This window comes from Lacrimispora brassicae, assembly GCF_054772055.1.
Window position 1 is genome coordinate 172,882 of sequence record NZ_BRYH01000009.1, and the last position, 57,671, is coordinate 230,552.

Annotated in this window: 55 protein-coding genes, 1 tRNA gene and 1 pseudogene (2 of these 57 only partly in view); 34 read left to right on the forward strand and 23 right to left on the reverse strand. The window is 40.1% G+C overall.

Annotated features, from left to right (window positions below; translation table 11 throughout):
* The 4 genes from ACYVD3_RS06530 to radA all read left to right on the forward strand — a co-directional run.
* A protein-coding gene (locus tag ACYVD3_RS06530) for an ATP--guanido phosphotransferase (RefSeq protein ID WP_460641705.1) crosses the window boundary here: on the forward strand, positions 1-269 show its 3' end. The gene continues 763 nt to the left of window position 1, outside the view; 269 of the gene's 1,032 nt are visible here — the last part of the coding sequence; its start codon lies off the left edge, out of view; its stop codon occupies positions 267-269.
* A 115-nt stretch (positions 270-384) separates the two neighbouring features.
* The gene (locus ACYVD3_RS06535) at positions 385-2,835 is read left to right on the forward strand and encodes an ATP-dependent Clp protease ATP-binding subunit (protein WP_460641706.1); all 2,451 of its coding nucleotides are present in this window, start codon (positions 385-387) and stop codon (positions 2,833-2,835) included.
* A 99-nt stretch (positions 2,836-2,934) separates the two neighbouring features.
* Positions 2,935-3,348 carry an endosialidase gene (locus tag ACYVD3_RS06540; protein ID WP_460641707.1) on the forward strand — a complete coding sequence of 138 codons (414 nt, stop codon included), beginning with the start codon at positions 2,935-2,937 and terminating at the stop codon, positions 3,346-3,348.
* A 164-nt stretch (positions 3,349-3,512) separates the two neighbouring features.
* Positions 3,513-4,907 (forward strand): DNA repair protein RadA, encoded by a 1,395-nt coding sequence (gene radA / locus ACYVD3_RS06545; RefSeq protein ID WP_460641708.1) that lies wholly within the window; start codon positions 3,513-3,515, stop codon positions 4,905-4,907.
* A gap of 86 nt (positions 4,908-4,993) precedes the next feature.
* Here the strand turns inward: radA and ACYVD3_RS06550 are convergent, their stop codons facing one another.
* Positions 4,994-5,707: a galactosamine-6-phosphate isomerase gene (locus tag ACYVD3_RS06550; protein WP_460641709.1), complete on the reverse strand. Its 714-nt coding sequence runs from the start codon at positions 5,705-5,707 to the stop codon at positions 4,994-4,996.
* A gap of 249 nt (positions 5,708-5,956) precedes the next feature.
* On the opposite strand from ACYVD3_RS06550, the gene ACYVD3_RS06555 reads away from it, so the two are divergent.
* The 7 genes from ACYVD3_RS06555 to bglX are packed head-to-tail and all read left to right on the forward strand — an operon-like array spanning position 5,957 to position 14,783.
* Entirely contained in the window at positions 5,957-7,057 is a 1,101-nt protein-coding gene (locus ACYVD3_RS06555; protein ID WP_460641710.1) for an ROK family protein, read from the forward strand.
* A gap of 30 nt (positions 7,058-7,087) precedes the next feature.
* Entirely contained in the window at positions 7,088-8,173 is a 1,086-nt protein-coding gene (locus ACYVD3_RS06560) for a carbohydrate kinase family protein (RefSeq protein WP_460641711.1), read from the forward strand.
* A gap of 1 nt (position 8,174) precedes the next feature.
* Positions 8,175-9,551 carry a family 4 glycosyl hydrolase gene (locus ACYVD3_RS06565; RefSeq protein ID WP_460641712.1) on the forward strand — a complete coding sequence of 459 codons (1,377 nt, stop codon included), beginning with the start codon at positions 8,175-8,177 and terminating at the stop codon, positions 9,549-9,551.
* A gap of 28 nt (positions 9,552-9,579) precedes the next feature.
* Entirely contained in the window at positions 9,580-10,857 is a 1,278-nt protein-coding gene (locus ACYVD3_RS06570) for an ABC transporter substrate-binding protein (RefSeq protein ID WP_460641713.1), read from the forward strand.
* A gap of 32 nt (positions 10,858-10,889) precedes the next feature.
* Positions 10,890-11,792, forward strand: a complete 903-nt coding sequence (locus tag ACYVD3_RS06575) for a carbohydrate ABC transporter permease (RefSeq protein ID WP_460641714.1) — start codon at positions 10,890-10,892, stop codon at positions 11,790-11,792.
* Positions 11,793-12,617: a carbohydrate ABC transporter permease gene (locus ACYVD3_RS06580; protein ID WP_460641715.1), complete on the forward strand. Its 825-nt coding sequence runs from the start codon at positions 11,793-11,795 to the stop codon at positions 12,615-12,617. It abuts the gene before it with no gap.
* Positions 12,618-12,638: 21 nt separating this feature from the next.
* Positions 12,639-14,783: a beta-glucosidase BglX gene (bglX, locus tag ACYVD3_RS06585; RefSeq protein ID WP_460641716.1), complete on the forward strand. Its 2,145-nt coding sequence runs from the start codon at positions 12,639-12,641 to the stop codon at positions 14,781-14,783.
* A gap of 318 nt (positions 14,784-15,101) precedes the next feature.
* Here the strand turns inward: bglX and ACYVD3_RS06590 are convergent.
* The 8 genes and pseudogenes from ACYVD3_RS06590 to ACYVD3_RS06625 form a co-directional block, all read right to left on the reverse strand.
* A pseudogene (locus ACYVD3_RS06590) lies at positions 15,102-15,301 on the reverse strand (IS110 family transposase); the annotation flags it as partial.
* A gap of 319 nt (positions 15,302-15,620) precedes the next feature.
* Positions 15,621-15,905, reverse strand: coding sequence for a hypothetical protein (locus tag ACYVD3_RS06595; RefSeq protein ID WP_460641717.1), 285 nt, complete (start codon positions 15,903-15,905; stop codon positions 15,621-15,623).
* Positions 15,902-16,753: a hypothetical protein gene (locus ACYVD3_RS06600; RefSeq protein ID WP_460641718.1), complete on the reverse strand. Its 852-nt coding sequence runs from the start codon at positions 16,751-16,753 to the stop codon at positions 15,902-15,904. The genes ACYVD3_RS06595 and ACYVD3_RS06600 overlap by 4 nt, the downstream gene beginning before the upstream one ends.
* Positions 16,754-16,763: 10 nt before the next feature.
* Complete coding sequence (locus tag ACYVD3_RS06605; RefSeq protein WP_460641719.1) at positions 16,764-17,804, reverse strand: hypothetical protein; 1,041 nt, start codon at positions 17,802-17,804, stop codon at positions 16,764-16,766.
* Complete coding sequence (locus tag ACYVD3_RS06610) at positions 17,797-18,423, reverse strand: hypothetical protein (RefSeq protein WP_460641720.1); 627 nt, start codon at positions 18,421-18,423, stop codon at positions 17,797-17,799. The genes ACYVD3_RS06605 and ACYVD3_RS06610 overlap by 8 nt, the downstream gene beginning before the upstream one ends.
* 4 nt (positions 18,424-18,427) lie before the next feature.
* Positions 18,428-19,924: a DUF5048 domain-containing protein gene (locus tag ACYVD3_RS06615; protein ID WP_460641721.1), complete on the reverse strand. Its 1,497-nt coding sequence runs from the start codon at positions 19,922-19,924 to the stop codon at positions 18,428-18,430.
* Between the two features lie 8 nt (positions 19,925-19,932).
* On the reverse strand, positions 19,933-20,823 hold the full coding sequence (locus ACYVD3_RS06620; RefSeq protein WP_460641722.1) for a hypothetical protein: 891 nt from the start codon (positions 20,821-20,823) through the stop codon (positions 19,933-19,935).
* Between the two features lie 15 nt (positions 20,824-20,838).
* The gene (locus tag ACYVD3_RS06625; RefSeq protein ID WP_460641723.1) at positions 20,839-21,897 is read right to left on the reverse strand and encodes a hypothetical protein; all 1,059 of its coding nucleotides are present in this window, start codon (positions 21,895-21,897) and stop codon (positions 20,839-20,841) included.
* Positions 21,898-22,857: 960 nt separating this feature from the next.
* On the opposite strand from ACYVD3_RS06625, the gene ACYVD3_RS06630 reads away from it, so the two are divergent.
* Positions 22,858-24,384, forward strand: a complete 1,527-nt coding sequence (locus ACYVD3_RS06630; protein WP_460641724.1) for a collagen-like domain-containing protein — start codon at positions 22,858-22,860, stop codon at positions 24,382-24,384.
* A 382-nt stretch (positions 24,385-24,766) separates the two neighbouring features.
* Here the strand turns inward: ACYVD3_RS06630 and ACYVD3_RS06635 are convergent, their stop codons facing one another.
* The 11 genes from ACYVD3_RS06635 to ACYVD3_RS06685 form a co-directional block, all read right to left on the reverse strand.
* Positions 24,767-25,324: a hypothetical protein gene (locus ACYVD3_RS06635; RefSeq protein ID WP_460641725.1), complete on the reverse strand. Its 558-nt coding sequence runs from the start codon at positions 25,322-25,324 to the stop codon at positions 24,767-24,769.
* 59 nt (positions 25,325-25,383) lie between these two features.
* Entirely contained in the window at positions 25,384-30,480 is a 5,097-nt protein-coding gene (locus ACYVD3_RS06640; protein ID WP_460641726.1) for a coiled-coil domain-containing protein, read from the reverse strand.
* 752 nt (positions 30,481-31,232) lie between these two features.
* Complete coding sequence (locus ACYVD3_RS06645) at positions 31,233-32,795, reverse strand: phage tail tape measure protein (protein WP_460641727.1); 1,563 nt, start codon at positions 32,793-32,795, stop codon at positions 31,233-31,235.
* Between the two features lie 81 nt (positions 32,796-32,876).
* Positions 32,877-33,152 (reverse strand): hypothetical protein, encoded by a 276-nt coding sequence (locus ACYVD3_RS06650; protein WP_460641728.1) that lies wholly within the window; start codon positions 33,150-33,152, stop codon positions 32,877-32,879.
* A gap of 171 nt (positions 33,153-33,323) precedes the next feature.
* The gene (locus tag ACYVD3_RS06655; protein WP_460641729.1) at positions 33,324-33,692 is read right to left on the reverse strand and encodes a hypothetical protein; all 369 of its coding nucleotides are present in this window, start codon (positions 33,690-33,692) and stop codon (positions 33,324-33,326) included.
* Positions 33,693-33,749: 57 nt separating this feature from the next.
* Positions 33,750-34,001, reverse strand: a complete 252-nt coding sequence (locus ACYVD3_RS06660) for a phage holin family protein (RefSeq protein ID WP_460641730.1) — start codon at positions 33,999-34,001, stop codon at positions 33,750-33,752.
* Between the two features lie 81 nt (positions 34,002-34,082).
* The gene (locus tag ACYVD3_RS06665) at positions 34,083-34,826 is read right to left on the reverse strand and encodes a hypothetical protein (RefSeq protein ID WP_460641731.1); all 744 of its coding nucleotides are present in this window, start codon (positions 34,824-34,826) and stop codon (positions 34,083-34,085) included.
* Between the two features lie 56 nt (positions 34,827-34,882).
* Positions 34,883-35,605: a hypothetical protein gene (locus ACYVD3_RS06670; RefSeq protein WP_460641732.1), complete on the reverse strand. Its 723-nt coding sequence runs from the start codon at positions 35,603-35,605 to the stop codon at positions 34,883-34,885.
* A 163-nt stretch (positions 35,606-35,768) separates the two neighbouring features.
* A complete protein-coding gene (locus tag ACYVD3_RS06675) occupies positions 35,769-36,374 on the reverse strand; it encodes a hypothetical protein (RefSeq protein WP_460641733.1) in 606 nt (201 codons plus the stop codon).
* 152 nt (positions 36,375-36,526) lie between these two features.
* Entirely contained in the window at positions 36,527-39,169 is a 2,643-nt protein-coding gene (locus ACYVD3_RS06680) for an RNA dependent RNA polymerase (protein WP_460641734.1), read from the reverse strand.
* Positions 39,170-39,394: 225 nt separating this feature from the next.
* Positions 39,395-39,568 (reverse strand): hypothetical protein, encoded by a 174-nt coding sequence (locus tag ACYVD3_RS06685; RefSeq protein ID WP_460641735.1) that lies wholly within the window; start codon positions 39,566-39,568, stop codon positions 39,395-39,397.
* Between the two features lie 590 nt (positions 39,569-40,158).
* On the opposite strand from ACYVD3_RS06685, the gene ACYVD3_RS06690 reads away from it, so the two are divergent.
* A complete protein-coding gene (locus ACYVD3_RS06690) occupies positions 40,159-40,584 on the forward strand; it encodes a VOC family protein (RefSeq protein WP_460641736.1) in 426 nt (141 codons plus the stop codon).
* 598 nt (positions 40,585-41,182) lie between these two features.
* On the opposite strand, the gene ACYVD3_RS06695 is transcribed toward ACYVD3_RS06690, so the two are convergent.
* On the reverse strand, positions 41,183-41,815 hold the full coding sequence (locus ACYVD3_RS06695) for a manganese efflux pump MntP (RefSeq protein ID WP_460641737.1): 633 nt from the start codon (positions 41,813-41,815) through the stop codon (positions 41,183-41,185).
* Between the two features lie 501 nt (positions 41,816-42,316).
* On the opposite strand from ACYVD3_RS06695, the gene ACYVD3_RS06700 reads away from it, so the two are divergent.
* Together ACYVD3_RS06700 and ACYVD3_RS06705 are read left to right on the forward strand one after the other, a co-directional pair.
* Positions 42,317-43,207 carry a hypothetical protein gene (locus ACYVD3_RS06700; protein WP_460641738.1) on the forward strand — a complete coding sequence of 297 codons (891 nt, stop codon included), beginning with the start codon at positions 42,317-42,319 and terminating at the stop codon, positions 43,205-43,207.
* A 133-nt stretch (positions 43,208-43,340) separates the two neighbouring features.
* Positions 43,341-43,640: a hypothetical protein gene (locus tag ACYVD3_RS06705; protein ID WP_460641739.1), complete on the forward strand. Its 300-nt coding sequence runs from the start codon at positions 43,341-43,343 to the stop codon at positions 43,638-43,640.
* A 518-nt stretch (positions 43,641-44,158) separates the two neighbouring features.
* On the opposite strand, the gene ACYVD3_RS06710 is transcribed toward ACYVD3_RS06705, so the two are convergent.
* Together ACYVD3_RS06710 and ACYVD3_RS06715 are read right to left on the reverse strand one after the other, a co-directional pair.
* Positions 44,159-45,379 carry a tyrosine-type recombinase/integrase gene (locus ACYVD3_RS06710; RefSeq protein ID WP_460641740.1) on the reverse strand — a complete coding sequence of 407 codons (1,221 nt, stop codon included), beginning with the start codon at positions 45,377-45,379 and terminating at the stop codon, positions 44,159-44,161.
* Positions 45,380-45,585: 206 nt separating this feature from the next.
* Positions 45,586-46,323: a helix-turn-helix domain-containing protein gene (locus tag ACYVD3_RS06715; RefSeq protein WP_460641741.1), complete on the reverse strand. Its 738-nt coding sequence runs from the start codon at positions 46,321-46,323 to the stop codon at positions 45,586-45,588.
* A 153-nt stretch (positions 46,324-46,476) separates the two neighbouring features.
* Between ACYVD3_RS06715 and ACYVD3_RS06720 the strand changes: the two genes are divergently transcribed.
* From ACYVD3_RS06720 to ACYVD3_RS06810, 19 genes are all read left to right on the forward strand, one after another.
* Positions 46,477-46,701, forward strand: coding sequence for a helix-turn-helix domain-containing protein (locus ACYVD3_RS06720; RefSeq protein ID WP_460641742.1), 225 nt, complete (start codon positions 46,477-46,479; stop codon positions 46,699-46,701).
* Positions 46,702-46,722: 21 nt separating this feature from the next.
* Positions 46,723-47,352, forward strand: coding sequence for a BRO-N domain-containing protein (locus ACYVD3_RS06725; RefSeq protein WP_460641743.1), 630 nt, complete (start codon positions 46,723-46,725; stop codon positions 47,350-47,352).
* Positions 47,353-47,559: 207 nt separating this feature from the next.
* On the forward strand, positions 47,560-47,754 hold the full coding sequence (locus ACYVD3_RS06730; protein WP_460641744.1) for a hypothetical protein: 195 nt from the start codon (positions 47,560-47,562) through the stop codon (positions 47,752-47,754).
* Positions 47,755-47,764: 10 nt separating this feature from the next.
* Positions 47,765-48,628 (forward strand): antA/AntB antirepressor family protein, encoded by an 864-nt coding sequence (locus ACYVD3_RS06735; RefSeq protein WP_460641745.1) that lies wholly within the window; start codon positions 47,765-47,767, stop codon positions 48,626-48,628.
* Between the two features lie 76 nt (positions 48,629-48,704).
* The gene (locus ACYVD3_RS06740; protein ID WP_460641746.1) at positions 48,705-48,932 is read left to right on the forward strand and encodes a hypothetical protein; all 228 of its coding nucleotides are present in this window, start codon (positions 48,705-48,707) and stop codon (positions 48,930-48,932) included.
* The gene (locus tag ACYVD3_RS06745) at positions 48,916-49,077 is read left to right on the forward strand and encodes a hypothetical protein (protein ID WP_460641747.1); all 162 of its coding nucleotides are present in this window, start codon (positions 48,916-48,918) and stop codon (positions 49,075-49,077) included. The genes ACYVD3_RS06740 and ACYVD3_RS06745 overlap by 17 nt, the downstream gene beginning before the upstream one ends.
* Positions 49,078-49,090: 13 nt before the next feature.
* Complete coding sequence (locus ACYVD3_RS06750) at positions 49,091-49,270, forward strand: hypothetical protein (protein WP_460641748.1); 180 nt, start codon at positions 49,091-49,093, stop codon at positions 49,268-49,270.
* Between the two features lie 12 nt (positions 49,271-49,282).
* Positions 49,283-49,477 (forward strand): hypothetical protein, encoded by a 195-nt coding sequence (locus ACYVD3_RS06755; RefSeq protein WP_460641749.1) that lies wholly within the window; start codon positions 49,283-49,285, stop codon positions 49,475-49,477.
* A gap of 562 nt (positions 49,478-50,039) precedes the next feature.
* The gene (locus ACYVD3_RS06760; RefSeq protein ID WP_460641750.1) at positions 50,040-51,164 is read left to right on the forward strand and encodes a hypothetical protein; all 1,125 of its coding nucleotides are present in this window, start codon (positions 50,040-50,042) and stop codon (positions 51,162-51,164) included.
* Positions 51,161-51,952 carry an ORF6C domain-containing protein gene (locus tag ACYVD3_RS06765; RefSeq protein WP_460641751.1) on the forward strand — a complete coding sequence of 264 codons (792 nt, stop codon included), beginning with the start codon at positions 51,161-51,163 and terminating at the stop codon, positions 51,950-51,952. The genes ACYVD3_RS06760 and ACYVD3_RS06765 overlap by 4 nt, the downstream gene beginning before the upstream one ends.
* A 2-nt stretch (positions 51,953-51,954) precedes the next feature.
* Positions 51,955-52,188, forward strand: coding sequence for a helix-turn-helix domain-containing protein (locus ACYVD3_RS06770; RefSeq protein ID WP_460641752.1), 234 nt, complete (start codon positions 51,955-51,957; stop codon positions 52,186-52,188).
* A 120-nt stretch (positions 52,189-52,308) separates the two neighbouring features.
* A complete protein-coding gene (locus ACYVD3_RS06775; protein WP_460641753.1) occupies positions 52,309-52,638 on the forward strand; it encodes a hypothetical protein in 330 nt (109 codons plus the stop codon).
* A gap of 75 nt (positions 52,639-52,713) precedes the next feature.
* The gene (locus tag ACYVD3_RS06780; protein ID WP_460641754.1) at positions 52,714-53,529 is read left to right on the forward strand and encodes a hypothetical protein; all 816 of its coding nucleotides are present in this window, start codon (positions 52,714-52,716) and stop codon (positions 53,527-53,529) included.
* 50 nt (positions 53,530-53,579) lie between these two features.
* A complete protein-coding gene (locus tag ACYVD3_RS06785) occupies positions 53,580-54,392 on the forward strand; it encodes a hypothetical protein (RefSeq protein WP_460641755.1) in 813 nt (270 codons plus the stop codon).
* Positions 54,389-54,766: a replicative helicase loader/inhibitor gene (locus ACYVD3_RS06790; RefSeq protein ID WP_460641756.1), complete on the forward strand. Its 378-nt coding sequence runs from the start codon at positions 54,389-54,391 to the stop codon at positions 54,764-54,766. The genes ACYVD3_RS06785 and ACYVD3_RS06790 overlap by 4 nt, the downstream gene beginning before the upstream one ends.
* A 77-nt stretch (positions 54,767-54,843) precedes the next feature.
* Complete coding sequence (locus tag ACYVD3_RS06795) at positions 54,844-55,245, forward strand: hypothetical protein (protein WP_460641952.1); 402 nt, start codon at positions 54,844-54,846, stop codon at positions 55,243-55,245.
* Between the two features lie 363 nt (positions 55,246-55,608).
* Positions 55,609-55,682 (forward strand) — tRNA-Cys (locus tag ACYVD3_RS06800).
* Positions 55,683-55,920: 238 nt separating this feature from the next.
* The gene (locus tag ACYVD3_RS06805) at positions 55,921-56,097 is read left to right on the forward strand and encodes a hypothetical protein (protein ID WP_460641757.1); all 177 of its coding nucleotides are present in this window, start codon (positions 55,921-55,923) and stop codon (positions 56,095-56,097) included.
* Between the two features lie 68 nt (positions 56,098-56,165).
* Positions 56,166-57,671, forward strand: the 5' portion of a protein-coding gene (locus ACYVD3_RS06810; protein ID WP_460641758.1) for a PBSX family phage terminase large subunit. It continues 132 nt past the right edge of the window; 1,506 of the gene's 1,638 nt are visible here — the first part of the coding sequence; it begins with the start codon at positions 56,166-56,168; the stop codon falls past the right edge of the window.

Sequence of the window (57,671 nt, forward strand, 5' to 3'; positions counted from 1 at the left end):
AGGAGAGAGAGGATGAAGTTTACAAATCCTACGGGGTATTAAAATATTCCAGAAGGCTGACTTCCAGGGATGCCATGATTTTCTTATCCCAGATCATGGCGGGACTGGCAGACGGCCTGATTCATACAGAGGAGAACTTTTCCGTCTACCGTCTGATGCTTGGAATCCAGCCTGCGAATCTGCAGAAGATTTCAGACCGTCCCTTAAGCAAGGAGGAGCTGGATGGAGCCAGGGCGGAATTCATCGGCCGGGAATTGCCGGAGCTATAAGAAAGACGCCTTTGTGAGTTCTTTATAGCTCTCGCGGCAGTCGCCGGGTGAACATATAGGCATGTTCATCCGGCTGGTTGCCCGCGTAAATTAAAATGACAGGAGGATTGCATTTATGATAGACAGATTTACGACAAAGGCCAGAACGGCTGTTAATCTGGCCGTGCAGGCGGCGGAACGTCTTGGCCACGGCTATGTGGGAACAGAACACCTGTTAATCGGGCTTTTAGAAGAGGGCAGCGGAGTAGCAGCCAGGGTTCTGGAAGAGAACGGGGTAAAGGAGGATAAAGTTTTAAACCTGATCAGCCAGTTGATCGCCCCGGACCAGGCGGTTCACCTTAAAGAGGATGGAGGATACACTCCCGGCGCCAGAAGGGTTTTGGAGAACAGCTACCGGGAAGCCGTGCGGTTTAAGGCAAACTTAATCGGTACGGAGCACTTGCTTATTTCCATAATCCGCGACAACGATTGTGTTGCCTCCAGGCTTTTAAATACCATAGGAATCAGCATCCAGAAGCTTTATATCGACGTGCTGTCAGCCATGGGCGAAGATGCTCCCGCAAATAAAGAGGAGCTTATGAAATCGCCAAAAGCAAAGGGAAGCACTCCTACTCTTGACAGCTACAGCAGGGATTTAACGGAGCTTGCTGTACAGGGAAAACTTGACCCGGTCATTGGAAGGGAATCGGAGATCAAGCGCCTGATCCAGATCCTCAGCCGGAGGACCAAGAATAATCCATGTTTAATCGGAGAGCCTGGAGTGGGCAAGACCGCAGTTGTGGAAGGTTTAGCACAGATGATAACAGGAGGCGATGTGCCTGAAACCATTGCCGGAAAAAGGCTCCTGACTTTGGATTTATCCGGCATGGTGGCCGGTTCCAAATACAGAGGAGAATTTGAAGAGAGAATTAAGAAGGTGATCGCCGAGGTGATCGACGATGGGGAAGTCCTGTTGTTCATTGACGAGATCCATACGATTATCGGCGCAGGAGGAGCGGAAGGTGCCATTGATGCCTCCAACATTTTAAAACCTTCCCTGGCAAGAGGGGAACTGCAGCTCATCGGTGCAACAACTATTCAAGAGTACCGGAAATATATTGAGAAGGATTCTGCCCTGGAACGGCGTTTCCAGCCGGTTACGGTAGAGGAGCCTTCTGAAGAGGCTGCCATCGGCATATTAAGGGGTCTTAAGGGACGGTATGAGGACCACCATAGGGTGACCATTACGGATGATGCCTTAAAGGCCGCGGTAAAGCTGGCTTCACGGTATATCAATGACCGTTTTCTTCCGGATAAGGCCATTGACGTCATTGACGAGGCTTCTTCCAAGGTGCGTCTGACCACATTTGTGGAGCCGCCGGAGATCAAGGAGCTGGAAGCTGAGATTGAATTGCTGGAGGATCAGAAGGAAGCTGCTATTAAGGCTGAAGCCTATGAAAAGGCAGGGGCTATTAAGAAGAAACAGGAAAAGAAACGGGAAAAGGCGGAAAAGATCCGGGAGCGGTGGCAGAAGGAAAAAACTTTAAAGACACTCATTGTAGATGAGGGAGAAGTGGCTGATGTGGTATCAACCTGGACCAAAATCCCCGTAAGAAAGCTGGAAGAAGGAGAGAGCGAACGCCTCCGCAATCTTGAGGGAATCCTTCATGAAAGGGTGATCGGCCAGGAAGAAGCGGTCACCGCTGTGTCAAAGGCCATACGGCGGGGAAGGGTAGGCCTTAAGGACCCCAAACGCCCCATTGGTTCCTTCCTGTTCTTAGGTCCTACCGGTGTTGGCAAGACCGAGCTGTCCAAGACTCTTTCCGAGGCCATGTTTGGAACGGAAAATGCGTTGATCCGGGTAGACATGTCGGAATATATGGAAAAGCACAGCGTTTCCAAGATAATCGGATCGCCTCCAGGATACGTAGGGTATGACGAAGGCGGACAGCTTAGTGAGAAGGTCCGCAGGAATCCATATTCCGTGATTTTATTTGATGAGATCGAGAAGGCCCATCCCGATGTGTTCAATATCCTGCTTCAGGTGTTGGATGACGGCCATATTACAGATGCTCAGGGCCGGAAAATAGATTTTAAGAATACCATCATCATTATGACCTCCAATGCCGGAGCGGAGAGCATCATATCTCCCAAACGTCTGGGCTTTGGCGCGGTTGCAGATGAAAAGGCTGATTATAAGATCATGAAGGAACGGGTAATGGAGGAAGTTAAGCGTCTGTTCAAGCCTGAATTTATTAACAGGATCGATGAGATCATCGTATTCCATCCGTTAAATAAGATCCACATGAAGGATATTGTGACGATCATGATGAAGGATATCATGAAACGGACATCAGAACAGATGAGCATTACCCTGGATATCGGAGAAGATGCCAAGGAATACCTGATCAATAAGGGCTATGATCAGAAGTACGGCGCAAGGCCCCTAAGGCGTACCATTCAGAATTGCCTTGAGGATAAACTGGCGGAAGAGATCTTAAATGGAACAATAAAAACAGGGGATGAAGTCGTTGTAACCGCAGGTGCGGAGGAACTAAAATTTTCTATCAGGGAGCTGGTAAAATAGCTAGCCATTTCATATCAATTCGTGTATAATAGCTACAAGCGAAATCATCTGTTCATCGCTAAAAGGGATAAGTAAACAAAATACTAGGAGGGCAAACCAATGCCGGTAATTGAAGAATTAATCCGCACAGAGCAAGATGGGACCATCAGTTTTGGTAATCACAAATTAAAGACAAAGTCAAAATTGCAGGATTTTGAGCACGACGGTGATTTATATAAAGTAAAGACCTTTTATGAAATAACCAAGCTGGAACGCAACGGTATGTTCGTATATGAATCTGTGCCGGGAACTACCGCCATGAAATTCGCCGTATCTGATGATGGAGTGAAGTTCCAGGTAGAAGGCGACAAGGATGCCCAACTGACCATTCAGTTGGCAGAGGATACTGAATATGAGGTATATGTGGATGAGACTGCTGTTGGAGGCATGAGAACCAACATGAGCGGAAAGCTGTCCATCAGCGTGGAACTGAATGAAGGAACACCTGTAGCAGTGAAGATCAAGCGAAGATAACAGGATGAGAAGCTGGGTTCGGCTCTTTTATGAAGAGCCGGGCCCAGATTTTTTTGCGCGGGTAATGAGCCGGACGAATATGCGTGCATATTCAGTTGGCCAATGCCGCGGCACCTAAGAAAAACTCAGAAAGCGTGTTTTTCTTAGATCAGGAGGGAATTACTATGGCAAAAGGGAAAACAACCGCATTTTTCTGCAAGGAATGCGGATATGAATCGGCAAAGTGGCTGGGGCAGTGCCCGGGCTGTAAGGAATGGAATACATTTGTGGAAGAGCCTTCCGGAAAAAAAGAGTCAGGGGCCAAGCGGGGGATCGGTGGAAATGGGGAGAGATCTGCCGGGAATCTCATGAATGTCAAGCCGTCCCGGTTGTCTGAAATCCATTTGGATGAGCAGGACCGGATGAAAACCGGATATGAGGAGTTGGACCGTGTTCTGGGCGGGGGTGTTGTCAAAGGCTCTCTTGTACTGGTAGGCGGTGATCCCGGAATCGGGAAATCCACCCTGCTTTTGCAGGTATGCCGGAATTTAGCCGCCGACCGCAGGAAGGTGCTTTACATATCGGGGGAGGAATCCTTAAAGCAGATCAAGCTGCGGGCAAACCGGATCGGAGAAGTGAAGGGTGATTTATTATTCCTTTGTGAAACCAGTTTGGAACTGATTGAAAGCGCCATTGGGGAAGAAAAGCCCGATGTGGTGATCATCGATTCCATTCAGACCATGTTCCGGGAAGAAATCTCTTCTGCCCCTGGAAGTGTCAGCCAGGTGAGGGAATCCACCAATCTCCTGATGCAGATCGCCAAGGGGGCTGGAATCGCCATATTCATTGTGGGACATGTAACAAAAGAAGGCGTGGTGGCCGGTCCCAGAGTCTTAGAGCATATGGTTGATACGGTTTTGTATTTTGAGGGAGACAGAAGCGCTTCCTACAGGATCATACGGGGAGTGAAAAACCGCTTTGGTTCCACCAATGAGATCGGTGTTTTTGAAATGGTTGAGAGCGGGCTTTCTGAAGTGAAGAATCCGTCGGAGTATATGCTCAGCGGAAGGCCGGAGGATGCCTCTGGTGCGGTGGTGGCCTGTTCCATGGAAGGCACCAGGCCCATGCTTTTGGAGGTACAGGCCCTGGTCACTCCAACGGCCTTTGGTATGCCCAGGCGTACTGCCGCCGGTACGGATTATAACCGGGTGAATTTGCTGATGGCTGTTTTGGAAAAACGGTGCCATTATGATCTGTCTCATTTTGATGCTTATGTGAATATTACGGGCGGTTTGCGGATGAATGAGCCTGCTTTGGACCTGGCTATTATTATGGCCATTGTATCCAGCATGAAGGATAAGGCCGTTGACCCGAAAACCATTATTTTTGGGGAAGTGGGATTGGCAGGAGAGGTTCGGGCCGTGTCCATGGCGCAGCAAAGAGTGAATGAGGCGAAAAAGCTGGGATTTAATACCTGCGTGATGCCGGAGATTTCCCTGGGAAAGATGGGGAAGGTGGAAGGAATGCGGTTGATCGAGGTTGGGAATGTGAGAGAGGCGATTGGGAAGGTTATGGGGTGAAGCCATTTTTAGGGGCTTCACCCTTTTTTGTATTTCCGGGTGATAATTTTTGCGGAAATTTACACTTTCCCCCTATGGGAGTTCAATTAAATGACGGATGCTGAATCCACAATACAAAGTGTATGATTGTGGAGCCATAGATAATTAGCAGGATATTTGGAACTTATGGTCTTTTTCTTAAAATTTTCATAGGCTTCCTTTTTATCTGCTCCGGTAATGAGTAATAAGATTGCTTTAGAATCGAGAAGATCTTTGATTCCCAGGGTATACCCTGAAAAAACTTTTTGACTTTTGGATAGCAGCATGGAATGGCTTTGGGTTTTGATATCCAGCTTTGTCTTATGGGTAAAGGGATTGATTTCGTCTCCCGGCTCATTTAGTCCTAAGTGTCCGTTTTTTCCGATTCCCAACACACAGCAGTCAATTCCACCATTGTCAGTAAGTAAGCTGGAGATTCTTTGGCATTCCTGCTGGGCATTTTCTTCAAGCGGATTAAATGCAATATAACGTTCATCGGGTATATTAAGTGGGTTTAAAAGGTGCTTGCGGATATAATATTCGCAGGTTGATGGATCGTCTTTTGAAAGTCCACACCATTCGTCAAGTTTGATAATCCGCATTTTGCTGGTATCGATGTGCTCAGATGTTATTCTTTGGACAAAAAGTCGGTATGCTTCTGTGGGAGAAGAACCTGTCGCAATACAAAATAGAGCATCCGGTTTTTCTTTTAGGCAGCGGACGAGAAAGTCACAGGCCTGCAGGCTCATTTCTATGTCATTCTTTACTTTTATTATTTCCATTTCCAAATCCTCCTATATATAATTATATAACAAACTTAATTATATATAATCGGTGAAAAAAAGCAAGCAAATTCATATAAATGTAAAAAAAATATAATTAATATACAATATAAAGGCGATAAAATGCTTATATATATAATAAAACACAACAAATATAAAGGGGAATATAAAATATGTTGACGAAAAAAAGAAAAGGATATATAATTAGTTAACATTATTAAAAAATAGAAAAAAGGAAAGGTGGCACAGATGGCAAAATATGAACCATCTCATTTAAAAGAGATGAATACTAAAATGGTCTTTCAGGAATTTAGAAAGAAGGATGCTTTGTTTGTGAATGAAATTGCTAAAAGTACTAGGATAAGCGTTCCGACGGTTTTGAAAATTGTAGATTTTTTAACCGAGAACAATCTGATCGAAGAGCAAATGTATGTTGGTACAAAGGTTGGAAGGAAGCCTAGTTTATTTAGATTAAATAATAAAAAGTATTTTTCTGTTGGAATTATTTATGAAGGTGATTACCTGGTTCTGGGAGTGGTAGATTTATCTGGAAATATCCTTCATTTTGTTCAGGTCCGGTGTGGACAGCATTTTGAATTATCTCTTTTTCAGAATATTGACAGACTGTTGGAGATGAGTGGAAGAAAAGTAGATGATTTAGTAGGAATCGGAATTGGGATTCCCTGCATTTACAATGAAGAAACAAGAGAGATTACGGCTCCGCTGATTAATATTCATGAACCTAAGTATTTTGGTGACACCATAGACCGTATATCGGAAAAATATGACGCAAAGGTCATTATAGACAATGACTTAAATATACAGGCTTTTGGTGAATATACATCCTACAGGCAGGAGATGAAGAAAGATTTGATTTTTATCTCTTTGGGAACAGGACTTGGTGCCGGAGTTATTATTGATGGAAAAGCAAGGAAAGGAAATTATAATATATGCGGCGAAATTGGATACATGATGTTTGAATATTCCGAAGACAAAACCAGCTCCGGGTGGCTGGAGGAGAAGATAAATTTGAAAGCACTAAAAGAAAAATTTGGTGTTTCAGAGGAATTCTGCGAATCCGAAAGCAGAACAAAAGCAATTGAATATGTATCAAGGTATCTTGCACTGATCGTGAATAACTTGATTTTTTGCTACGATGTTTCCAATATTGTACTGGATGGGTATGTGATTGATATGTTTGGGCAGGAAATTATTGAAGAAACTCAGAAGAAACTTAACAAGATCTGTTTTAAGCCTGTTGAGATCAAGAGAAAAAATATTGTTTCTCCAGGGATAACAGGCGGTGCATTGTTAGCAAGCAATGCATGGTTGGATGAGATTTTTAAATAAAGTTTAAGAGACGAAAGGAGGCCCCTTATTTTGCTTGATAAAATCAGGAAACTGGACACAAATTATAATATCTTACTGGGGTTTGACGGATTTATTGATAAAATATTAAAGCCAACTAAGATGAAATATGGAAGTACAGTTGTACCGTTTCAGACTATGAAAGAGTTTTCCGGTTATCTTCTGGAAAAGAGTGGTAAAAGCTGCAGCGTAGATATGGAAACAATCCAGGAGAAAATCGGAGGTAATATGCCCATAGTAGCAAATGCGCTGGCAAATCTGGGGTGCCGGACGGTTTGTGTTGGGGCCATGGGATTTCCGGAAATCACTCCGGAATTTCGGGACTTAAATCCTAACTGCATTCTACATTCGGTTTCTGAACCGGGCTTCTGCAGCTCTTTGGAATTTGAGGATGGGAAACTGATGCTGGCGACAAATACATATCTTGACAGACTTGATTATGATGTATTGATTTCACGAATACCGGAGGAGACCTTAATCCAGTGTTTTGATCAATGCGATGCAGCAGCATTCTTAAACTGGGGAGAACTCATTCACAGCAATGATATATGGGGGAAAATTTTACACAATATTATTCCTAAGTGTACATTTTCCAAGAAAAAAAATATGCTTGTGGATTTTTCGGATTTTTCGAAGCGCCAAAGAGAAGAAGTGCTGCAGATGCTGGAGCTTCTAGCAGGCTATTCCCAATATTTTGATATTATAATAAGTTTGAATGAAAACGAATTCACTTTATTTTTTGAAAAACTGAATTTAGACAACCACCAGGGGATATTCGATGAGAACATCATAGCATTATCGAAATGGTTTGCCTGTAAATATTTTGTGGTTCATCTTTTGGAGTCTTCTAAATATGTAGAGGATGGCCGGGTGCAGACAATAAAAAAGGAAGTAATTAAGGAACCTAAAATCATAACGGGAGGAGGGGACAATTTTAATGCTGGTTTATTGCTTGGGCTGCTGATGGGGGTCAATGTAGATGATTCCATTCGGATGGGTTCCGGACTGTCCTGTCTGTATGTCGGGGATGGGAAAGAGATCAGTTTTGAAAAACTTGCAGATTATATGTTTGGTTATGCTCAGAAAGAGGAGGTTTAAAATGAATATTAAAAAATTAAAAATCGCTATTATTGGAGCAGGCAGTGTTTCTTTCTGCCCAACAACAGTTTCAGACATTTTACGGAATCCATCTATTAAGACTGCAGATCTGGAAATTGCATTAATGGATATCAATCAGGAGGCGCTTGATATAAGCAGCGGATTCTGTCAGAGATTAAAAGAAAAATGTAAGAACGATACAAAAATAATAGCAACCCTGGATCTTAGGGAAGCGCTTACCGATGCGGATTTTGTTGTTACTGCAATTGAAAAGGAACGTTATTTTTACTGGTCACAGGATTTTCATATGCCAAGAAAATATGGATTCAGACAGGTTTATGGTGAAAACGGCGGACCGGGAGGAATGTTCCATACATTGCGGAATTTAGGACCAATGCTTGATATCGCAAGACTGATGGAAGAAGTATGTCCTGACGCCTACTTATTAAACTATACAAATCCGGAAGCAAAGCTTGTTGGTATGATTTCCAAAGCCACAAAGATAAAAGTGATAGGACTGTGTCATGGAGAACAGATGGGCGTAGACCAGGTGGCTAAAATTCTTGGAGTCGGGAAAGACGAGATTGAAACCCAGGTCAGTGGGTTAAATCATTTCGGAGTGATTACCAGGATTGTTGACAAGAAAACTGGAAGAGATTTATACCCGGAGCTGAAAGAAAAAGAGCGGAGCATGGAAAAACTGGAGAAATGGGATGAGCTGGCCCTTTCCCGGGTAATTCTTCGGGTATATGGTGTATGGGTGTATCCGGGAGCAAATCATATTGGCGAATATATGGCGTGGAGCGATCAGTTTCTTGCTTCTGCCCAGATGCAGTACTTTTATGATCCCATGACAGAAATGCCGTGGAAGGATAAAAATGACAAACCCCTGGATTTTATCTATTCCATCGCTGGACGGAACTGGGAAAATGATATCTCTAAGACAGAGAAGACCGATGTATTTAAAGAAGCATTTAATGTAGATAATAAATTCACCACGAATCATGAATACGGTGTACCTATCATAGAAGCAATTGCTTATAATAAGCATCTGAGGGTAGGGGCGGTTAACGTGGTAAATGAAGGATATGTGCCAAATCTTCCCAACGGAATGGTGGTTGAGGTTCCAGCAGTCGTTGACGGGACAGGGGTTCATCCGGTTCAGACGGACCGAATACCTACAGGTATAGCAGCCATGATATCAACCCAGGGAACCATAGCAGATTTGATTTATGAGGCTTATGCCGAAAAAGACCGTAAAAAATTACTTCAGGCGATCTTGCTGGATCCCACAGTTTCAACTTACCATAACGCAGTCAGCCTGATTAATGAAATGTGGGAACTGCAAAAGGACATATTGCCAGAGATGTATTGGTAATAAGCCAAAAGAAAGGGAGGGTTTATCAATGGATCGGAAAATCAAAAGATTAACTGCAATAACTATGATGGCGGTATTTGCCATTGGGATGATGGGGTGCGGACGTAAAGGAGACATTAAGGAAGGTGACGTCAGCAATAAAAAAACAGAATTTAAGTTTATTACGGCAATGTCAGATGTGGAACGCAGTGAGATTATAAAGTCCGTCGTAGATAAATTACAGGAAAAATACCCAAATGTAGTTTTTGTCAATGAATCAGGAGAGGATTATAACAACAAAGCAAAGCGTGCCTTTGCTTCGGGAAGCGGCTATTCTCTGGTACTTACTGATGATTTAGGATTGTCTGCACTTGGGGATGCCGGTTATCTTCTGGATTTAGGCCAATATATAAAAGAAAGAGGCTGGGATGAAAAACAGCAGGAGGGTGCAACGAATTTTTATAATCAGAGGACACCGGGCAAACAGTATAGTGTGGGAATGAATTACGCACCAATCGTTGTGTATTACAATAAAGAGATTTTTAAAGAATTAAATTTAAAAGTACCAAAAACTCTTGATGAATATGAAGCCATTTTAAAAACGGCAACTGATAACGGCTACATTGGTGCAGAAAACTGTAATGCCAATGTCAATGGTTGGTATATTCAAAGCCTTGTGCAAAACAAAGCCCCCTTTGAAGATGTGCTGAAGTGGTATTACCTGGAAGATTCAAAAGAAAGTATGAAAACTGCTTTTATAGAATCGTCGGCAATCGTGAAAAGATGGTCTGATGCAGGATATTTCCGTAAGGATTATGAAGGAATTGATTATGGTGATATACCGACTCTCTTCGGACAGGGCAATACAGCCATGTCGTTAGACGGAAACTGGTTCTTATATGATTATGAAAACACCGGCTTAGATGTTGGCGTGTTCCCATTCCCGGGAGTTACAGACAGTAAAGACAGCAACTATATCATCAATCCTGTAGATGCAGCATTTGCAATAGGTAAACATGTGGATGATACACAGCTTTTGGTAGCTCTGGATTTTATTGACCAGATGCTTACGCCGGAAGTAGCTGAAATGTGGCTGTCAAAGGGCTCTATCCCTTCTTTGAAGTATGAGAATAAAGATGCTGCGGCCTCTCCGCTGACACAGGAACTGCAGGCTGCCATTGGAGATACAAAGAGCGGATTTTATCTTGATAATGTACGTCCCGGCTTTCTTGAAATATTCCAGAAAGAAATGCAGCTTTATTTGATAGGCGACCAAAGTGCGGAAGAAATGTGGAAAAGGATAGATGAATTCTGGAAGCAGGGATAAGAATTTATAATGCGGGAAAGTTGGTTGATAAGATGCTGAAATCTAAAGTGGATAAAAAAAATAAAAAAGGGTTTGGAATGATGCCTTATTTGTTTGTTCTTCCCGGGATGCTGCTGTTTTTTCTGATTGCTGTAATTCCTGTTATTCAGACGCTCTGCTTAAGCTTCACGGACTGGAATGGAGTTGTGGCATTTGATAAGATTAATTTTATTGGGGTTGATAATTACAAAACGATTTTTTCGGCACAGGAGTTTTGGATAGCGGTTAAAAACAATTTGATGTGGGCCTTGGTTTCTGTTTCGATTCCCATTGTAATTGGTCTTTTACAGGCTGCTGTGATTGTAAACAGTGACGTAAAATTCAAAAATTTATTTCAACTTCTTCTGTTTTTGCCACAGATTTTATCCAGTATGATCATGTCTATTATGTGGCTGGCAATTTATGACCCTGCAAGTGGAGTAATAAATGCAGTTTTGGGTGCGGTGGGACTTGACAGTCTCATCCGCCCATGGCTAGGAAATAAGAATACGGCCATCGCAGCACTTTTGGTCATGAACATATGGACATCCTATGGATTCAATACCATCATATATTGTACTGCCATAAGGGCGGTGGATCCGTCTATGTATGAAGCAGCCACCATAGACGGAGCCAGTCCGGTACAGTCCTTTTTCGGCATCACCATACCTTCCATCAATAAGACTACTACAACCCTGCTGTTGCTTTCCCTCATTGGAGCATTTAAGGTTTTTGATGTGGTTTTTCAGATGACAAAGGGTGGACCGGGATATTATACCTATGTTATTTCTTACTATTTATATCAAACGGCGTTTGCTTCCAATAAAATCGGATTAGGCTGCGGGATCGCTGTGATCCTGACTGTTGTTGTATTTGTCATATCCAGAGTGTTTTTACTGCTCAGAAAGGAGGACTAGATGAGAAAAGCCAAAACTGCAGGTGCCTATATATTTCTGATCATATCCTGTTTTTTTACTGTGTTCCCAATGTTTTTTATGCTGAGTCTTTCTCTCAGGACAAAAACGGATCTTATAAAAAAGGGAGTGCTTTCCATCCCGGATAAGCTGCATTTTGAAAATTACTTAAAAGCATGGGATAACGGACGTTTTTCCACTTACTATTCTAACAGCATCATTATTTCTCTCATCTCAGTCATAGGGGTGCTTGTTTTTGCAATTCTTATAGCATATGCTATGACTTATTTTGAATTTTATGGAAAAAACCTGATAAATATTTTGATTTTGATTGGTCTCATAATCCCTTTTGAGATTGTAATTATTCCATTGTTTTATAACATGAAGATAATGGGGCTTTTAGGGACAAGAGCGCCGGTGTATCTGACCCATATAGCCCTTAATATTCCTTTTTCGGTTTTTTTGCTGAAAGGGTTCATCAAAGACATTCCCATATCGTTGGTAGAATCAGCAAGAATAGATGGAGCACCTGAATTTTTGATATTACGTAAAATTGTTATCCCTATCATTATGCCAGCAGTGGTTTCTGTAATTATGCTGATCTTCATGTGGACATGGAATGACTTTATGCTGTCCAATATTATGCTGGGAGAAGATAGGATACGTACCCTGCCCTTAGGCTTAAGCTTTTTTAAGGGGAAATTCAGCAGAGATATACCGCTTACATCTGCCGCATCTACGATTATTATGATGCCGGTTCTGCTAGTGTATCTGGTGCTGCAAAAATATATGATCAAGGGCCTTACAATGGGGGCTGTTAAAGAATAGGAAAAGAGAGGACTATAATGTATGAGAGATTTGCAAAGCCTGATAGCCCGAATGTCACTGAAAGAGAAGCTTGCTGAAATCACCCAACTGTATGGAAATGAAAACAGTGAAGATGACAGTGTGTTTATGGGAATTGATTATGGGTTTGAAGCTGAAAAAGAGATGGCTGACAATATCGGCTCTGTTCTGGGAGTATCAGGGGCAAAGCTGGTAAAGGAAGCACAAAAAAGACATATGGAAAAATCAGCAAATAAGATCCCCCTTATCTTCATGCATGATGTGATCCATGGTTATAAAACAATTTTTCCATCTCCTCTTGCAATGTCTTGTACATGGCAGCCGGATCTGGTAAAAAAATCCGCTGAAATTGCGGCAAAGGAAGCTTCTGTCTCAGGGATTCATGTAACCTTTTCTCCCATGTGTGATCTGGCAAGAGATGCCAGGTGGGGGAGGGTTGTGGAGACAAGCGGAGAGGATGTTTATCTCAATGAATTATTTGCAAAGGCTTATGTAGAAGGGTACCAGGGCGAGGATATATCATCAAGGTTTAAAATAGCCTCCTGCATAAAGCATTTTGCAGCATATGGCATTGGGGAAGGAGGACGTGACTATAATACAACGGAAGCCAGCGAATATGAGCTTCGGGAGCGCCACTTTCCGGCGTATCAAGCTGCTGTAAAAGCAGGGGCCAAAATGGTTATGACTTCTTTTAATGCGTTAAATGGAGTGCCTTCATCCGGAAATAAGTGGCTTTTTCAGGATGTGCTTCGGGGCGAATGGGGATTTCAGGGAGCAGTTATTTCAGATTGTACTGCTATTATCGAAATGATTCGTCATGGATTTGCTGCCGATGAGGCAGAAGCAGCTAAAAAAGCAATGGATGCAGGAATTGATATTGAAATGGTATCAAATACATATTATCACAGTGCTCAGCGGCTGATCGAAGATGGAAAGTTAACAGAGGAGCAGATTGATGATGCTGTATACCGGGTGCTTTCCCTTAAAGAGGAGCTTGGCCTTTTTGATAATCCCTATAAAGACGCAGATGAGGATCTGGAAAAACAGTATGTTCTTTGTAAAGACCATCGAAATGTTTCCAGAGAAATCGCCCGTGATTCCATAGTGCTTTTAGAAAATGACGGGACCCTTCCCTTAAAAAAGGAAGCAAATGAAAAAATCGCATTAATCGGACCGTTTGCTGATTCCCGCCAGATATTGGATTCCTGGTCGATATATGGAGAGGAGGAGCAGTGTGCAACTCTTTGGGAAGCGCTGGCAGAGAGGATTGAAGTAAGCTGTGCCAGTGGACTGGGTATTACGGAATATAACGAAAAGAAGGCGGAAGAAGCAGTAGAACTTGCAAAAAACAGTGACCTCATTGTATTGGCGGTGGGAGAAGATCCTCTTATGAGCGGAGAGTCAAACAGCAGGATGGATATTGGGCTGCCAGGATATCAGGAAGTATTTGCAGAACGGATATTTTCCTTAGGGAAACCTGTGGTTGTGATTCTTTACAATGGGAGACCACTGGGGATTCCCCGTATAGCCCAAAAGGCGAATGCGGTATTAGAGGCATGGTTTCCGGGAACTGAAGGAAACCGTGCAGTTGCCGATATTCTCCTGGGTGAGTGCCAGCCAAGCGGCCGCTTGACAATGTCATTCCCCTATGCTGCAGGACAGTGTCCCATATATTATAACCGGTATAGCTCCGGAAGACCTGCCGAAGATGTATATCATTCTGCCCGCTTCTCTTTAAGATATGTGGATGGACCCAGTGTGCCGCTCTATCCTTTTGGGTATGGGCTGACTTATACGGCATTTGAATACGGAAAGGTTCGGCTGTCCAAGGCTATTATGAGACAGGGGGATGAGATTGCTGCAAAATGTGTTATAAAAAACACCGGTAGATGTTCTGGAACTGAGACCGTCCAGTTATATATCAGGGATGTTGCAGGAAGTCTGGTTCGTCCCATCCGGATGCTGAAGGGGTTTCAACGGATTTTCCTAAATCCGGGTGAAGAGCAGGAGGTTGGCTTTGTCATTCATGAAGATATGTTAAAGTTTCATACACTGGAGAATGGATTCACGGCTGAAAAGGGAAAGTTTCGAGTTTATATTGCAAAGGATTCTTCTGTGGAGGAATTTGCTGAATTTGAACTTATTTAGTTGGGGTGCTTTGAAAGGTATGGGGGGTGAATGGATATATTACAATCAAACCTAAATATTATCACTGTACGTGGTATGATAACTCAACTTTCACAGCTTAATCTTTCAAACAAAGCCATATACATCGTAAAAAATAGGGGCTGTTGCAAAAGCAGATAAGTAATTTGCTGGAGTAACAGCTCCGTTTTTATGTCTAAAAACAGAAAAGCAGGTTCCGAAGAACCCGCCATCCGTGGCATAATTAATTATGCAGATAACAAAAAATACTACTAAAGATACCGGGTCCATACCCTGGATTACAACATCTTTACCATGTTACTCTGCCTTGTCTTCCAGCCATGCCTTGAAAGTGGTGAATCCAGCCTCATCATTGCTGAATGCATATGGTTTCTTAGAATACTCATAATTATGTCAATCAAATGTTCTGGCATAATGTGTCTCACTTCCGACATCAATACCAACCACCAGAGTTTTTTCGTAATAGCTGCAATTTTTTCGTTCTGTGTGTTACGATTCATTTTAGACACTTCTCTGTTCAATAAGATTACTAACCGCTCAAAGTCAGTAATCTTATTTTACACTGAGGTATTTTTTTCTCAATCTTCTTTCTCGGAATTCCTTATATTTAAATTATACAGGAACCTCCTTTTTATATATAAAAAAAGAATAGAAGAGTGTTTACCCAACTATTCCCTAACCTTATTTTTATATGTAAACATAATGAGGCCGTTCTTCACTGAACAGCAAATAACGCAACCAGTCATCAAGCACGATCCCGGCCAGGCATGGAAGTAACCAGAGCACACTGAATAAAAGGCATATCTGCCCCATAATATTTCATGGAATATAACTATAATTCCATATTCCCCAGCCCAACTTGATATTAACTATATAGCCGGTAATGAATTCTAGGATAGTCACAATCACATCACCAAGAAGCATCTGCTGATATAAGGGCATTTCCCAGGGGATCAATTCATTAATCAGGCCAAGACACACAAAACACACTCCTCCCAATGCAAACATGGTCCAGTGGGAATATCCACGGAATGCCAGCTCCATGCCTATGTATATGAGTCCTCCTACAAACCAGAGGAAGACATATTTAAATAACTGCTTCATTGTTTCGCCCCTTCCTCTCTGGCCATGGCGGCAATTTTCGCCAGATATATTTTAAGGATCTCTGACTGGTGTTCCACTGGGATATCTGCGCCGTAATAAATCTCCTGCAATTCTGCCTCTGTTTTCACACTATCAATCCATGTTTTTAAGCTGTTTCCGTAAGTGATATGATAGGAGGTATGAAACATGGCCTTTTCGATTATCCAGGATATGTCAGCCGCAGGATAGAACCGGCAGGGTTGCCCATCCGCATGGTATACAATCTGCTCTGCTCCGGAAGCAAGTTGTACCTGTAAACCGAAAAGATTAAGCTGGTCATTCTGGGTCAGGCTGAAATGTTCAAAGCCCGTGGACAGCTCCACAGTTATTCCATTGCAGACAGTCTGACCACAGGCAGCATTCATTTCTGCCTTTTTCGCTTCCTTTAATTCTTCCGGGGTTTGGCCTAAGACGCTTGTTTCAATTCCGATTCCTGATATAGTGGCAAGGTGGGAGATTTGTGAACCAAAAGATTGTGTCTGCTTCTGTGAATCTTCATACTGCTTTTGAATCAGCATAAGCGTCCGATAATCTACAAAAGGATAACAAGCATAGCCATTTTGGATTTTGTTGCCCTTCTCATCTAATTTATAGAGTAGTTCTCCAGTTTTTTCATCGCGGGCATTGCTGCCGTCTTTATTAAAAAGGAACTCACATTGTGGTTCATATTTGTAGCCTTGAATACAGGCGTCGCACCAGTTTCCGAACATTTCTTCTCTTGTTTGTTCAACCTCAAATATTTCTTTAAAATAATTTGGCTCCTTATCAAGTGACAAAATCTCATACTGATCGTTAATATATATTTTCATAAATCCTCCTTTAGCTTAACCAGATACGATAGCATACACATTCGAAACGCCAAAAATGAATATAAAAATTGGTATTCATTTGAAGGGTACTCATGTCAAACGACAATGTTCGAACTCCAACATCTATAGTATATAATGCCGTACTATTTACGCCATTAAGACTAAGGTGTAATTCGCCAGGATAACTACCGTTAGAGTATAATTTAGTGCAATATAATTCAACATTCAAATACCTTCTCCCTACAGCATTGGTTGGAACTTTAACTACGACCTCATCGCTTCCTGGTAATAGTTTTTTTATGGTAAATTGACCAGCATCAAAAGAATAACTTACTGCCGCCCCCGATGAAACAGTCATTCCAGCAACATTGTTTCCTCTATAATATAAATCTTGAGCGCCAGGTACATATCCTTCCCATGTTCCAACTACACCGCCGATGTTCACGCCTTTTTTAATGTTAGAAGCCCAAAAATTTTCTATATAAGCCCTAATCCAATTCACTCCATTTAAGTAGTGACCATTCCTTACACCCATAAAGATATTGCCATCTCCCCTGTTTGCCCAGGTTGTATTCCATGCGTGATCACCGCCTGCATCTGCTCCCTGGATAGGTATACCCCCCTGAACTCCACATATGTTTACATCGCCGCGCATTTTCCATGGCTCAATACCAAGAGCTGCTGCGACCTCCGGGCGGGTCATATATACCCACGGATTCGGTTGCCCCGGTTCATCGTAATATCCCTTTGGAATGTAATAATAAAGTCCCGACCCATTTAGCCCTGCTCCTGAACCATGTACTGAGGTTCCCCGAAGTGGTATAGTTCCAGTTATTGGCTTCCCTTCTTTATCAACACCAACTTTCCCTGCCAGCATATCGGGTGGAGTGGCTGTTATCACGTCAAGATCTAATTCGCCAACGCCTATTTCATCATTCGTATCAGATCCAACATACGTTTTACCTTTTTGCACATATTTCTTTGTCACAGAAAGTTCATCAGAACCAATGCCTCCGCCTCCTGCCACATTCGTAACACCATATTTAGCCATTTTTTCTCATCACCTCAATTTCTCTGATTGTCAAAGCACTTTTTGGAAGCTTGTTTGCTTTTAAAACAAAATTTCCGGCGCCAGTATTTTCTTTTAAAACAATAAAAGCCTTTGCAGCATGGAGCATACTGTCAGAACTAAAATAGACATTCACCCTGTCATTTTCTAAAATCATGTCTGACGTGTATGTATATGTCAAATTGCCATCCCAAGCACTAATTGGTATTGAAACATTTGTTGCAATTGTAATACCAGTGAGACTTTCTATCTTTTTTGCAGAATAAGTATTCGTTGCTTTTTCTTCATTTTCTGCCGAATCGTTAATTCCAACTGTATGCTGTGCCACAGTACGGATCATATTATCTACATCATCCTTAAAAAACTTTTGCGTAGCCTTTACTCCATCTAAAAGAACATTAAATTTATCAGCATTAAATAATGATTTCAGTAAATTAGGATACTGTTCTTTTAACTCAATCATGGTATCCGTATCATTATTCAAATAAGCTTCATTATACCTATCTACAATAGGCCGAAGAGTAGAGGAAACATCCTGCATATTAGGGAAATTACATATTTCCTCCGGGAATTTGCTGCGGGGATATTCTGGATAACTCATTGTATTAACTCCTTCCTTTATTTTTACGATTGTACACATAAGAAAAGCTCTCCATAAATTTATAGAGAGTTACATTCATAGTTCCATTACCAGTAGACCAACTGAGATTTTTGATAATATACTGGCTTTTCTCATTACTATATTTCGGTGTATATTCAATTTTTGTATTAACTTCCAGCCAGGGAACAACCAGTGTTGTAAGGTTTATTGTATCCATCATGGCGGTTGTCTTATATGTCAGATACTCAGCCTGGTTAAAACAGGCTGCATCATCACTCAAAGTACTATAATCGAAAGATTGGGGAATTTCATATCCAAGGCTTGTCACTGAAAACGGACAATCTTCTGACATTTCTGCATATCTGCCGTAGCACTGGAACTGGCCTAATAGAAACAGGGCGTTTTGAGTTGGATTTAACCGTCTGTATCGGAACACATATATATGATCTTTTTTTAAGTCGCCTGCTTTTAACGGATCACCGCTGCCATCATAAATTGGAATAGCAGGAGAGAAGCTGTTTATTGTAAATTTGGGATTTGGTAAATTGCCGGCACAGACTTTAAATGCCAATTGTGTCAGATTATCTACATCTTCCCATGAATTATATATACTGAAATTAACTCTATATGTATTATCTGAATAAGCGGAAGTTTCAGCATATCTGTCATTATTATCAAGCTCCAATACCTTGCCCCATACTTCTGTAACATTATAAATTCCTGTAAATTTCATATCAGAGTTTTCATCTATAATAATACTCTGCATAATGGAATTATCCAAAATAACAGGTTCACCAAAACAAGTGGGTGATTGCCTCCATATAAAAGTTCCATCTGTATCAAAGTAAAATTCCCATGAATCATAAAGATCTCTTATTTTAGTCCAGACATCGACATAAGTGCTCCCTGTTTCAAAGGTTAAATCGTAAGGGATTGGCTTCCCAATATCTTCAACAACATAGTTTGTAATTCCTGCCTCCTTGAGAGTGGCAATAACAGAAGAACGAATATCTTCTCCGGCAGGAATCAGGAGATTTTTAATTGCGTAATCAGGAGTATTGTTGGATGAACCATATCCCCCAATTTGTCCGTTAAGCGTCCCGTCATATAAAGCCATTAAATCAGCACAGGAAAGAGACAATTTTCTTTCGGAATTTGAATGGACATACTTCATATTTACATAACAAAATACGCCTAATTGATACCAAATGATTTCTTTACTTCTTAATGACTTAACACCATAAAACACCCGAATTCTCTTATCCATCCAGATTTTTTTGTCTTTTCCTATCATAAACGAAGAGCTTAAAATAACCAGATCAAAATTATAGCTTCTTCTCTGAAGAGATTCTGAATCAATAGAAAAGCTATCATTTATGATATGCCCTTCAAGAGAATCTAATATTTTGAAATTCGGGTTTAGCAATTCGACCTTCAGGAATATTTCCTGTTTTCCCTGTTTCAATATACTTAAATCAATTTGTGTTGCCTCATGAGCCATAATAACACCTACCTGTCCAAATCTGTATCAATGAAACCGTTGTCATACATATCACCTATATCGTAAACATCTCCACATTCAACAACACTGAATTTTGTAGTCACATGCTCATCATGATCGGATTCTTCTGAAATTTCACCTGTTACACTTATCATATAGACATTACCCAAAATGTCTTTTAAGATTTTAGGGTGTCCGTCGGTGAGAAATTCATATATTTTATTCCTGTATTCCCAGGAATCTCTTGTACACCAATCCTGATCTTTTAATTCAATAAATGTGCAGGAGACATCACCAGAATAGTAATTGGCAATTCCATTTTTTATAACCACCGGCTTTTTTCTGCCCTGCAGTTCAATGATGTTTGAGTTGTGATTTAGTTTTTTAGTAAATGAGGTATCAAGTATCATTGGATATGAAATGTCTTTATCACAAAGAAAGTAGGATTCAAATTCTGATTTTACTTTATTACCGATGTAATCGCCTTCTCCACCGGAAATTACGGGAACATAGGCATATTCAACTTCTCCAAATGGTTCATAATAATCCATAAATAATATTGAAAAATCCTCATTTCTGTTGATTGGTTTTTCATAGATTGTTTTAAATTTTAAATCATGCTTTGTTTTCTTTTTTATTCTGATAAACTCCACGATGCTTTCAGAGAAATTTACATTTCCTCCGTAAAGATTATCTTGAAACAGTGCATGTAATCGAGTATCAAAATTCCACTCACTGGGGAAACTTCCGTTAAAATCAGATATTTTTATGATTGAGACAGAAGCGTATATTTCATCGAAGACAGCGTTTTTTACTGTTAATGTTTTCACATCCAGGTCATCTACAGGGGAAGAAACCAAACTGCTATTTGAACCGGAAAAACAACCGCCTATAAACATTGTAAATCACCTCCTTTATTTTTTATTCACCAATACAGCGTTTATGTCATAATTACTGCTGATACGATTAACGCATAAAGCAAAACTCTGATGAATTGCAGGTAAATTAATATATTTACTAAAATGTATATAATTAATTCCACATGAATTTACCACTAGTTCAAAACACACTTTTTCGCTGCCTGAATCAGCATATTTTCCAATTCTATAATAAATATTTCCCTCAAATGATTCACCATCTCCGAAAGTAATAATTTTGAAATTTCTGGCTGGTTCACGAAAAACAAATACTTTGGTAAAGTCACCGTTTATCTCGAAGCCTTTATTATAGGTGACATTATTATCTCTTAAATCTGCGTATTCGTGATCAATAAATATTACGTCTTTTCCCGGTAGACCAATAGCAGAAACAATGTTGCTTTTAATTTCAATGGCGCCTTGGCCTGCTTTGTTATTTAATTCAAGAGTGTTAAATATTTGAGGGGTGATATATGAAACGGTGAATAGGATAAAACCTGTATCAAGAACCATGTTATGCAGTGTTTTTCCGGTAGCTCTGATATAATACTGTTTTGCATTCTCAAGCCCTGATATTACATGTGACAAATCGGATATATCATAAATGTTACCGGATGAAGATAGCTCTGTTTTTTGGTATGTATATAATGTAACAGAAAAGCAGTCAAGAGGTTCTTGTTCTCTTTGTTCAAATTTGATATTTATTTTATATGTGGAAGATTTTATAATACTGTCATCTTCAAGTAGTACCGCCCAAAGAGTTTTGGTAAAACAGTAAAATGGAGTTCCAATGCTTTGAATATCTGATTCCTTGTTATTCACGTCAAAAACTGACAGGTAGGCAATGTAATATGTGCCGTTTATCAGACCTGAGCCAGGAGGCAGAATATAAGATTGCTTCATGGTGCTGATTGTATTGTCATAAACGGTTCTTCCGCTTTGGTTTTCTTTAATGATGCATCGTACTTTATAGATCTGATTGCCTTTCCAGGTAAATTTAATTTCTGTTCCTATAGAAGTGTCAAATGGTTCTATTGGATGTATAATTGCATACATTTGTATCCCCCTTTATTATAATCTCTCGGAATCTCTAGCCCTTATTCTATAAGGCTCTCAGGTTCCGTTTTTATTAAAACCCCCACTCTTTTCTCAATAACGCATGACATCTTCATCGAAATATGCGGCGTTACGTGCCCTTGTCTACAAGACATATTTTCGATTGGAGGCGATTTTTAATGTTACCTGTTAACTCTGGCGGTCATTCCGCCTATCAAAGTTTTGTTGTTTCTCAAATTTGTAAATATATTCTGATCCCAAATCTTTTTCTAAATCTACATGGGCAATTCTTGAACACTTCTGGCTTACTGATTTATCCTTCACGGATCTTCTGATGAAGCATAGCTATTTTGTTTTGGGGCAAAAACCTCGTCTGCCTTCCTGCATGCTCCGTTCCTATCTTTTGTTCATACCGCTCATCTTTCTATGAAAGATAATTCAAGACTTATTAACATACCTCCCAGAAATAGTGACGAGTGGAAAATCGAATTTAATGCAAGAACTTCTGCAGAGTGTTCCAATAAATGCCAGTAAATAGACTTTCTATTAGAAAACGGCAGACACTTATCAACTAAGATGTGGTACTGCTGCCTCTATCGCATCATGATGCCTGGGATCTGTCTTTTGATTCAGATCTCAAACGATTGATTTTGCACACCGCTTAATCAAGACATAATAATTGTAAACCATAGAGGCAGCTATGTATGTTTCTTATACTCATTTTTTAATCTTCCATATTTTTTATTCATTCTCGGATAATATTTACTTTTCAAGGTACACCAGGCCCGTAGGGCTGTAATAATCACTCAAGATTCCGAGGGACTATTATTTGTTCAAATAATTAATTTTAAATTTACCATGAATAGTTTATTTGTTATCCAAATATCAGTTTTAATACTTCTTGAATATAATACATTAGGCGTCTAATTACGCTGTAAATAATTTATAGGAGGGAGCTTTATGCAGCCTGGGGAATTTCAAGGAATGAATATATGCGATTGTAGTGGCACAAAAAGATGTTCATCAGATAGTTGCTTCAATCATGAAAATATTAAATGTGAACCTTGTACGTGCAAATGCTGTCGTTGTAAAGGCCCGACCGGGCCTACTGGACCTATCGGACCTACTGGATCTACCGGACCTACTGGTGCTCAGGGATCCACTGGACCTACCGGCCTTACCGGTGCTACTGGCCCTACCGGCGCAACTGGACCTATCGGCCTTACTGGTGCTACTGGGCCTACCGGAGCAACTGGACCTATCGGCCTTACTGGTGCTACTGGGCCTACCGGAGCAACTGGACCTATCGGCCTTACTGGTGCTACTGGACCTACCGGACCTATCGGTCTTACCGGTGCTACTGGTGCTACCGGGCCTACTGGGGATACCGGACTTACTGGACCTACCGGACCTACTGGACCTACCGGTCCTATCGGTCTTACCGGTGCTACTGGTGCTACCGGGCCTACTGGGGATACCGGCGCTACTGGACTTACCGGTGCTACGGGACCAACTGGACCTATCGGCCTTACCGGTGCAACTGGACCTACCGGACCTATCGGGCTTATCGGTGCTACTGGACCAACTGGACCTACCGGTCTTACCGGTGCTACTGGGCCTGCTGGAGATACCGGACCTATCGGGCTTACCGGCGCAACTGGACCTACCGGACCTATCGGGCTTACCGGTGCTACGGGACCAACTGGACCTATCGGTCTTACCGGTGCTACGGGACCTACCGGACCTATCGGGCTTACCGGTGCTACCGGGCCTACTGGAGATACCGGACCTATCGGTCTTACCGGTGCTACGGGACCTACCGGACCTATCGGGCTTACCGGTGCTACGGGACCTACCGGACCTATCGGGCTTACCGGTGCTACCGGGCCTACTGGAGATACCGGACCTATCGGGCTTACCGGTGCTACGGGACCAACTGGACCTATCGGTCTTACCGGTGCTACGGGACCAACTGGACCTATCGGTCTTACCGGTGCTACAGGACCTACCGGGCCTATTGGACTTACTGGGGATACCGGACCTACCGGCGCTACTGGACCTACAGGTACCGCTGGGTTATCAGAATATGCTTATATCTATAATTTGGATGCTCAAGTTGTTGCTTTAGAGGCAGATATACTATTTAGTACCAATGGAATTATCGTCGGTACCATCGCACATGCACCCGGAACATCCACCATCCAATTTGGTAGCGCTGGTGATTACGCCGTTTGGTTTTATGCTGCGGGTGTAGAGCCCAATCAATTTACTGTCTTTCAAAATGGAGCTCCCGTTGCTGGAGCAGTATATGGATCTGGAGCTGGTACTCAAGCGAATCCAGGGATGGTAATTATTACTGCCGCCGCATCCGATATCTTAACTATCCGAAATCATACAAGTTCTGCTGCGGTTACGCTACAAACTTTGGCCGGAGGAACACAAGTAAATGCTAATGCTTCAGTATTAATTCAAAAGTTAAGCGCTTAGGATCATACAATTCATCAGAAAGTGGATCAACCAAAGCAGATGGAACCGTCATCCAACTGCTTTGGTTAGATTAAATACCCAATATGGACCAGTCAATCCTTGTTTAAAGACAGTGGAAACATTCAGAAACACATAATATGATAGTGGAAAATAGTTATAAAAATAGCAATTTAACAGGAGTACATACAGACATACAAAACCTGACAACGAGTAAGGCTAATCAGACTGACTTGTCTAATGTATCGACTAAGGCAGATAATGCAATATACCGCTTGGGCGAAGGTCGCGTAAGCATGGGGTGGAATTATGAAACCTTATCACTCAATTTTTATGTGGATGGAGTTTTTGTTGGGAGGTTTATAAAGCCTTAATAAATGAAATTTTAGTTTTTAATATATAATACTGCAATTGTTGGATTTGCAACTTGGCTGGAACTTGTAAAATTTCTCAATCTGACCAATGTGGCTGTTAATGCGGTGATTCCAGCATTTGAGTTACCCGCTGCCTTTGGAATGTATGCTAATGGAGTATATCCAGTAACCGCTAAAGGAGTATATGGGATATCTACACTGCCATTTGCAGGCACAGTGGTATCTGCAAAACTTTGATCCCTAATTATTACCACATCTTTGTCAGCTTTATTATTTAAATTACCATTTATTTGATTAACTTGATTTTGTATAGCACCGCCAAGTTGTACATATAATTCATTCCAATCATTTCTTGGAGCGCACACCCATACCAAGTCACCAGCGTTCAACCTGCCATCGCATTTTGCCGTATACTCTACATTTTTATAAAGTATTTTATATTTCCCGGTTGATTCCTGGCTGATTACTTTTGCTCTGAATGTCTTATCGTATTTCAAAGTATTTGCCATATTTGTAAATAAGTAACTGATATCTTCCGCTATTTTTTTATATACATCTTGAAAGTTCAAATAATCACCACCTTCTTTTATTTAAAAAGAGGTTCCGTATGAGGAACCCCTTTCATAATTTATATCTTACCTGATTGCTGAAGCATGGCGCTTCTTAACCCGCCATTTAATATTCCTTCTGCCAAACAATCACTGTCATTGCACTCTTGAATATTAATATCTCCAAATTGGAAATTTTGAACAGAGGGAATTTCATTATTAAGAATAAAACCACCCAATACCTTGCCATGGTCAGGAAAATCAGGTATTACGCCATAGGCGGTTGAAAAGTTATCAAGCAGCATTTCCTGCTGTTCCGAATTAAATATGGCCTCACCCTTATGCAGGATTGATGGCAATTCGTCAGGAGCGAGAGCTTTTAAACCTAATAGTTTCAATTTGGTTTCAACCTCCTCCTTAGAATTTGTACCAACGATTCCTTTTTCAATTCCGTCTTTATATGCCCCTGGCCCGCTATCTACGTATCCCTCACTGCCTTTGCGGAATGGTGCGCCATCGTCGTCATCGTCGTCGTCATCACGGTCATAGCCATTTTTCAGATTATCTCTGACTTCTTTCAGCACACTAAGCATGGAAGATACATTGTTGGTAAGCTGCTGCCAACTGGAGGTGTACTCTGAAATAATACCGGAGTTTTTATTGTATTGTTCAAATGATTTCATTAATTCTGAAGCAGTATCTGCCAGACCTTTCTGTATGCCGTTTAATACATCGTTTGCGTTAGCGCCGGTATTATTGACAGAACCTAAATAATCATAGATGTTCTGTAAATTGCTGCTGGCAGACATTACTTGATTTAGCTGCTTCAGCAAATCATTCATTCCGTTCATTGCTTCATCGTAGGAGAGTGTACCATTTTTATAGGAAGCAATGTATTCTTCTAAGAGAGAGTAAATATTGTTTGTGGCATTGATCTGTTCTTCATATTGCTTTAGCTGGTCAGCATTGGCCTGATACATGTTTTTAAACATGTCATATATGCCAGAATCATTTCCGGAAATAACTTTATCTTTCCAGTCCTTTCCAAGGATTTCCGCTGCTTTTATTTCATTCTGTGCCTGTGTTATTTTTTCTACGATTTCAGACCACTTTTCAGATTGTTTGTTTAAATTTTCCAACTGTTCTTCGCACTTTTTGTTATAGTTTTCAAGAGCTTCATCCAGCTTATCCATCTGAGACTGGAGGTTGTATTTTTCCACGTCAAGTCGGGCATCGTGAACGGCATTTTGAGCATTCCGGATATTGTCCGCATTTGACTCGTAAACTTGCTCCCCGTTTCGGATGACGCGTTCCGTTTTTTGCGTGTTGGCAACTTGCAGGTCGTACAATGCCTGTTCTAAATTGGTCTGTAATTTAAGCTTTTCATTTTGTTTATCCAGCAAGTCCAGCTTATCCTGAATCGCTTTCTTTTGAACATTTAGTGATGTTTCATAGGCTTCTTTGGTTTCATTAATCTTTTGGATTTCATCATTAATTGCTCCGGTTACTGCACTGATTACTGTTTCATATTCATTTTTTACGCTGCTCAGTCCATCGGCAACTTTTTGTAATTCGGAAGAATAGTTGTTAATATTCTCCATTGGCATTTTTAAAAGTTCTTCGTTCCATTTATGTAAGTTCTGCACCATAGAGGACATTTCTGAGTTTACGGATTGTAATTGACTGTACAATTCGTTCCAGTTGTCGGATCCGGTTTTGTATTCGCCCATGACGTCTTCAATCAGAGATGCCTGTTTTTTATACTGATTGATAATCTCTGCACCGTTAGAAATCATTTTTTGATAATACTCACTGTCTAATTTTTTGCCGGATGCTTCGATTTCAGCCCCCCAATTAGAGATGGCAGAGTTGATATCATTATACATGGAAATAACTACGCCAAGGTTATTGATAGGCAATTGTTTTAACTGATGATTGTATTCCTCCTGCTGTTTCTTTAATTCAAAAAGAGAAACTTCTGCATCATTGATTTTATTTTTGATTTCGATATATTCCTCTGAATCTTTTGATACTTTGCCGGAAGTAAGCAGGTTATTTAGTTGGGCCCGTCTGGTTTTAAGTATTTTTTCAACGTTTTCAATTTGACTTGCTGTGTTACCAACCAAAGCTTCAAGTACAGAAGAATTTACTATTTCCCCGGCTGACCGATAGTATTCCATCTGTTTTTCAAGAAGAGAATTAGAATTTTCAAACTGCTTGTTGGTATTTTCTATAGCAATTACTTTGTTTTCATAAGGGGCAATGGTATCAGCAATATATTCTTTTTCAAAGTTAGTTTGTTTTTTGATTGCCTCCTTTAGCTTATCGTAAGCATTGATCGCTGCTTGAACCTTTTCTGTTTCTTCACCGGATAACGAGTCAATGGATATGCTGCCTGATTCGATCTTTTCCTGATATTGGGGGGGAATTCCGATAAGTGTTTCTTTATATTTGTCCTGGTATTTTTGTACGGATCCTTCATAATCAGACAACATGGTCTTGTCCAGTTCAAGTAACTGGGATAAGTAGTTTTCTTTGGACTCAGAGGGATTACCTGTGGAAACCAATGTATGCAATTCTGCCATGGTCAGGCCAGTTCTTTGTACAATGGCAAACAGTTCATCGGCTCCGGTGGTCATGTTTGCGATATCAGAAGTGAGGAGTTCCTTTGCGCGGTCAAAGTCGCTTTGAGTGATACCAAGGAAATCAATGTAAGTATTATTTGACTTTTCTTTTAATTCAGCGCGTTTATCTTCAAAAAGTTTTAGCCTGCGTTCAACGAAGTCAAATTCTTTTGTGATATTGGCTTTCTCATTTCCGGAAGTTCCCGAACCATTTGTTGACTTATTTGCTTGAGTTCCGTTCCCATAGGAAGCATTGGTAGCGGAACCTTTGCCTTTATAAATAGAAGACTCCTTTATCGCAACATCAAGCTCTTGTAGTGCATCTGTCTGAATCTTATCATATGCTTCCTTGTCGATACGTCCGCCAAGATTTCCGCCAGACTTAAGGATATAGAGATTTTTTAATGCGGTATTAGCTGTGCCTATTATTCCTACAAGAGAGAGAATGTTTTCAATATCACCACTGGTATCCAAAGCATGTCCATTAAATAACTGCTTTTCAATTGCAAGTCCGGCAAGAGCAACTTTAGCGATTTCGCTTTGAGTTGCCTCCTCAAGAATATTAGGTATTTCATCTGCCGTGGCGTTTGCAAGCGAATAACTCATTTCTGCCGTATAAGCTTTTTGTGCAGCAAGATGCTCCTGCAGTATAATAAGGCGAGACATTACAACTTCTTCAGCGTTAGTGACTCCCATATTCTCGAGCATTGTAGCTGCTAGTTTGGCATTTTCTTCGGTAAGATTATTTAATACCCCGGAGCTGTCAATCCAAGCCGTAACCAATTCATTGAAAGCTGACTGAGTAGCATTAATATCTTTTGGGGATGATGATATCGTTTCAACAAAATTTGTATAAGTATCTTTAAGATCACTAAAATTATCCTTAAATTTTTTATCATCCAGTAATACATAGTCAAAAGGGTTCTCCCCTTTTATACTATTCGAAATTTTATTAAGAGACTCAAAACCTCCGGATAATGAGTTTATTTTGGCGGTTAAATCCTGTTTTGATAGTGGAGCAAAAGCTGCTTCACCTGATTTTGCTGCAGCTTCTTGAACAATTTTTAATCGAACCAGTTCGTCGATGATCTGATTAACACTGAGATCATACTCTTTGGAAGATTCCAATAATTTGTTAAAATCAGCTCCCGCTTTATCTTGTTCCATTGACAGTAATTCTTCTCTTGTTTTACCTTGTAATGCCCTGGCATAAGTTGTAAGATTATTTTCATTAGAAGCGAAAGCATCTCTAAAGTCATATAAACGTGTATCAGCCTGATTGAATATGTCTGTCATGACACTGCCAAAGCGTTTCCAATTATCACTCGTAAGGTCAATAGAATTTTTGATTTGATTTAAATGATCTTTTGCAGATAGAATTTTTGTTTCATCACCAGAAATAAGAGCGTTGTTATAAGCTTCAACAGCACCAGCAGCTTTATTATATCCATCGGATAATTTACCGTTTGTAGCAATCTCCATCATTAGTCCGGTACTAAAGTCCTTTTCATACTTATCCAACGTCTCCATAGATTTTCTCAAGGAATCGCTTGACATATCTATAACAGTTGATATAAAAGGATCATCCTTACCAAATGACTCTTCCAAGCTTCCGATTTCCGTCATGAAATCATTAATTACAGTATTTGCCTTGGAGGCATCCGCATTTAATATAATCGAAAATGTACCAGTAGATTCATTTGGGTCTGCAGCAATACCAAAGTCTTCATAATTTTTTGCAATATCTAGAATTTTACTCCCTGATTCAGAATATGTGCCAATATCATTTCCAAGAAAATATGTCCTGCTCAAAGTCATTTTTTCCTCAGCAGTTTTAAATCCCTCTTTATGCTCATTTAAATATCTTTGAGCGGCGGCTTTATTATAGTTTTTTATTGCTTCTGTCTGATCCTTGTATGCATCAGTCACAAGATTTAAATGGCCATACTCGTCGCCATACTTATCATTCAGTTCTTGTTGAAGAGATAGAAGGTCACTCTTTATCTCTAACTGTCTTTCTTCTGTGGTGTTAGCATTTGTTAATTCGTCATACAATGCTTTGTATTTGCCAGCATAATCATTAACTGAAGAGGACACTTCCAAATATGCGTCTGCGGCGGCCGATGTCTCTTGACGAGCTTTCTCAGCAGATTGTTTGTAAAAATTCCAGGCCGCAGATCCTGCTGTAATAGCAATCCCTATTCCAAGTAAGGGGTTTGCCGCTATTGTTGCCCAAAGTCCTTTTAGTGCAGTACTGAAGCCCGAAGTTGCTATGGCGGCACCTTTTTCGGCAGTTGAAAAGGAAGTAGTCTGAACTGCTGCTTCTAATTCTGCTTTGCTTAAGCCGGAAACGGTGGCTTTAATCCCATTTGAGTTCTCTTGAAAAACGGTTCCTGCCAATATTAATTCCAACTGTGATTGATTTAGCTTATCACTTGTCAGAACACATTTTTGCATACTTAGATTTAATGAATTAAAGTAATCAGCTATATTACTACTACTATTTAAATTTTCAATTATATTTGGAAGATTTCCGAGGTCTTTAAGCTGCATTTATAAAATTTCAAGAGTATAATATATCCAATTATTACGATCAAGTAGAAAAGTATGGTCCTGATCGTTCTGAATGTGGAAAGCCGGTTGGTGAAGCCGCAAGTTCGTCCAACTTGCAAGTGGGCGATAGGATTGGCGGTACCAGAAAAAGTTTAAGTAAGCGGGGGAACGACAGGAGAGCAGGATATTTCCCGTTGAACTTTATTGTAATTCAGCCAATTTAAAGTTAATTACCAGATTAACCAAGAAAAAGGGAGTGGCTTTTTAAATTTAAACATTGAAATATAATGTAAAGTGAAACATTTATATGACATACACTTTGGAACATGCATTAACAGCACAATGAAATATGGCTTTCATGTGCTGTGAGGAGTGGTGCTCTCTGAACACTCCCTATCTTTAATGATTTTATCCCGACATTGCTTGTGCAATTGTTGCCATCGGATTATATATCATGACTATTCGCAGATAGGGCTAGCTGCTTCGTTAGTGATTATACATCTGTCGGGAATTATTTTTTATCCCTAGAAATCTCACTCCGGCGTGTGAACCGTTTGACTTATTTACCTTATTATTCGGTTTCTTCTATTAATAGAAGAGTAGTGAGCCTTACACTTTCAAGCAATTAATCCTCTTTTTATTTATAAACTTTCATCTCATGGAATTGTTTATACCGCCATTATGATATATTCTTCCCCATGATAGGCCAACTTAAATCCCTCGGATATTTAAGTGTAACTCGTGTTTCAGAGTTAACCGTAGTTTTTTACAAATGCTGCTATCCCAGCACTACCTAATAAGGTAGATACGAGACCAAATTTTTGAACTGTTCCATCTAATACGTTATTGAGGGTGGTTCCTGATTCAATGAGAATCTTTAAAAAATTTGAACTAAGAACGGTTTGTGATAATGATTGGAGTGAAACTCCGTATTGTTGTGTTTTTGCCTCTAATGAATCCATCCATCTGGACTGTTCTTCATATGCTGATCCAGATGAATTCAAAGAAACTTCAAGAGCTTTTTGCACTTGACCTGACTGGAATGCCTGAATTACGGCAGATCCTTGGATTCCTCTTTGTTTACCAAAAAGTGTTTCAAGTAAATCCTCTTGTTCCGTTTGTTTCAAAGAATTATAAACTTTTGACACACTTTCAAGAATATCATAATAATCTTTGATTTTTGATGGATCAGCTTTACTCATGATATTAACCTGTCCATTGGTTAAATTAAGAATCTGTGACTGAATTTTATTTACTGACTCAAGCCCTTCCGACTCCTCGCCAAGTTCTTCTAAGGCACTTTTCATGCCCATGATACGCAACTGGCCTACCTTTAAGGCATTACCTAATTCAGCGGCATTTTGAGTGATCTCAGCGCCCCCCGTTAATAATGCTAGAGATTTATTAATATCCGTTCCGCCAAGTGACAAAGCGGAAGCAGAATTTCTGAGTCCATCCCCCAGTGACCCTGCTGTGACGTCAAATTTATCTCCCAGTTTAGTAAAGGAGTCAACAATATTAATAGAGTCTGAGGCTGTAATATTAAACGCCTTCATTGCTGTAACCAGGTCTGATACTGCCTGGTCATCATCTATTTCACCTAAATTTGAATAAATAGAAGAAACTTCAGCAAGCTTACTTGCATCGTTCATTCCATATCCGAGTTTTGACCAGTTTGATGTCTGCCCAATCAAACTGGAAACCGAACGCCCCAATTCCTGTGCTTTGTGGTTGGCATTATCAAGAAAATCTTTATATTTTAGATCTGTTTCGTCTGTCACTTTGCGGAGTTTTGACATTGCAGAATCTACTTCAATAACACTGGAAGCCATTATTTTAAATGAATTTATTACACCCGTGACCACGTCGGATGAAAGCCCCCACTCAATAAGTTTTTTGGCACCTGCTCCAAGGATATCCATTGTACTCTTACCGGTCAATCCCAATGCATGTGCTTCAAGCTGCAAATTCCCAAACTCTTTTTCCAATTTGCTGAAACCCGCTTGATTATCGACTGCACTCAACTTTGCCAGAAGACTATCAAGAGTTGCCCCATATTCTCTCTCCACTGCAGAATTAGCTTTTCTCCAGGCAAGCACCTGATTATTTAAAGAAATCTTATCAATCTCTTTTAAAGTGTTTTTTATTTTAAATAGTTGATTGGCATAACTCTCAGCAGTATTATTTTTTATGTTAACACCAAGTTGTAATTTATATTCATTTTTTATTTCCTTCATAAGCGTGGGTAACTGTTGTTTTTTTAATTTAGTTTCATCAATAATCGTTTGTAGAATTATTGAATATTCGCTCTTCATTAAAATATTGAACTCCTTCCATATAATATTGACATAAAAATGACTACCTTTGAAGGGAAAGGGTGGTAGTGATATTTACGATTATGCCTGTTTGCTTACCTGGTTAAAATATTCTGAGGTCAATTTGGGATCAGCCGTGATCCTGGAGATGTCAGCCATAAGCTTTCTGATGTCCTCCGCACTGAATTCGTCATTGAGATTTTTCATCTGCTCGGTTAGCTTAAGCTGTTCTTCCACTAAAATGTTCTGGTCTTTCAATAACTCATTGAACTGATTCAACAAGAGGAGAGTAAGAACCTTCTTTGCTTCTTTGTATTCTATTTTTTTTACAAAATATTCCCTGATCTTATTTAACATAAATTTCGTTCTCCTTTTATCCGTATCATAAAACTTATAAGAAACTGCCTTTTAATTTCTCATTAAAATGCTTCCTTTGGCACCGCCATCATATTGTGAAAGCAACTTTTTATTTCCATAATATGATTAAAATTGGATAGTGCAATAATAAAAAGCTACTTTTGTGCGATGCTACCACGAAATACCAGGAAGCAACCCCGCCAATGCCGCTGCAATAATCCCAGCAGCAACAATCTTAATTCCCAAATCCCAGATAATATCGACTTTCTTTTTCGCTTCCGAGGCAGGCCGGTGTTCCAATATGGTTACTTTTTCTGTAAGCTGTGTCTGCCCGCATTTCATATCTCTTATATCTTCCTTAATATCAACCATGGATGTGGCAATTTTATCAACGCTGTTTACAATGGTATTAATGATTTTCTGTTCTTCCCGGATTTCTTTAATGTCTTTGTCATGTCCGTCGATCCGCTTTGAATTTGATTGAGAGCGGCTGTCTACTTCCTGTAATTTTACTGCTAAACCTGTATAAATTTCATCCATACCATATAACCCCTCCTTTCCTATATCCATCATCATTTCCACCAGAGTATCGGAACATCAAGTTTTCTCAAGCCACTGTTTAAACATCTGATGCATTCCCGTGCTCCCAAGTCCGCTTATTAAGCCGCTTAAAATAATTTTCGGGGTAAAAGCATGACTCATCCATACGGAAAGAATTACACCGGCCAATCCGCAAATCGTAGGAATATATTTATTATCCACATCTTTTATATACTGTTTTAAAATATATCCAATACAAAGACAAATGCCTAAAACAACAGGCGATGTATAATCATTTAAAAATTCCATAGCATATCCCCCTTGTACCAGTTAAAAAAGCAGCCGGTATATTTCAACCGGCTGTCTTTAAGTACCATTTGGCAAGTTTTCTTATTCGATCTTGCTCCAGGTCATCATGTTGCCTTCTGCGTCGGACATGATATCCCATGTAATTTCAAGAGTAGCCACATTGTCTGAATCCATGTTAAGGGAAACGTTTGACTGAGGCTTGCAGTTTACCAGCTTGAACTGGACAAATTCATCCACCTGATTGGTTCCTCTTAAGTTGGTATCGCCGTAGATATAGTAGCCGCCTGGGAAGGAAGCGTTATCCACGGTAAAGGACTGGGCCGGTGTGTCCACCAGGTAGTAGCAGGCAACATATCCGTCATCAGCAAATGTATTGGTGTTAAGGGTGAGGACTTTTCCGTTGATGGAATAATTGTTTTCAGCGGCAGCATCACCGACTGTCTGCTCTGCAATATTTGTGATCTTATCCTCCGGATCCACCTTATATACTGTTAAGGAACCGGTTTTTGGGGTGCCCACCAAGGTGGCGGTACCGTTGGTTACTTTTAAAACTTCCCTCTTGGCAAATGGAATCTCTCCGTTTGAAATCTCTGTGCCAAAGAGCAGTGCAAGAACTGACATATCAAAGATTTCCAGTGTGGTTTTAAACGTACCTTCCCTGGACTTGTCCCAGCGGACTGCCTTTGTGGTCTTGTTGTAAGCAAATACTGATTCGCTGGTAAATTCCATGGAAGAGGTTTTTGCATAATTACAATAAAGCTTCAGCTTGTTGTCCAGAGAACTAAAAATCTGTAAATTAGCGCAATCTTTTAAACCATATAACATATTAAATACCTTTTTTAACCTTTCTGTTTTGTTTTATTATAAAAAATGATCCGCGATTATTCACGGATCATTAATTGCGGATACCAATGGTTGTCCCCTGAAATTGATTTTCCGTCTCCGGAAACAAGACATATTTTCAAGTTATCATCGTAGGATTTCATACTGAGAATTGCTTTGTAACAATTCATAATTCTCCACAGGGTCCAATTCATGATTTCTGATATTTGAATATGATATTTTCCTGCAAATTCGCAGATATTAATGATGTCGAACAGGTGTAATTCGTTTTTTTTGTTATGACGTTTTCTGCCTTCCTGCATCTTTTCCCAAATATCTTTTTGCCGGTCAGACATATTTTCCGGCGTTTTTTCAACTTCAACTTTTTTATTGGCATTGATCTTAAGGACGATATCTGCTAATTCATCGAAGTTGTTTTTATCTATAATAAATGAATGTTTACCTGTTGTTTCTTCAAATACCAGTTCCAGATATTTGTCATGCAGTAAGATATCCTTTGGATTTGCTAAAATTGCTAGAGAATATACCAAACAAGATGCAAACTCTTTGTTTTTTATAAGTACGTCTTCCAATAAATTCAGAGGATCGTTTCCTTCAGACCCCTTAAAACAATCCGTGGTGAGAGTGTAGGGCATCATGATTTGGTTGTATGTGTTTACACCGATCTCTTTTATTTCCCTCAGCGTTGGCTGATGAATTTTAATATCTTTGAATGGAATGTCATCTCCTGTGATCAGGTCCAGATAAATATCATGATTCATTGTTCAGAAACCTTGTTTTTCCTTTCTTCCAGTATTTTCAGATAGGGAGGCGGGCGCCCGTACCGGTACATATTCTCTATCCATGTTAGGAAAATTACAGTTTCCAAATGTGGCTTCAAAAAATCCAGTAAATACAAGGGGTTCCGGAGATTTTTTGAATTTTCTATTTTTCGATTTTTTTGATTCTGTTATCCAGATCCCATCGGCTTTTGTTATTAGAGGTATGGGTTTTTGAACAAAGGATACAGTATTTTTTGCTGTTGCTGGTTTTCCTGGTCAGTATTTTGCAGTCAGCGCATTTAATGTAGGATTCCCCCTTATACGCCCTCCACTGGTAACCAAGCTTCCTGAAATCGCTGATAAATAATTGATTGGCGCTGTCATCATCAACAAATAAGGCCCGAATGCTTAAATTGTCCACCTTTTCCGCATACTCAATAAGTTCAAGCTCCCTTAATTGATGAAACCGGATCCCCTTATCAAAGGCAGTGGTAGTAATACAGGCCAGTTTGTATATTTCGCTGTCTTCATGATTGACCCAGCTATTATTATTGGGATTTCTGAAGTTTCTGAATTTTGCAAGGCACAGAAGAGTAAAAGCCAGCCTTTCCAGTACTTTGCTGCAAAGCTTCTCAATGGTTTTTATTTCATTTTCCGTAATCCATATCCCCGGACACTGGCATAAGGGATATTTTTCTGCTCTATTTGCATATGTTTCTATGTATGAGGTCCAGTCAACGGGATTGTATCTGGGATAGTGCTTCTCCATAAAGGCATTCAGTTCGTTTATGATCCGCTGTTTCCCGTAATCCAGCTCATAATGACAGTATCTGGATAATATGCTTAAGAACGTATGGTATTGATTGGCTTCAATTTTTCCCGAAGCAAGTATGCTTTCTACATATTCTTTTTCATTTAAAATTATAATAACTCCTCATCCTCTCTATATCTCTTTTTACACATTACAAATTCCTCACCGGAAAACTCAAATTCTCCATGTTCATCAACTCTCACAGGATAGTTGATGATAAAGCTGTTATTTTTAAGAAGGTTTTCTATGATTGTCCCTCCGCACATATCCCATGCAAACTTCTTGGATTTTGGATTTGAATAACACATATCAATGATGATATCGCATAATTCCTTTTGATCCGGACATATTTTTTCACAAAGCTGTTTAAATTCCAGCAGTAGGATAGCCCTGTTGGCGTTGACTTCTTCCTTATCCAATCGCTGTTTTTTTGCCTGCTGCTGATAGGCTCGTACATAATCATCGTACTCTGATTTGATTTTCTCTACTTCTTTATAATCCTGTCTGCCGTATCCCACATTTGACTTTAAGATAGAATAATCAAAGGTTTTTTGAATGGTGCATTGCTTGGGATAATCCTTAAAGGTATCTTCAAATAATTTGCAGATGCGGTTTACTGTACATGGCTGATTTCCCACAGGCATAAGCTTATGATAATATTCCATGAATTCTTGTTCCGGAATTGTCTTATGGGGTTTTACTATCAGATCCGCCAGAGTCATCTTAAACAGCCGGATGCATTTGTTGCCTGCATCCTTTACGTACTTATGATATTGGGTCATTAAATCAGGATAAACATATCTCATGAAATATGGCTTTTTATCAGCGACGATCCTTAAGCATAGTTCCTTGAATTCTTTTTCCTTGTCAGTGGATTCAGGAAGTTTATTGCAGGCGGCCTTGTCATACCAGTACCTTGGCATAGGCTTTGCAAGGATTCCCTTTGCCTTATCAATGGAATTTTGCTGATAATGCTGTCCGCACATAATGCGGTAATTCAATGCTTTAAATTCCTCAGTATCTTTTTCAAACGTGGACTGCAGTTCGATCATGGAGGTGATTCTGTTGGTGGTGGAGCCTATTTCGTCTCCAAAAGCCAGCTTATTGGCCTGTACTATATCCGACTCTGTTGGAATGATCTTTTCAGCTTTGCGCTGCATGCACTGGATCGTAGGAGAGTTAAGGGTATTTTCCAGGATTATTTCATCGTCTGTAGTAAAAAATGCGTCGCTGTCCTTATCTGCACCATTAAGGGCATCACAGGTGGTATCCCAGGAATTGAGAATGATTCCTGTGGTAATGTATTGATACCAGAAATCCATTTCTTCATTGTGAACCACCTTTCGCTTTCGGATGTTGTTGTGGCAGGTCATGGGCGCACGAAAACAGGCGAGTTCCTCAGAATCTTTATGGATCCAGTATTTATGATAGACTTCCCCTGGCTTTAACAACCCTGTGACAGGCAGTCCCAATATGGACTGGGCAAGGGAATAGGGATCACCGGAAACAATGGCAAAGTTTCCTTTTAAAAGGATGGAGCCCTTGGCAGCCATTTCAATACGTTTTTTTATCATTCCATGTATTTTTTTAATAACAAACGGATCGTCAAGCATTCGTTTATCAATCATAAGAGCCTTAATAAAATCATTTTCAATGAAATCCACGTTATCTTCATTTAGATACATTCCCTTTAAAAACACAATGGTTTTTCTCCAGTCACCCCCCATTGCACCGGTTATTTCGTCTATGGTAGGTTTGCAGAGCCGGTATAATTCTTCCTCTGTGAAATCATAGGTCTGCAAAAACTGGTAATTTGAATTTCTTACATTTTCCAGCTTATGAGGGGTGGTTTTAGTCACAGAAAATTGATACTGGTTCTCTTGTGAACATTGGATAAAATGCTCCAGACTGTCATAGGAATCCCATAGCTTAACCATTGAGGTGGTGAGAATAACATCATAGTTTCTGATATCTTTCTGCTGGCCCCATGCATCCTTTACCATGTAAGTACCATGATTGATTCGTCTGGCAAACTCCACAAAATCAAAAGTGAACAGCATCCCCTTTGTCCAGGCATATCTGGTGTTGATGCCGGAGATGGTCTGGTTTTTGTATTCTTCTCCGTATAAATCCCGGTTTACGATTCTGGAATACTCCGGTGACATAAGGCCATATCCGTCGGAATCGCAATATTCTATTTCATAGTCCTTTTCATAGGTAAGTTCCGGTTCTCCGTCATTTTCATCGTTTATCCGTATGACATCCTCGTTGAATCTTACTGTGCAGTCCTTTACAATTAGTATTTTGGGCATTGTCACCGGAACAGAACCGCTGCATATAAGAGCCTGGTAGGCTTCTAACTTAGCGGGAACTATTTTTTTTGTCTTGTCCCTGCCGTTGTCCATGCGTTTTTTAATTTCTTCAAACACATTGCTGCCAACATACGTAATTGTTGATTTTTTAATGCCTCCGTTTGTACCAAGAAGCCTGTGGTAGGAATAACCGTTGATCTTAAAACCGGCATTTGCCTTATCGTAATCCCTGCCGCTGTTCATGATCATACAAAAATAATCTTTTTGATATTGGAGAGAGAAGAGTTTATCGTACAGCTTTGCAATTTTATCTTTATTTTCCCTGTTTTTCGGCTCTTTTTTAATCCGCCTTAATTCGGCTTTGATATTTTTCACTTCCCCATCCAAATCGTGGATTCCGTTTAATTGGCATATCCAGCGGAGAATCTGGCTGTCATTCACAGCGACTATATCCTTTTTATTCTGCATGGCAGACTGGAGAGGAAGATTTAGATTCCACTTTGACTGATGGAACCTTTTGCTGGATAATTTATATATGAATTTATGGCATGATTGTTGTTTAACTATTTTGGTTCACCTCTCATCCTTCGATTATAAAATATACGGATATTTTGATACCCGGACATGTTGTATTGCTATTATGGTTGATATATTGTTATGTTTTGCTTAAGGTTTCTTTTGCTTTTTCGCCATATGCTCGTTATGTGTGTAGTGAGGGATTCTGCATCTTCTTGTCTTTTCTGTGCAGAAATCTTCTACGGTGATTTCACCGGCATATTCCCTGTGAAATTCTTCTCTGGACGGGATATGAGATATGTGGTTTAGTTTCATATCTGTCATTTAATGGTGTCACCTCCTTTGGTCTTAAAAATGGTATTTATAGTATCAATTGTTTTCAGCCCTATGATTGGTAAAGTATGCTGCCATTATATGGTTATTATATTAATATGTCAAGAGGCATTCTGAAATTTCTGCGATTTCGTTTCTGAATGGACGATCTTTGCAGGAGAAAGTTAAAAAGACAGGCAGGCGGAACCGTTCCTGCATTGGCATAAGGACCATAAGATAAGAGGGTGTGGGGCGAGAGAGAGGTTTATGAAGAAATTGCGGCCCCGTAGCCGGGGAGGAGGATGTGCCGCTCGAAAGAAGGAAGGCACTTGTGTGTGGCCGCCTCCATTTCTTTACTCTTTTTTTATTGATTTGATAGACGGAAATCTTCCTATAAGTTCTCATAAATGTTTATAGCACTCCACAAGAATGGCTTAAAATCAAGGTTTTCTGCGTAGACGTTATAATTGCCGGACGTTAGGAGGATTGTGTAGATTGACTTTTTTGACTTTTTGAAATACACTTAAAGGCAGATTACTTTTGTGAGGATATAGTAAATAGCAAAAATGGTGTCATGATTAATATTAGGAGGTTTTAGTGTGATGGATGATGAACTGAAAATCAAAATGTACTCATTTACAGTGGATTGCATAGACCCTTATGAATTGGCAAAATTCTATGCGAAGTTGCTCAAGTGGGAAATACCGTTTCATGATGAAAAATGGGCATGTGTAGGCGCGCCGGGAACGGATCAGGGAGCTTATCCGGGTATAACGTTTCAACGGAATCCTGAGTATAAACCGCCTGTATGGCCGCAAGAGCCTGAAACTCAACAGCAAATGGCGCATATGGACTTTGCCGTTAATAATTTGGAAGAAGCAGTTCAATATGCAATCCATTGCGGAGCAACAATCGCAGATGAGCAATTTTCTGATGATTGGAGAGTTATGCTTGACCCCGCTGGACACCCTTTTTGCTTATGCCAAATGAAATCAATTTTCGGGAGTGCTCATTTTGCATTGTTATAAAAAGTCACGATATTCCTGTATATACGGGGGTGATGGATGTCTTACCTATATTGGTATTACAACATAATTAACGCTATTAGGCCATTCACCAAAAGCCAATAGTATAAGCGTTTATAGTCAGAAAAAAAGTGTGTGAACAAGAGAATAACCGATATTGACAGTGTCACATGTCTCTGTTTGCCGGGGAATCAAGAGGGTGAAAGCAGCAAATGCTTTCACCCTCTTTGAATGGGGCGTGTGTCACCTGACAGAACCGTTTCCAAGAAGCATGGTTATGCGGCTTTGCTGGCACAGAAACACCAAAGGCAGGGCTTTATATTCATAGCCTTAAAAATACGTTCTACTGCGTGACAAACTGAACCAGAAAAATCTATCCTTTCATCCCTTGATTCTTTCGCATCTCGTTATATCTTCTTATCACTTTTACAAGTCCGCGGATAATGTGGGCACGAATCGGGCACTATTCCTCGCTTTTTGTTGCCTGTCCGCAAATCGGTTCCAAGCCAAAAGCATAGTGTCCGTGCAGGTTTGCGCCAATTCGCATATAATCACTTGCAACCAAAACCCCACTGTTTTTTATAGAGGATTTGAGATAACATTATAAGTTTATAATCTCCAAATGCTCAAGCAGAATTTTAATCCCCATCAATACAAGGATAATACCTCCGGCAAGTTCAGCTTTTGATTTGAACCTTGCACCGAATACATTGCCGATTTTCACACCAATTATAGCCAATGCAAATGTAGTAACCCCAATAAATGAAACCGCTGGCACAATTTTGACTTGAAGAAAAGCAAACGATATGCCTATGGCCAATGCATCAATGCTTGTGGCAATGGAAAGCGGTAACATTTTTGAGGGCTTTAAGGAGACTTCCTCTGTATTCGGGCGTTTTCCTTCCGGACATTCTCTGTCAGTACATGTTTCATTTGGACATTCTCTGTCCGGACACCCTTCTTTTTTGAAGCTTCCTATGACCATATTTCCGCCGATGAAAGTAAGCAGAATAAAGGCAATCCAGTGGTCAAAACCGATAATATCATCTGAAAATTGAGAGCCTGCAAGATACCCAATCAGCGGCATGATTGCCTGAAAACCTCCAAAGTACAGGCCCACAATAAGAGATTTTTTATAGCTGGCCTTTTTCATAGAAAGCCCCATACAGACGGCAACAGCAAAGGCATCCATCGACAAGCCAATGGCAATCAGAAATAGTTCAAGTAAACTCATTTTATAGCCTCCAATTATTCAAGAAGTTTTAAATGAAAAAACTCAGGTAAAACTCTTACGAGCATACCTGAGCTTTATAAAAATAAAGACCATGTATAACCGTAACAGTTATACATGAGTCTCGTTTTTTAAGACAAGCCAGACCGCTTGGTCAGTATGTTGACTTGTCACGCATTTAAGCGCTAACTACTCCCTCACGAGTAATTTCAATTGTTTTTGATTATAGCATGGAAAAGCTATAATGTCAAAGCAAATCCTCATAGCAAATCCCCATAGCCTAACCTTAGCCTATCCTTAATCGTAATCTGGTGTAAATCAGGTGATTGGCTTTTCGTATGTTTCCGAAGCTATGAAGCTGCTGATCACAGCAGGAAGGGTACAGGCGGCGAAGAAACGTGCCGCCAAAGGTCTGATTACATAAAAATATAATAACCATATTGACATGCGGTTAATCTTGTGTTAAAGTAAAAACAAATCCCAATGAGGCAACCGGAGGTCAGTATGGATCATCAGAAATTAATGGAACTCTGTAAGGAAAACGGCATCGACATACAAAAAAAAATATTTGCAGAAATAGCAGATAAAGATTTTTTGCTGATGACAGAAGAAGACTGGCTGAGAGTATTTGTCAATTTAGGATTTGACAATCAACAGACCATAAACATCAGACGTGCAGCTATCAGCAAGCTGTACCATTTTTGCATTTCAAAAGGTCTTACTGATTACAATCCATTGGATTCCATAAAGCTGACCAGCAAAAATATCCTCAATGCAGTAGCCAATAATGTTTATATCACCCCGGCGGAGCTGGAACAGGGAATCAACAAGCTTAAAAACAGAGAAGTAGGCGCCTGCATTATCCGCATACTGTATGAAGGCGTAAATGAAACACAGGATTTATACAATGTGAAATTTAAGGATGTTGATCTGGAAAACCGGCAGATCCATATGCCGGAATTTACTATAAACATGTCAGATGATCTACACAAATCTGTGGTAACCTATAATGAAACCTGGAAAATGGGCAGGTTCCAGCTAATAAACGCATATGATGGAAGCTTTATTAAAGTAATCAGCTACAAAACCTCTGTGGATTATTACAGCAATTTCATTAATATGTCTTCCCGTTTTATAAGTGGAGCGGGTTTTAAAAAGATCCATCTTTACGGGTCCGGATTTATTAATTTTCTGTATAGGAAGTGCGGATCCATTGATAAGATGGACGAATTGTTCTATGCTGATGATAAGGTCAGAGGGCTGATCAGCAATTTGTGTGAAGAAATAGAAGAATATGGGAAAGAATATGGTTTGAACCTGGAAGGTAAGTATATCAGATTCCGGTATAAAAGCTATTATGAAAGCTTTAAGTTTAAAATGCAAAAAACCGATTAAATCGGTTTTTTTAACAAATAAATATAATAATATAATAACCATAACAGAAAGTATGTTCCTACAGGACTTGACTATTTGACGGGATAATGGTATATTATAAAACAGAACATACGTTCGATTTGGGAGGGGAGTAATGAATAAAGAATCAATGGAGTCCATAATTATGGGAAGCCAAGGCTGTAAAATGATCATTAATATATTTACCTGGAAGGGAGGAGAAGGGGTTAATTGCCGTTTAGCCATCAGACAAGCAGAAGTAGTCCGGCAGGATTATGGAATCGGCTTGGAAATAAGGGACAAATTAAATCCCAATGCCTTAGTAAAAATCGGATACTCAAAGCTGATGAGTGTAAAAGCCATGGAATTAGAGGATTTTATAATTACGTACATATACAGCACACTGCACATTGAATTGGCAATTAAAAAGAAATGAATGATTAAATAATAACTGTAAAAGAAATTTGCTTTTTAATGGCATGTTCAGAACATTTTATATAGAGCAAATCCATGTTATCACCGCAAGGTGTTTCTATAGATTGTAATTTTCCCTCCTGCTCCCCTTGATTTTGCATCAATTCAAGAATTTGTACATTTATATGAAATTTTGCAAATGTATATGGTGGATTCCAGGTTGTAAAGTAAAGAGATCAGTTTATGAGCAGGAGGGAAACAGGATGATTTCATATGAGAAAATATCTGATTCAGCCAGGGTGGCTGGATCAGTGCCCTAAAGTCCTGTTGGAAAAAGAAAAGAGTCTGAAAATCATTGGTTTTCAACGACTTTCAGACTCTTCTTTATTGAAATTCATTTAGCAGGGGAAGAGGGGCTCGAACCCCCATTTACGGTTTTGGAGTTATAAAATTATCAACGGTTTTTAAGCGGTTTTATTATGTGGCATTAGGTTTTATAAGCATTTATTGAGTTGTTCATATTGTGCCGTTTGGTCTCGTTTAGTCCGTTTTTGCACCGCAAGTCCGTTTTTTGTCCGTCTTATTCCTATAAAGTAAATTTGCAATGTTATCACTTGCTTTTTTATCACTATCCTTTAGAACGTGACTATACATGTTCTGTGTGGTACTGACTTGATCATGTCCTAGACGTTTAGATATAGTGATTGGATTCTCTCCCAGTTCGTATAAAATGCTTGCATGGGTATGTCTGAATTTATGAGGGTGAATTGGTGGAAGATTGTATTTATCCTGTATATGATACAGGTATGTATTTAGCGAATCTGGATACATGGGGAGTCCATTATCCTGAGTAAAGCAAAAATTCGTATCATTCCACTGATCCCCCATAGATAATTTCCATCTAAGCTGTTCTTTGCGATATATCTTTAATAAGTTCACAATTTCTGGAGCAATGTTAATAATTCTTTTTTTACCTGTTTTGGGAGTGTCACAATAGAGCCCTTTGTCCGGAGTATATAAAAGGTTGTTTTCTATATTGATTTGATTATTGCTAAAGTCAATGGAGGACCATTTAAGCCCCATGATTTCCCCTCGTCTAGCTCCGGTGTCGATTAAAAGGAATACAATAGCTTGCCATTTTAGCGATTCCTCATGTAATGCTTTACGAATCCTAATTACATCATCAATTTCAAAAAAGTCAGCTTCATGTTTAGGCTGTTTAGGCGGCGTGGCTCCATCTGCAGGATTGAAATGAATAATGCCTTCCTTTACTGCTTGCGCCAGGATAGCATGTATTAATCGGTGGTGGTGTATAATAGATTGAGGTGACAATCCTTTTCCAGTCCTTTTATTCTGCCCAGATTCCCCCATCTTTAAGTATAATTGATTCAAGTCCGCACTGGACAGCTTGGTAACAGCTACATGACCAATCTCAGGCGTTATTCGTTTTAGAAGCTGTCTATAACGAAAAACGGTTTTATGTTTATTATCTCGCTCTTTTAAAGTCATTACATAATCGGAATATTCGGCAAAGGTTTTTTTGTCGCTGGCAACGTAACCGGCTTTACAATCATTTTCGAATTGAGCAGCTACCTTATTCAATTCTTTTTGAACGGTTTTTTCTTTCCAATCCTTTGGGACTTTCCAATTCATAGAATAGGGTTTTAATTTTTTTCCTGAGGCGTCTCGTCCCCGGAAGACTTCTATTTGATACGAGACTATTTCTCCCTGTTTATTTTTTCGTGCTGTTATACTTGCCATGGTATCTTTCCTTTCTTTATGTAGCATCCGAACACCTGTTTCAGGGTTCACTAAGTAAGGAAAAGATGATATACTAAGTGTGATGTTTGGGTGTATATCGTCTTCCCTTGTGGTTGATAAGTTACATCTATTTGAAAGCTCTGGGAGTTCGCAGCTCCTGGGGCTTTTTTACTGAACTGCAATTTATATATCTGTGATGATTTTATTTAAATATCTTTAGTATATTTATCAATCTGAGCCAATTCTCCTACTCGTTTTTCTGCTTCTTGTTTCCCTAATGCATTCAATTTATTGTAAAACCATAATATTATGGGAATATCAACCTCTTCGTATTGATTGTGATATTTTTCATCTTCTTGAACACCATATTTATTAACAAGCTTAGGATATAGTTCTGGATCAAGTTCATCTAATGCTTTTTTTGTACTGGCAAGCCCAATATCTTTTTTACAATACGTTTCAAAATCTTCAAGGCCTAAACTTAAGTTATTCTTCCATAGATAAGTCATGTAATCATATTTCAGATAATCGTCATAAGCATCTATTCTTTCAGCAAGATTTATATCATGTTTTCTAAAACGAATAACACTTTCGTTACGCAATTTGTTGAGTTTTTCATAAGGAATTATATTTCCATACTCTCTTGTAGCAGTTAAATAATTTTGATGAAATTCATTATGTTCGCATATGGCCGATTGACTTAGAGGATTGTAATTAAAGTTACATATCGGACAATTAATAAATTCAACTTTTCCTAGTAAAAAATCTATGCTTATATTAAAATAATCGGCGATAAGCTCTAAGGTTTCAAAATTTGGTTGACGTTCACCTCGCTCATACATATTAAGTGCACTTTTTGAAATTCCCATAGAATCAGCCAACGATTGCTGGGACATTTCACTTTGATCTCTCAATGAGCGCAAAACACTTGCAAAATCAGACATTAGGTCACCCCTTTCAATTTTATACTCTTATTATACACGAAACGTGTGAAAAGTAAAGTAGAAAAACACAAAACGTGCTTGACATTTGAATAGTGGTAATGTAGTATAAGAATAAGCACGAAACGTGCTTTAAAACGAAAGGAGTGATAAATATTGAATAATGAGGCCATAGCCAGAACTTTAATTGGATTACGAAATGGTAAGAGCCGAGAAAGTGTTGCAAAGGCATGTGAAATAAGTGTATCAGCTCTTGCCATGTACGAACAGGGCGAAAGAATACCACGTGATGATATAAAGGTCAGGTTAGCGAATTATTATAACTGTTCCGTAAATCATATTTTTTTTGCTCACGAAGAGCACGAAAAGTGCTCAAAATAAAATATTAAAGAAGGAGGCTAAATGAAAACCGAGATCTGGAACGGATACCCCATTCGCTTTGTGATAAAGGACGGTGAATGGTGGGCGGTTGCTAAAGATGTGGCGGTAGCGCTGGGATATCAGCTTACAACTAACATGACGAGAACATTAGATAAAAAAGATAAGGGTATGCATAAAGTGAATACCCTTGGAGGTGTACAGGAATTACTTGTGGTTTCTGAATTTGGAATTTACGATGCTGTATTTGGCAGTCATAAGAAAGAGGCGAAAGAATTTAAGCGCTGGGTATTTAATGCTCTGAAGAATCTTAGGCAATCAGTTGGTCTTGAAGGTTTCCAAGTATTTCGTATGTTGGACAAGGACCATCAGAAAGAAGCAATGGCGAAACTGAAAAGAGGATTGAAAAAGGCCGGGAAGCCGGACTATATAAAATCAAATGTCATTGCCAATAAAGCTGTTTCCATAAAATACGGTTGCCTGAAGATGGTTAAAAAAGCCGATATGACACCAGAAATGCTGGTGGACCGCCAAGAATTGCTTGACAGCACGGTGGAGCTGATGGGAATCAAGGAAAAGTACAATCTCAACCTTTCTGTGAGTGAAGAGGTTTATAAATTAGCTTCTGAGAAGAAATCAGATCAGACAGCTTAGTGCCGCTCAACCACAACATAATTGTGGTTGTCTCTGTAAAGGTTGGGGAAAATTAGTTACCAACTACTTCGAAATCTTCGAATAAGTTCTTATGAGATCCATACGTTCGCCTGTAATGGCGAACCCTATGTATTGCACTAGCCAGAAAAATCTGGTGAGTGTATCTTTCCCCAGTATTGGGGAATTGGCAGGAAAGGAGTTGAAGAGATGAAATATACAATCGAAATGAGCTATTCCGTAGGTATTACGGTCAATGATATCGTGGCAGATTCGGAAGTTGAAGCTGTTGAAATTGCGAAGCGCAGAGTTGATCAAGGTGTTATTTTTGTGGAGGCAAATGATATTGATTGCGGCCCACTAAAATTTAAAGATGTAACTTTTTGTGAGTTTGGGAATGAATAGTGGAGGACGCATGAACGATTTAACTGAAAAGAGAGCTATGGACACTTCAAAATTAACCCCTATTGAAATTGCTCTGGGGATTGATGAGAAGGGAATGACAACGGCTAAGAAGCTGTATGAGTTTTTAGAACTGGATAAAAGCAACTATTCTAAATGGTGCAGGAGAAACATTCATGAAAATGAGTTTGCGGAAGAAAACGTTGATTATTGGGCGTTCGTACTGAATGACGAACGGGAATTTAATCCCAATCCCACACAGGATTTCCGATTGACCGCTAAATTTGCAAAGAAGCTTTCCATGACACAAAAGAATCAAAAAGGCGAAGACGCAAGGGAGTATTTCACAAAGGTGGAAGACAAGTTAAAAGAGACGGTGATTAACCGGAGTGGTCTATCGCCGGAACTTCAGATGTTCATGCAAATGGGCGAAGCCATGGCAAATCAGGAACTGGAGCAGAAAAGGCAGGCCAAGGAACAGGAACGGCAGGCCATTGAACTCAATGAGGTAAAGGAAAACCAGAAAACGATAGCACAGGCACTAGGCGGGGAGATTCAGGGAAACTTCCGGCCATGGGTAAACCGGTCCTTGTCGGCCATAGCAGAGAGTGAGAACTATCAGTACATAGGCAGCCGGGAAAAAAGGTACCGGGCGGTCCGGACCGAAAGCTATGAACGCCTTTCAGCGAAGCGGCCCTGCAGGTTAAACCAGAGAGTTATAAATGAGCGGGATAGGGCCATGGAGGCCGGGGCCAGCCAGGAAAAGATAAAGGCGATCAATAAACTTTCCATTATCGAAAGTGATAAGGACTTAAAGCCGGTCTATGAATCTGTTATCCGGGAAATGCTGGTGTTCTATTGTGTAGAGGTAAAGTGAAGCCGCTGACAACCATTTGGTTGCTACGTGCCCGCTTGTGGGCATGGGAAATAAAAACAAAAGGAGAGTATGCATCATGAAATATAAAAGAGAAGTAAAAGAGGCGGTTAAACTTGGCCGGAATGCAAATGTGGAAGAAATGTTGTTCTGCAAGAATATGGCAGATGCCTATGGCTGTAAGCCTTTGAGCAATGATAAAAATAATTTCAATGCTTTCTTAAGCGCAATTTACCACTATGGCAAGATTCAGGGTGTTCGCCAAGAACGTGCAAAGAGGAGGGCGAGGCATGGCAAGACAATTTGAGCAGGTAGATGATTTTGAGGACGATAGCCGGCCGCCAATGGTTGACTGGGTGGAAGGGTTGCTACAGGGCATATTTGCTTCGGCTGGTGTGGGAATGGTGGCGTACATAGGCTTTATGGCCATGACCGCAACTATGAAATTGTGAGAGGAAGAAAGATATGAAATTGAAATCAGGGGATATGGTTGTGTACATGGCTGATGTGCATCAAGAATATATAGGCCAAAAGGCTGTTGCAATGGAGTTTGATTTACACGTAGGACAGGTGAATTTAAAGTTTGCCGATGGAAATCTACTGTGGGTATTTTGGGATGAAATCATTGTACCAGCAACTATGTGAAAGGAGTTTACCATGACGGACGAGTATAAGATAGCCCAAATCGTCTTAAATAAGATTGATGAAAAAGGACCAATAAATGTGAACTGGAATCAAGAAGGTTGGTGGACCAGAATTATTGTATCTGCTCTTAGAGAGGCTGGGATAGGAAAAAAGGCAATGATAAATACAGAAACCCCAGGAGCAGCAACTCCCAGGGAATCAAAGTGATAGCAAATAATTTTACAACCATAGTATATCCGGTATGTTACAGAAAATCAAGATAAAAGGAGAATTTACAAATGAGGAAAATTCAGTTTAGCAATGTCCAGGAAAAATGTATGTGTTGTGGAAAGGTATTTTCTTCCAATTTTCAGGGAACAAATTGCACCTGCCCGGCCCATGGTTACCTGTTTGCAGTAGGGACATATTATTATCCGGCAGTATGCGTAAGATAATGCCTGATATGAAAATTGGCCAGAAAGGCAGTTTATAAAATTTTTATATTTAAAAAATTTACTCAGGTAAATACCTATTTAGTTGATTTGCATTTGTTACACTCCTTTCCCCTTTAAGTTATCATGCTTTCCTAAGGAGATAGCTTACTTGTGTAACGCTCTATTCCTGGTATAAGGGAAGAGGTAAGGTAAATCGTGATTTAACGGAGTAAGTCCTGATTTGGAGCGGCCTCGGAGGTATTTACAGCCTGGAATTTAGGTGATATCATACCCTCCACAAGGCCTTGGGAACAGAAATTCGATTTAAAATTTAATGGAAAAGGACGGTCAGTTTTATGGATTTAGAGAGTAAAGAACTTTTGTTAAATGCCATCAAAGATGGTAGCCGAGTGCAAGATCCGATTATGAGTGTTGAAAAACTTCTTGCTTATGTTGGTGCAGAAAAGTATGCTCCGGCTTGTTGTAACAGGATTAGATTTGCTGGTTTAGTTGATGAAGCTCATATTATGCATACCAGCCCATCAGAGAAGAATTTACATATGGATCTTCAGGGGTTCAAAAAGTGTCGTGAGATTTTAAATGGATACATGGAACCTGCAATGTATCAGGAAATTTTAGAATATTTTGAAAGTACTGATAACGTGACCAGATCACTTAACAACTTTCTGTTTCATTTACGGAACAGCAGCAAAAAAGATTTACGCAAGATGTACCGGGAGGCTTCTGAAACAGAGGCTCTAAAAGGTAAGTGTTGTTCTCCAGATATTATTTTTGAAGAATTAAAAAGCCGGCGATTATTCCGTAAAGAGTATTTAGAGATTAAGTTAATTCTTAAAACTTGCTTTGCATCCATTTGGCACTATCATCAATTTAAAGTACTTCCTACGCTTGTTAGAGAGGCATTGAACCTTTCAAAGTTAAAAGTATGGCAGTATGATGGAGGACCGTATTTCTGGGCGCTATTCCGTTTTCAGATGAAGCACCGGAAATATAAAAATCCCAAGAAGTTGGGAAGAGATGACTTGAAACGGTATGTATTCCTGGGGGTAAAGGCATTCGGCAAGGAATGTCTTAAGAATCGGGATCATTCAAAGATAAAGTCAATGGAAAGAATAAACTGGCTTTACGAAAGAAGCCATTCCATTATGACTGCAATAGGTCTTCTTACTCCCAGGGAATTGATTCAGATGTTCCCTGTCAAAAAGGATTATGGCGGTGAGAAAGGTGGCTATAAGGATTATTTCTGGGTAATGGAGAAATTAGGTAAATTACCTCCGGACAAGCCTATTGGATCAGCGCAGGATGCTGCAGATATTTTGTGGAACTATGTAAATCAGGATACGGAATGTTTCTTTTTTACATGGATGGACAGCATTGATGATCTGAAAACTTATTGTAATAATAATGAGCCTTTTAAGGCTTTCTATAGCAGACGTAAAAAGGAGGTAGCTTCTGTATGAGTAATTTAACAATATTTAGTTCTGATGTAATTCCGGTATATACAACTGATAAGGGAGAAAAGGTTGTGTATGGGAGAGTGTTGCAAGAAAAGTTGAAAATTAAAGGTGATTATACCAGTTGGATAAAAGAAATGATTGGATATGGATTTGAGAACCGAAAGGATTTTGTTGATTTCTGGCAAAATGATAGCGTCATGATTTTTGAGGACGCTCATTTTAAATCATCACAACAGGCATCTGCCTTGGGATACTCAAAGAATCATCTGTTAAAGTTGGATATAGCGAAACATATTGCTATGATTCAAAGAACGCCTGAAGGAAAAAGCATTCGCCAGAAACTTATAGATCTGGAAAAAGAGCCAGTAAAAAAACTGACCAATGAGCAGATCATGAGAATTCAGCTTGGAATGATGGACGAGCAGGGCGAAAGGCTGGAAGGTGTGGAGCAAAGGGTAGATAAACTGGAAACCTCAATGACAGTAGACTATGAGCAACAACAACGGCTTAAAGAGTTGGCCAAGACCGTAGTTATTATTGCGGTAGGAGGTAAAAAGGCCCGGGCATATACATATCAGTATCCTCAGCGTGATGAAAATGATAAACCGCCTAAAATGTATGGAATGGTTATTTCAAGGCTTTGGCATGACTACCAGGACTATTTTGAGGTCAATTCCTACAGAAATACTCCCAAAGTCAAATATGAGGAAGCTCTTAAATATATCAACGCATGGCAGCCGCCAACCAATATGCAGTTGGATATCGGCAAGATTAATAGGGGGGAGATGTAGCTATGACAGTGCCAAGAATGAGGACAGTCCAGCAGTGTGCCGCTTTCTTCAAGGAACAGGACCCCGGGTGCTGTATAGGGGAATGGTGTATCCGGCAGTTGGTAAATCAGGGGAAGATTCCGGTATGCCGTTCTGGCAGAAGAATTTTAATTAATCTTGATATGCTGATTGAGTATTATGCAACAGGAGAAGCCGATCAGGCTTCAGATCCTGCTACTGTAACAAGAATTCACTAAAAAACAAGCCCCAAAGGAAGTTGACGCTTCCCAGGGGCAAACACAGCCTGAGCCGTGAAAATCAAAGGTTTAATACACAATAGCACGATTCCGGCGAAAAATCAAAGGAGGATTTAGGAAATGGGAGTAAAAAAAGGTGTTTTAGATGCAAGAGAAATTGTAAAAATCAAGCCTAAATATGATATGTCTTGCAATCAGGCAATATACATTGTGGAGCAGTATGGCGGAACCATTGAATCAATAGCCTTTGCATTTCAGTTTGGCTATTCACGGGGGTTTAAAGCCGCTAATTCTGCTGTCAATAATGAGGGGAAAGAAAGTAACAATCAAAGCTCTATTTCTGAAACAATTATCAAAAAAATCAATGCTGCAGACGATGATAAACTCCGTAACCTTGCCTTGTTTATCGACGTGTTTTTGGAAGATAAAAAGCCTGCCAAGAGCATATAATAGACAAGTTAAATAGGCCATAAATAAAGTGGTTGCTATGCATAAAGGTAGTAACCACAGAAAGGAAACGCCGGTATGTATTGCGTCATTCAGGAAATCAAGACCAGAAGAATGCAAAAGAATGGGGCTCCTAAGCGGATAGAATCTTATTATACCGAAAGTAATCTCATACCAAATTATTACGGATATTATTATAGCACGGAACGATTTGAAAGACCGATTAAGAAAGCCTACCGTATTAGTATTCATGAGAGCTACCGGGAAAATGGAATGGTCAAGAAGAATCAGTACGGGATATGTACTGTAAATTATTATGATCTGGCTGATGATATATTTACCCTTTATGATTGGGGAGATTCAAAGATTAATATTGCTGCAGATTCATTAGGGTGTTCCCCGGAATTTTTATATGACCTGATTAAAAAGAAACTGGCTCCTTTGCACGAACGCATTCAAAATGAGTTTGCCCAAACAGAGGAGTTTAGGGTCCACCAGGAACATGAGCGTATAACCACTTTATATGCCATTGGAAAGACTGAATTCAATGCTAAGTATGAAACAGTAGGCTCCAATGAGTATGACCAGTGTTATGACGTTTTTGGCGTGTTACAGAGCCCTAAGAGGCTTAAGGAGATAGAAGCAGAGTACATAGCAAAGAAGAAATATGAGGAACAAGCGCAGCAAAATTACCGTAGTTACTACGAAGATTTTTACAGTAACTACAGGGAAAGTCGTCCTGCATCGGGACATCATGAGGATGTGGACAAGGCCATGTTAAAACAGTTTTACCGGACTCTTTCTAAGGCCTATCATCCGGATAGCAACCCCGGGAAAGATACCTCGGAAGAAATGAAACTTTTGAACCAGATTAAAGCGGAATGGGGACTATAGTTATTATAAAAATATTTGTAGTAACTACGCTTAGAAAGGAGGCTTAAGGCATGAATGAAGGAAATTATATAAAAATCAACCGTAGCATATTGGACTGGGAATGGTATAAAGACCAAAATACAAAAGATTTGTTTCTTCACATGCTCATTAAAGCCAATTGGAAAGAGGGTAAATTTCAAGGAACAACGGTTCCGCGGGGATCTTTCATATCGTCAATTAGTAAGCTGTCCACGGAAATAAATCTCTCAGAACGCCAAATAAGAACTGCAATTTCTCACTTAAAAACGACAGGCGAAGTGACAAGCAGAACGACAAACAAATTTACCGTATTTACGGTACTTAACTATGATTTGTATCAGGCAAACGACAAGCAAAATGACAGTCAAGCGACAAGCGAGCGACAAGCAGATGACAAGCAACCGACAACAATAGAAGAAGTAAAGAAAGAAAAAAAGGAAATAAGGGAAAAAGAAAAGAAAGAAAAAGATAGTACAGTATTTGACAATACTGTTCGTAGCACTGACGTGCAACAAGTCATTGATGCATGGAACTCTTTACCTGGATTGAGTAGGATAAAAAAGATTGTTTCAGGTACCGATCGTTACAAATGGTTGAAAGTCCGGATCAGAGATTACGGCCTTGATGAAGTCTTAAGAGCCATTGAAAATGTTCGGAACAACCCTTTTCTTCTGGGGCAAGGTAAAAAAGGCTGGGTAATAACTTTTGACTGGTTTATAAGACCGAACAATTTCCCCAAGGTCTTAGATGGCAATTACAATGACAAAACCGAAACGAAAAATGAAACCGAATCAAATTTTAAAGGTTTTTTCACTGAAGACGATGGTGAGGTGTGGCAAAGATGACAAAAAAAGAATTTGCTGAGATTGCAATAATGTTAAAGAATGCTTATAAACAAAAGAATTTCATGTCGACGGAAGATGAATGGAAGGTCTGGTATGACTGCCTTAAGGACCGGCAATTCTTTTGCTTGAAAGAGGCAGCCATGCAGTGGGTACAGCACAATAGATTTCCTCCTACAATTGCGGAGCTTTTGGAATTATATAATAAAATTATACTAAAGGCTGAAAGTTCAGGAGGATTGGATAGATTTTCTCTTTTGACCGATGAATTTCGTGAGGAGCTTGAAAATCAAGGAGTGATAGTTGGACAGTCTTTATCTCTTGGGAATGCCACTGATAAGCAGATTAAGCGCTTACAAGATGCTGGTGTTTTATGATTTAACAACAAGTACTGAACGATAATTGTCTTGAAGTTGGCAAATAAAACATCTGTGAGGTGGTAGAAGTGAAGAAAATGACCAAGGCAAGGCTGAAAGGTTATCAAAAGTTAAAGCTGGATATAGTCTGCCTGGAGCATGAAATCAGCGCTATGGAGGAAACTGATAGCGGTATGGGGCATAGTGTTATATTGGACTACCAGAAGGGATACCCCAGGCCGCAGAGCGTAACAGGGTTTGACTGGAAACGGTATGAGCAGAAACAGGACCTTCTAGTCAGGAAGAAAGCAGAAGCCGCCTGGATCGAATCCTGGATATCGGAGATTGAAGATGGACAAGTCCGGTATGTTTTCAGCATGAGGTACATAGAGAATTTGAGCTGGAAAGATATTGCTAAAAAGATTGGACTTCCCCAAAATGAGGACTACCCACGGCTGGTAATTCGGGACAAGTATTTAAAGAAAATGGAAATAAAATGAAATAGTTCGTTTTGTTCGGAAAGTTCGTTTTATAATATACTTAGGTTATCAGGTTTAGGCCGATAGCCTCCCCCTAAATTTTTACTCGTTCCACAAGGCGCCGGACAGTGGCAGTCAACTTCAGGGTAGCCGAAAGGCTTAATGTTACTGCCCAAACAAAATGGCCTGCCAGACAGGCTGGAAACCCTCTTGCAGTTGGTGTAACGGCGCACATGGACTGCAACTCCCCTGCGGCTGCCGGGTGTAACAGCTTGGCAGTCGATTAAAGCCGACGTTCTTATGCTTTCTTCATGGCTTTTCAAATCGGATAGAAAGCGGGGTATATGAGTCAGTGTATTGAGCCCAAAATGCAATACTGGGGTGCGGAACATAGTTCAACTGGAAGAACGACGCCAGCAATGGCGAAGTGGTTCCCGGTTCGAATCCGGGGGTTCCGATTCAACAAATAGGTTCTAACGTGCATGGGAAGTTGGATTAAATGCGGTCAATCAGGTGGCGGCACCTGGGCGTAAAGCAGCCTAAAGAAAACATTGCCTAAAGGGCATACTTGTAATTCTCCTTTTGAAAACACCTGTCTTGGTTAAGCCTTGATGGGTGTTTTTGTTTGGTAGGGTGGGAGATAAACATTCTTTAATCTGCTATGCTGATAATATCAGGCAGAAAGGAGAAGTGTTTATGAATTCATGGTATCAAAGAAGAAAGCATGATTACGAAGTAAGTGCTAAAAAGGTTGAATGGCTTAAGCAGTTAAAGCGAATAGGATTTATACGCATCAATAAAGAAATTTCGATATGTATTAAAAGATGTGATGAGGCTCTAAGAAGTATGGATTGTTATAATATCAACCGTTGAGCTTGAGGAGGCGGTTCAACCCCGCCTCTTTTTAGTATAAAAATTAGCCAGATAGGAAGGTGAGGTGATTGGCAAACAATGAAAACTTAGTGCCTTTTAGCAATCGAAGCGTGAGCGAAGCAAGAGAATATGGCAGAAAAGGCGGAAAGGCCTCTGGTGAAGCCAGACGGAAAAAAGCTGATTTCCGGAAGACGCTAAATGCCCTGCTTACTGCTGAAATAGATAATCCTGAATGGTCGCCGTTTCTGGAGGCCCTGGGCCTTGACAGTACGCTGGAATCTGCCGTTAATGCTGCTATGATCAAAGAGGCGCTTTTAGGAGATGTAAAGGCGTATGAGGCCATAGCTAAGTATTCCGGCCAGAATCTCAAATCAGATTTGGACATAGAGGAGCAGATGGCAAAGATATCTCACCTCCATGCACAAGCCGAAGCATTACAACCAAGAGCAGACAATGATCAACCGGTCAAATACACGGGAATCCCTTCTACCATGGTAGCCCCGGCATTTGCTCCGGTTGTTTTTGATATACAGGAGCATGGACATACAGAATATGTTTTCCCAGGTGGCCGAGGGTCCACAAAGTCATCTTTGATATCTTTAGAGGTTATTGACCTCATTATGAAAAATGACCAGATGCACGCAGTTATCATGCGTCAGGTGGCAGACACTTTGCGCGGATCTGTATACCAGCAGATATTATGGGCGATTGAGGCACTGGAACTGTCAGATGAATTTCATGCAACTGTCAGCCCTATGGAAATAACCCGTATCAGCACAGGCCAGAAGATTTATTTCCGCGGTGCTGATGATCCGGGAAAAGTGAAATCCATTAAGGTGCCATTCGGCTATATTGGAATCCTCTGGCTGGAGGAACTTGATCAATTTGTCGGTCCTGAATCGGTTCGTAAAATTGAGCAGTCCGTGATTCGTGGTGGAGACATAGCATATATATTCAAATCCTTTAACCCACCCAAGACAGCCAGTAACTGGGCGAATAAGTATATAAAGGTGCCGAAGGCCACACGATTGGTAACGGAAAGTACATATCTGCAGGTGCCGGCCAAGTGGTTAGGAAAGCCGTTTTTAGACGAAGCTGAATTTTTGAAGGATACGAATCCAGAAGCCTATGAAAATGAATATCTGGGAGTAGCTAATGGAAGCGGCGGCAGTGTATTTACAAACGTTGTAATCCGGGCTATTACAGATGAGGAAGTCGCTCAATTTGATTGCATATATAACGGCCTTGACTGGGGCTGGTATCCGGATCCATTTCACTTTGTCCGGTGCTATTATGATCCAGCCAGGTTAAGACTTTTCCTCTTCTGGGAATATAGGTGCAATAAGCAGAGTAACCGGCAGACGGCAGACCATTTGATTGAGATGGGAATTGCGGGCAATGACCTGATTACTTGTGATAGTGCAGAGGAAAAGTCTGTAGGGGATTACCGTTCTTATGGCCTACTGGCCCGTGGAGCAGTAAAAGGACCGGGATCGGTAGAATACAGCATGAAATGGCTACAGTCCTTACGAGAGATTATTATAGACAATACTAGATGCCCGGAGGCAGCTACA

Coding starts and splice junctions, on each gene's coding strand:
- ACYVD3_RS06535 (WP_460641706.1), top strand. CDS start 385: ATGATAGACAGATTTACGACAAAGGCCAGAACGGCTGTTAATCTGGCC.
- ACYVD3_RS06540 (WP_460641707.1), top strand. CDS start 2,935: ATGCCGGTAATTGAAGAATTAATCCGCACAGAGCAAGATGGGACCATC.
- radA (WP_460641708.1), top strand. CDS start 3,513: ATGGCAAAAGGGAAAACAACCGCATTTTTCTGCAAGGAATGCGGATAT.
- ACYVD3_RS06550 (WP_460641709.1), bottom strand. CDS start 5,707: ATGGAAATAATAAAAGTAAAGAATGACATAGAAATGAGCCTGCAGGCC.
- ACYVD3_RS06555 (WP_460641710.1), top strand. CDS start 5,957: ATGGCAAAATATGAACCATCTCATTTAAAAGAGATGAATACTAAAATG.
- ACYVD3_RS06565 (WP_460641712.1), top strand. CDS start 8,175: ATGAATATTAAAAAATTAAAAATCGCTATTATTGGAGCAGGCAGTGTT.
- ACYVD3_RS06570 (WP_460641713.1), top strand. CDS start 9,580: ATGGATCGGAAAATCAAAAGATTAACTGCAATAACTATGATGGCGGTA.
- ACYVD3_RS06575 (WP_460641714.1), top strand. CDS start 10,890: ATGCTGAAATCTAAAGTGGATAAAAAAAATAAAAAAGGGTTTGGAATG.
- ACYVD3_RS06580 (WP_460641715.1), top strand. CDS start 11,793: ATGAGAAAAGCCAAAACTGCAGGTGCCTATATATTTCTGATCATATCC.
- bglX (WP_460641716.1), top strand. CDS start 12,639: ATGAGAGATTTGCAAAGCCTGATAGCCCGAATGTCACTGAAAGAGAAG.
- ACYVD3_RS06595 (WP_460641717.1), bottom strand. CDS start 15,905: ATGAAGCAGTTATTTAAATATGTCTTCCTCTGGTTTGTAGGAGGACTC.
- ACYVD3_RS06600 (WP_460641718.1), bottom strand. CDS start 16,753: ATGAAAATATATATTAACGATCAGTATGAGATTTTGTCACTTGATAAG.
- ACYVD3_RS06605 (WP_460641719.1), bottom strand. CDS start 17,804: ATGGCTAAATATGGTGTTACGAATGTGGCAGGAGGCGGAGGCATTGGT.
- ACYVD3_RS06610 (WP_460641720.1), bottom strand. CDS start 18,423: ATGAGTTATCCAGAATATCCCCGCAGCAAATTCCCGGAGGAAATATGT.
- ACYVD3_RS06615 (WP_460641721.1), bottom strand. CDS start 19,924: ATGGCTCATGAGGCAACACAAATTGATTTAAGTATATTGAAACAGGGA.
- ACYVD3_RS06620 (WP_460641722.1), bottom strand. CDS start 20,823: ATGTTTATAGGCGGTTGTTTTTCCGGTTCAAATAGCAGTTTGGTTTCT.
- ACYVD3_RS06625 (WP_460641723.1), bottom strand. CDS start 21,897: ATGTATGCAATTATACATCCAATAGAACCATTTGACACTTCTATAGGA.
- ACYVD3_RS06630 (WP_460641724.1), top strand. CDS start 22,858: ATGCAGCCTGGGGAATTTCAAGGAATGAATATATGCGATTGTAGTGGC.
- ACYVD3_RS06640 (WP_460641726.1), bottom strand. CDS start 30,480: ATGCAGCTTAAAGACCTCGGAAATCTTCCAAATATAATTGAAAATTTA.
- ACYVD3_RS06645 (WP_460641727.1), bottom strand. CDS start 32,795: ATGAAGAGCGAATATTCAATAATTCTACAAACGATTATTGATGAAACT.
- ACYVD3_RS06650 (WP_460641728.1), bottom strand. CDS start 33,152: ATGTTAAATAAGATCAGGGAATATTTTGTAAAAAAAATAGAATACAAA.
- ACYVD3_RS06655 (WP_460641729.1), bottom strand. CDS start 33,692: ATGGATGAAATTTATACAGGTTTAGCAGTAAAATTACAGGAAGTAGAC.
- ACYVD3_RS06660 (WP_460641730.1), bottom strand. CDS start 34,001: ATGGAATTTTTAAATGATTATACATCGCCTGTTGTTTTAGGCATTTGT.
- ACYVD3_RS06665 (WP_460641731.1), bottom strand. CDS start 34,826: ATGTTATATGGTTTAAAAGATTGCGCTAATTTACAGATTTTTAGTTCT.
- ACYVD3_RS06670 (WP_460641732.1), bottom strand. CDS start 35,605: ATGAATCATGATATTTATCTGGACCTGATCACAGGAGATGACATTCCA.
- ACYVD3_RS06675 (WP_460641733.1), bottom strand. CDS start 36,374: ATGGAGAAGCACTATCCCAGATACAATCCCGTTGACTGGACCTCATAC.
- ACYVD3_RS06685 (WP_460641735.1), bottom strand. CDS start 39,568: ATGACAGATATGAAACTAAACCACATATCTCATATCCCGTCCAGAGAA.
- ACYVD3_RS06690 (WP_460641736.1), top strand. CDS start 40,159: ATGGATGATGAACTGAAAATCAAAATGTACTCATTTACAGTGGATTGC.
- ACYVD3_RS06695 (WP_460641737.1), bottom strand. CDS start 41,815: ATGAGTTTACTTGAACTATTTCTGATTGCCATTGGCTTGTCGATGGAT.
- ACYVD3_RS06700 (WP_460641738.1), top strand. CDS start 42,317: ATGGATCATCAGAAATTAATGGAACTCTGTAAGGAAAACGGCATCGAC.
- ACYVD3_RS06705 (WP_460641739.1), top strand. CDS start 43,341: ATGAATAAAGAATCAATGGAGTCCATAATTATGGGAAGCCAAGGCTGT.
- ACYVD3_RS06710 (WP_460641740.1), bottom strand. CDS start 45,379: ATGGCAAGTATAACAGCACGAAAAAATAAACAGGGAGAAATAGTCTCG.
- ACYVD3_RS06715 (WP_460641741.1), bottom strand. CDS start 46,323: ATGTCTGATTTTGCAAGTGTTTTGCGCTCATTGAGAGATCAAAGTGAA.
- ACYVD3_RS06725 (WP_460641743.1), top strand. CDS start 46,723: ATGAAAACCGAGATCTGGAACGGATACCCCATTCGCTTTGTGATAAAG.
- ACYVD3_RS06730 (WP_460641744.1), top strand. CDS start 47,560: ATGAAATATACAATCGAAATGAGCTATTCCGTAGGTATTACGGTCAAT.
- ACYVD3_RS06735 (WP_460641745.1), top strand. CDS start 47,765: ATGAACGATTTAACTGAAAAGAGAGCTATGGACACTTCAAAATTAACC.
- ACYVD3_RS06740 (WP_460641746.1), top strand. CDS start 48,705: ATGAAATATAAAAGAGAAGTAAAAGAGGCGGTTAAACTTGGCCGGAAT.
- ACYVD3_RS06745 (WP_460641747.1), top strand. CDS start 48,916: ATGGCAAGACAATTTGAGCAGGTAGATGATTTTGAGGACGATAGCCGG.
- ACYVD3_RS06750 (WP_460641748.1), top strand. CDS start 49,091: ATGAAATTGAAATCAGGGGATATGGTTGTGTACATGGCTGATGTGCAT.
- ACYVD3_RS06755 (WP_460641749.1), top strand. CDS start 49,283: ATGACGGACGAGTATAAGATAGCCCAAATCGTCTTAAATAAGATTGAT.
- ACYVD3_RS06760 (WP_460641750.1), top strand. CDS start 50,040: ATGGATTTAGAGAGTAAAGAACTTTTGTTAAATGCCATCAAAGATGGT.
- ACYVD3_RS06765 (WP_460641751.1), top strand. CDS start 51,161: ATGAGTAATTTAACAATATTTAGTTCTGATGTAATTCCGGTATATACA.
- ACYVD3_RS06770 (WP_460641752.1), top strand. CDS start 51,955: ATGACAGTGCCAAGAATGAGGACAGTCCAGCAGTGTGCCGCTTTCTTC.
- ACYVD3_RS06775 (WP_460641753.1), top strand. CDS start 52,309: ATGGGAGTAAAAAAAGGTGTTTTAGATGCAAGAGAAATTGTAAAAATC.
- ACYVD3_RS06780 (WP_460641754.1), top strand. CDS start 52,714: ATGTATTGCGTCATTCAGGAAATCAAGACCAGAAGAATGCAAAAGAAT.
- ACYVD3_RS06785 (WP_460641755.1), top strand. CDS start 53,580: ATGAATGAAGGAAATTATATAAAAATCAACCGTAGCATATTGGACTGG.
- ACYVD3_RS06790 (WP_460641756.1), top strand. CDS start 54,389: ATGACAAAAAAAGAATTTGCTGAGATTGCAATAATGTTAAAGAATGCT.
- ACYVD3_RS06795 (WP_460641952.1), top strand. CDS start 54,844: ATGACCAAGGCAAGGCTGAAAGGTTATCAAAAGTTAAAGCTGGATATA.
- ACYVD3_RS06805 (WP_460641757.1), top strand. CDS start 55,921: ATGAATTCATGGTATCAAAGAAGAAAGCATGATTACGAAGTAAGTGCT.